This window comes from Caballeronia sp. INML1 (assembly GCF_023631085.1).
In the GTDB taxonomy this organism is placed as follows: domain Bacteria; phylum Pseudomonadota; class Gammaproteobacteria; order Burkholderiales; family Burkholderiaceae; genus Caballeronia; species Caballeronia turbans.
Genome location: NZ_JALQDT010000068.1, coordinates 115,343 through 173,013 on the forward strand (window position 1 = coordinate 115,343; position 57,671 = coordinate 173,013).

The window sequence follows — 57,671 nt, forward strand, 5'->3', positions numbered from 1 at the left end:
CGCTGCCTGAATGCCGTGAAGGCGCTTCATCGCGATGGCCCAGTACGATGGCAACACGCCTCCGGCAAAGAAAGCCGTGACCGCAAGGAGCACCATGCGTGCCGCAGGATTCGATGTGGCGATGAACGCGCACGCACCGGCAATGAGCCCCACCGTGAGCATGCCCAGGTAAGCGCAGTCATTGCCGTAACGCCGATGAATCCGCGGAAGAATGAGCACGCCCAACAGGAAACCGAGGCCGACGCTCGCGGCAAGCACGCCCACGAGAAACGGCGACTTGACGTGCATCTGCTGAATCATCGAGGGCGCAAAAAAGTAGAGCCCGACGAACGCCACCTGGTTCAGAAAGTAGATCAGGCCCATCAGGACAGTCGTGGGACGCTTCAACGCCGCCATCCAGTCGGAAGACGTGAGCTCCGGATGCCCTTGCGCGTCAGCGGCCGCGCGTGATTCCAGCGCCTGCGCTTCCTCGGCGGACAGCCAGCGGGCGTCGCGCGGACGCTCCGGCATCTTGAAGAAAAGCAGAATGCCGACCAGAACGCTGGGAATGCCCTCGATCATGAACATCCACTGCCAGCCATGAAGGCCGCCGAGCCCATTCATTTGCATCAGGGCTCCGCCGAGCGGACTGCCGAGCATCAACGCAAGCGCCGGCGCGATATAGATCCAGCCCACTACGACAGGCTTGTCGTTCGGTGCGAACCACAGCGTGACCATGTACATGAGCGCAGGGAAAAGCCCCGCTTCAGCGATGCCCAGCAACACACGCAGTACGTAGAACGACCACTCGCCTTGCACGAACATCATCGCGGTGGAGAGAATGCCCCACGTCACCGCGATTCTCGCGATCCATCGCCGCGGCCCGATTCTGTGCGCAGCAAGATTGCTGGGCACTTCGAGCAAGGCATAGCCGATGAAGAAGATGCCCGAACCCAATCCATACGCGGCGGCACTGATGCCGACATCGACTGCCAGTTGCGCTTTCGCCAACGCGACGTTCGTGCGATCCAGAAACGACATGAAGTAGATCGCGCACATGAGTGGAATGAGTCGCCGCATCGCTTTCCGGGTCGCGGTGTGATGCAGCTTATCGAGGTTGTCGATGATGTTCATTGTGTCTCCGGGATGGGTCTGCGCCCTGTCTACGAATATCGAAAGTCTTACGGTGTAACCTTGTCGCGCCCCTTCAATCCCAGCATGGCGCGCGCATCGTCCGGCGTCGCTATTTCAAACGACAGTTCTTCGAGGATTCGACGGATCTTGCGCACTTGCTGCGCGTTCGACTCGGCCTTCACGCCCTTCGCGATGTACACGCTGTCTTCCAGCCCGACGCGGACGTTGCCGCCGAGAATCGCGCTCATCGTGACCAGCGGCATCTGATGACGGCCTGCGCCCAGCACGGAGAAGTGATAGTTCTCGCGTCCGAACAGGCGGTCGGCCGTTGCGCGCATCACGGTCATGTTCTCCGGATCCGCGCCGATGCCGCCCAGGATGCCGAACACCGACTGAATGAAAAACGGCGGCTTGATCAGGCCTTGATCGACGAAATGCGCGAGATTGTAGAGATGCCCGAGGTCGTAGCATTCGAACTCGAAGCGCGTGCCTCGACCTCCGAGCTCGAGAAGGATGCGCTTGATGTCTTTGAAGGTGTTGCGGAAGATCATGTCTTCCATGCCCTCGACATAGCCCTTTTCCCACTCATAGCGCCAGGACGATACCTTGCTTGCAAGCGGATGGATCGAGAAGTTCATCGACCCCATGTTGAGTGAACACATCTCGGGCGCCGCTTGCAGCGGATAAGCGAGCCGCTCCTCCAGGGTCATGCGCGTGCTGCCGCCTGTCGTGATGTTGATGACCGCGTCCGTTGCCTCTGCGATGGCGGGGACGAATTCGCGAAAGACGTCGGGGCTGGGCGTGGGACGCCCGTCTTTGGGGTCGCGCGCGTGGAGATGAATGATCGCCGCTCCGGCTCGAGCGGCGTCGATCGCCTGGTCGCGGATTTGCGCGGGCGTGATCGGCAGATGCTCCGACATTGTCGGGACGTGAGTGGCGCCGGTGACTGCGCACGAAATGATGACCTTGCGGCCTGTATCGCTCATCGGGAAAGTCCTCGTCTCCGTTTGCATTCAGCGCCTTCTCGCACGTCAGTGGCGCCTTGTGACTCAAATCTTATTGAGGTAGCATCTTCGAGAAAAGGTCTTTTTCGGACACTCGCGAGTCCTCAGAGGACAAGAGAAACATGGCCACTATCCGCCCGCCGCTCAACGAACGCATGTTCGCGCCCTACAAGATTGCCGCGCTGGTCGAGGTGCTCGCGGAGCAGGGCATCGCACCCGAAGACAGCCTGAGCGGCTCGGGTGTCACGGTTGGCGAATTGCAGGACGCGTCCGTCCTCACGTCCGTCGGACAGTATGCGACCGTCTGCAGGAACGCCGTGTCGCTGGGCTGCGATCCAGCTACGCCTTTCAAGGTCGGACGCAAATTGCACCTGTCCGCCTACGGCATGTATGGCTACGCGCTCATGTCGTGTTTGTCGTTGCGCGACTACTTCAAACTGGGCGTGAAGTATCACCGGCTGGCGACGCCGACCGTCGCGATCGAATGGACGGAGTATCCGGACCGCATGGTCTGGACGTTCCCCGATGCGTTTACGTCGAGCCCGTCCCGTGAACTGCGCGAATTCATCATCGAGCAGCAATACACGCAGCACGTGACGCATCTTCAGGACGTCGCCGGCGGTATATGTCCGCCTGTGAAAGCGTGTTTCTCGTATCCCGCGCCCGCGCACGCGGACATCTACCCGGACTATCTTGGATGCGAATGTCTCTTCGGGCAGGCGCAATGCGAGTTGATCTACGACAGCGCGATACTCGAGCGCAAACCGCAACTCGCTCACCCTCTCACGACGGCAATGCTGCAAGAGACTTGCGATCGATTGATTGGACAGGCGAAGACATCGAGCGGCGTCTCGGGCGAGGTGTATCAAAGTCTGATGGCCACGCCCGGCTCCTTTCCCGACATGGAGAGCGTCGCGAAGTCGATGCATCTCACGTCGCGAACCTTGAGGCGGCGACTTGACGAAGAAGGTTCGTCGTTCCAGGCCATCGTCGATGATGTCAAACGCTCGCTCGCGCTCGAATACCTGAAGACGACGAAGATGAGCACCGAGGACGTTGCGATGCTGCTCGGCTTCAGCGATGCCGCGAATTTCCGTCGCGCGCTCAAACGCTGGACGGGAAAAGGCACCGAGGCGCTACGTCATTGAAAGCATGACGATGCCTGATGCGCGAACGCCTTCGCTCGTCCGGATGCGGCGACTTCGGATACGTCGCCGCCGTCGGCATGGGGAACGAAAGTCGCTACGCGCCTTGCGTGATGTAACTGATTTCGCGTTGCGCAGGCGTCAGCACACGGACAGGCGTACCTGCGATCCAGGCGCGAATGTTTTCAACCGACTCGCCGTAATAGATTCGATAAGACTCATCGGTGACGTAGCCAATGTGGGATGTCGCGATGACATTGTCCATCGATCGGAACGGATGCTGCGGCGGCAACGGCTCCTGATCGAAAACATCGAGCGCGGCGGCCGCGATCTGTTTCTCGCTCAGCGCATCGATCAGCGCCTTTTCGTTCACGATCGGTCCGCGCGCGGTGTTCACCAGCAGCGCGTGCGGCTGCATCATCGCCAATTCTTTCGCGCCGATCAGATTGCGCGTCCGGTCCGAAAGGCGGACGTGAATCGAAAGGATGTCGCTCGCGGCGAGCAGTTCCTCCTTGGAGACATATGAAGCGCCGAACTTCGCGGCCGACTCTTGCGTCATGTTCTGGCTCCATGCGATCGTGCGCATCCCGAAAGCCTGGGCGACTCGCGCGGTCGCGCCACCGGTATAACCCAGACCCAGAAGACCGATGGTTTTGCCATGCAGGTCGCCGCCGACCGATACCTGCCAGCCTCCCTTCCTGAACGATGCGACTTCACGCGGAATGTGCCGCGTCGCGGCAAGAATAAGCGCCCATGCAAGTTCGGCCGCGGCCGTCGGCGAGGATGCGGTCCCGCACACCGTTATGCCCAGTTCATGGGCCGCTTCGATATCGATGGCTGCGTTCCACGGCCCCGTGCTTGCCAGCAACTTAAGATTCGGCAGCTTCGACAGGACGCTACGCGTGAACCAGGTGCGCTCGCGCATCACGCAGAGGATGTCGTAGGGACGCAGACGCTCGACCAGTTCGCTCTCTTCACTGATCGTGTTCGTGATGACCGTGATGTCAGCGTGTTCGCGCAAGCTGTTCCAGTTTCCGAATCGAAGCGCGGTGTTCTGGAAATCATCGAGAATGGCAATGTTATGCATAGGTCCTGGCCGGTTCCTTTCGAGGTGCGGATCAAAGCCGCGCTTGCGTATGACGTCTGAAGCCGAGCAGCATGACGAGAATGCCCGACACGAGTATTGCCGTCATCACGTAGAGGCCGCTGACGAGCGTTCCTGTCGCGGTCTTGAGCCATCCGATGACGAACGGACTGCAAAAGCCACTGAGCAAGCCGATGCAGTTGACGAAAGCGATGCTCGTCGCTGCCGCCGGCGATCCGTTCAGGTAATCCGCCGCGAGCGACCAGATAAGGACGTTGGTCGCGAAGATGCCCACGCAGGCAATCGTCAGCAGCCCAACGGTCAAGGCGGGGGAGTTCGTCGGATGCGAGACGAGCAACAAGGCGACAGCGCCCACGAAACCCGCGATGGCCGCATGCCAACGCCGCTCGAGCATTCGATCCGAGCTTCGGCTGATCGCGACCATGCCGATCGCCCCCATGCCGTACGGTATGACGGAAAGCCATCCGAGCAGAGAGAGATTCGAAATGCCCGAGTCCTTCATGACGGTCGGAAGCCAGAAGGTCACCGAATAGGTTCCGCAGACAAACGCGAAATCGATGAACGCGAGCATATAGACCTTGGGGTCCGAAAGCGCCTCCGCGAGCTTCGCATGACCGTTGTTTCCGGCCTTGCGCTTGCGCTCCATCTCGACTTGGAAGGCCTGGCGAAGCACACTCTTCTCCGCTTCAGTGAGCCATTTCGCCTTGTCGATGTTATCGTCCAGCAGGAATAACGTGACGAGACCGAGCACGACCGCCGGCAGCGCCTCGACGATATAAAGCCACTGCCATCCGGCGAGATTGGCGACATGAGCAAGACTCGTCATCGCCCATCCGGACACAGGACCGCCGACGAGACCCGCGACCGGAAACCCCACCATGAAGCACGCGATTATCACGCCGCGCCTTCTTTCCGGAAACCACGAACTCAAGTAGAAGATCACGCCGGGAAAGAAGCCCGCCTCGAACACACCGAGCAGCAATCGCACGATATAGAACTGGGTGACGTTCGTCACGAACGCGGAGCACGCCCCGACGATTCCCCAGCAAATCATGATGCGCGCAATGGTTCGCTTCGCGCCCATGCGCCTGAGCAGCATGGCGCTCGGCACTTCCAGCAAGCAGTATGAGAGAAAGAAAATGCCGGCGCCCAGGCCATACACGCTGTCGCTGAAGCCGAGCGCGTCCTGCATCTGCAGCTTTGCAAAGCCGACGTTGATGCGATCCAGAAACGCGACGACGTAACACACGAAAAGCAAGGGCACGATGCGCAGCGTGACGCGCAAGTAGAGCGATCGATCATGCGCGTTTGCAGTCGATCCGGACTGAAGCGCATCGGCTGACGCCGGCTCGGAATTTAGAACGGACTCGTTCACTCGCTGTCTCCATGTTTTACGGCGTGGGCTAACGTGATCGACGCACTCCTCTTCCATCCCCAACATGCTTCGCCAGTCTAAAAAGAATCGATGCGCAAAGATAATGAAAAGTACAGATCAGGTGAGACGCGCGGGTTATATCGGTGATAACCAGTAATCAGCGGCGCTTGGAGCTTTTGTTATCGGTTGCGTAGCGGCTTTATCTCTGCGACGATTGACCGGGCATGTGTCATTCATCCTCTCGCGCACGAATTCATCAGGAGACCGACTTGAAAGGCAGCATACAGAACAACAACTTCGTCCTCGTTCACGGCGCCTGGCACGGCGGCTGGGTCTGGCGACCCGTCGTCGATGAACTGATCGGGCGCGGCCATCGCGTCATCGCCCCGACCATGACCGGCCTCGGCGAACGCCATCATTTGCTTGCGTCGGTCACGTCGCTCGATGTGAATATCGCCGATATCGTCAATGTCATCGAAGCGGAGGAACTGAACGACGTCGTGCTGGTGGGCCACAGCTATGGCGGCCTTGTTGCATCGGGCGTCGCCGATCGCATTCCCCACACGCTGCGCACGCTCGTATTCCTCGACAGCCTGCTCGTGCAAAGCGGCCAATGCGCGTTCGATATCCTGCCTGCAAGTGTCGTAGACGAGCGCATGGCGTCGGTACGGGCAAGCGGCCAGTCGCTCGCGATGCCCGTCAACGGGTTGAAGGGCACCGGCATACCGGACGATCATCCGCGTGCCGGCTGGGTGCATCGGCGGCTCACGCCGCATCCGCTTGCGACCTACACCACGCCGCTCATGCTCGAACATCCGCTCGGCAATGGGCTGCCTTGCACCTACGTGCATTGCGCGAATCCGTCGTACGACACGCTCGCGCCCGTGCGCGAGCATATCCGGTCGCAACATCCGGGCTGGGGCTGGGAGAGCATCGACACCGGCCACGACGCGATGGTCCTCGCGCCCGCCCTGCTTGCCGATCTGCTCGAACGGCTCGCGGCAGCGTCCTAGCCCGGTAAGCGGCTCATGCAGCGATCGCCTCCCGATGCACGAAGGTCTTCGGCAAACCCGCGCGGGCGATCGCGCCCGTGAACGGCTCGCCGGGCAGCCATCCCGCGATGGTCTCGCGAATCGCCAGCAGCCGGTCAATATCGATGCCCGTGCGCAGGCCTTGCGCTTCGAGCATGAACACCGTGTCCTCGGTATTGATGTTGCCCGTCGCGTTCGGTGCGAACGGACAGCCGCCGAGCCCGCCGAGCGATGCATCGAACGCACGCACGCCTGCATCGAGCGCGGCCATGACGTTCGCGAGACCCAGACCGCGGGTGTCGTGGAAATGGCAGGCAACGGGCAGTTGCCCCGCAAGCGCCAGAACCCGCTTCATGAGCGCACGCACCCGCGCGGGATTCGCATAGCCAACCGTGTCGGCGATGGTGATCTCTTGCGCGCCGGCTTCCATCAGCGATTCGACGAGCCCGAGCACGATGCGTTCATCGACCTCGCCCGCGATGGTGCAGCCGAACGCGGTCGCCACGCCCGCGCCGAGCACGACATCGCCGCCCAGCTCGTGGCGCGCCGCCGCGATTCGCACGAAGTCCTCGACCGACTCCGCCGTGCTGCGCCGCACGTTCTTCAGGTTGTGCTCGTTGCTCGCGGACAGCACGTAATGCACCTTGCGCAATCCCACGTCGAATGCGCGTTGCGCGCCCTTCAGGTTGGGCACCAGCGCTGCGGCGTGAAGCCCCTCGATGGCGAGCGCGCCCGTCGCGACCTCGACCGCGTCCGCGAATTGCGGCACGACTTTGGGCGGCACGAACGACGTCACTTCGATATCGGTCACGCCGGCATCGACCATTCGCGCGCACCATTCGAGCTTCTGCTCGCTCGTGAGTATCGTGCGCACCATTTGCAGCCCGTCGCGCAAGCCGACTTCGCGAATCTGCACATCTTTTTCGATCATGTCTGCTCCATTCAGATCGTCGCGTCCGCGACTGCATCGTTGCTTTCGTCCGTATGGCCGACGCCAGCCGCTGCGGCCGATGTCGCCGGCGCGAGCACCACTGCCGCAATTGCGCCGAGCACCATCAGCAGCGCGATCGCGCCGAGACCGCCGACCATGCTGTTGGTCATCGTCTTGATCGAGCCGATGATCATCGGGCTGACGAAACCGCCGAGCAGACCCACGCAATTGATCACCGCGACACCGCCCGCCGCGCCGCTGCCGCGGATGTAATCCGTCGAGATCGCCCAGATCAGCGGGTTGGGCGCGAGGATGCCCGCCGTCGCGACCGAGAGCGCCACCAGCGACAGCGCCAGATTGCCCGTCGTGAATGCCGCGACGACGAGGCCGGCCGCGCCGAACACCATCGCAACGGCGCAATGCCAGCGCCGTTCCATCGTGCGATCCGAATGACGGTTGAGCATGATGAGCGCGACCCAGCTCACGAAATACGGGATCGCGGAATAGCAGCCGATCTGCAACGCGCCCGACACCCCCGCGCTCTTGATGAGCGTCGGCAGCCAGAAGCCGATCGCGAACACGCCCGCGATCTGCGTGAACCACACGAAGCCCATCACGTAGACGCGGAAATCCCTCAGCGCGCGGGCGAAAGTGTGCTCCGCATGCTTCGTCGACACGCTCGAGCTCTTGCGAATGTCGGCGAGCACGACGGCCTTCTCGTTCTCGGTGAGCCATTTGGCCTGCTGCGGGCCGTCATCGAGAAAGAAGAACGCGACCACCCCGAGCACGCTCGCGGGCAGGCCTTGCACGATGAACATCCACTGCCAGCCGTGCAGCCCGAAGTAGCCGTTGAAGTACGTCATGAGCGCGCCCGACAAGGGCCCGCCGAACAGGCCCGCGATGCCGGTCGCGCAGGTGAAGATGGCGATCACCTTGGCGCGACGCTCGACCGGATACCAGCGCGTGAGATAGAAAATCACGCCGGGATACAGCCCCGCCTCCGCAAGCCCGAGAAAGAAGCGCACGGTGTAGAGATGCGAAGGCAGCGTGACGAACGCCGTGCCCGCCGCGATCAAGCCCCACAGGATCATGATGCGCGAAAAGGTGCGCTTCACGCCGATGCGCGCGAGCAGCAGATTGCTCGGCACTTCCATCAGCACGTAGCCGAGAAAGAAGATGCCCGCGCCGATGCTGTAGGTGAGATCGCTGAAGCCTACGTCATGCTTCATGTCGAGCTGCGCGATACCGATGTTGATGCGATCGAGGAACGCGAACACATAGCACAGGAACAGAAAAGGTATGAGCCTGCGCGTGATCTTGCCGTACGTCGCTTCGGCCGTTGGCCCGTCGAAGCTGCCGATGTCGGGTGTCATGTCTGTCTCCTCCGGTGAGTCCGGGTTTTTGGGTCGGCCGTGCAGTCGAGGTTAGCGGCCCTGGAATCGGGGCGAGCGTTTCTCGTTGTAGGCGCTGATGCCTTCGAGACGATCCTCGGTCGGAATCAGCCGGTTGTACGCTTCGATTTCCAGATACAGCCCGGTGCGCAGGTCGCCCTGCATGCCGAGGTCGATTGCCTTTTTCGCCTGCGCGACCGACAGCGGCGCGCTCGTGCAGATGTCGCGCGCCGCGTCGATGGCATCGGCGAGCACGCGCCCCGGCTCGCACAGCCGGTTGACGACGCCCCACGCGAGCGCTTCGTGCGCCGTGAATTTCGCGCCGCGCAGAATCAGTTCCTTCGCGCGCCGCATGCCGATGGTGCGCGGCAGTTGTTGCGTGCCGCCGCCGCCCGGCATGATGCCGCGTTTGACCTCCGTGAAGCCGAATACCGCGCTTGCGCTTGCATACGCGAAGTCGCAGGCGAGCAGCAGTTCCAGTCCGCCCGCGACCGCCGAGCCGTTCGCCGCGCAGATGATCGGCACCGGGCAATAGGTGATCGCGCGGTTCATGCGCTCGAACAGGTAGTGCTGCACGCCGAACTGCTCGTCGGTCATGCCTTCGCGTTGCTTGAGGTCCGCGCCGCCGCAGAACGCACGCTCGCCCGCGCCCGTGAGGATCACGCAGCGATACAGCGCCGGGTTCGCTTCCAGCGCGCCGAATACCCGGATGATTTCCTCGCCCATCGTGGTGCTGATCGCGTTCGAGACTTCCGGGCGATCGAGCTTGACGACGAGGATCTGTTCGTCGATTTCTTCGAGCGTCAGCGTGTCGAGCGCGCCGACCAGTTGCGATGCAAGTTTCAAGATGTCTCCAGTGGCGTTTTCGCCAGCAGATGATTATGTTCGCCGAGCTTGGGCGTCACGCCCGTGTGCGCGGGCCGCGCGCCGCCGAACGAGATCGGCACGCCGACGACCGTCGCCGCGCCATCGTCGGTGGTGCGCAGCAGGTCGAGCGCCCTGGTCTGCTCGTGCTCCACGACCTGATCGATGGTCTGGATCGGGCCGCACGGAATGCCGGCCCGGTCGAGCGCATCGAGCCAGTGCGCGATGCCCTGCTTGCGGAACTGCGCATGCAGCAAGTCGATCAGCTCGACCCGGTTGCTCACGCGCGCGCCGTTGGTGACGAAGCGCGGGTCTTCGGCGAGCGCGGGGATGGCAAGCACGCCGCACAGGCGATGAAACAGGCGGTCGTTGCCCGCGGCGACCATGATGGTGCCGTCCGCGCATTCGAAGGCCTGATGCGGCACGATCGCGGCCGTCCCCGATCCCCAGCGCCCCGGCAGCACGCCCGAGGCGAGATAGTCGGCGATCTGGATGCCCGCCCAGCTGATCGCCGTCTCGTACAGCGACACCGACACGACTTCGCCCGCGCCCGTCGCCTGACGTCTGAAGAGCGCGGCGAGCACGCCTATCGCGGCCCATAGCCCCGTGCCCATGTCGTTCACCGACACCGGAATGCGCGACAGCGGCTCGCCCGGCTGGCCGAGGAAGCTCATCAGACCGGACAGCGCCTGCACGAGCGGATCGTAGCCGGGCTTGTCGCGCAGCGGTCCCGCCGTGCCGAACGCGCCGAGATTGCAGTACACCAGCGACGGCTTCATGCGCAGCATCTGTTCGCCACCGAGACCGTATTTCTCCGTGCCGCCCGCCTTCAGGTTCTGCAGCACGACATCGGCGCGGCGCGCGATCAGCTCGCGTAACGCCTGGGCTTCATCGGGATTCGACAGCGACATCGCGATGCTCTGCTTGCCGTGATTCACCGCATGAAACAGCGCGGCCGCGCCATCGACGAAGGGCGGGCCCCAGTCGCGCGCGTAATCGCCGTGTTCCGCGCTTTCGATCTTGATGACCTCGGCGCCCAGCGAACCGAGGATCATGCCGGCGTATGGCGCGGCGAGACTGTGGCCGATCTCGATCACGCACACGCCCGCGAGCGGCAGGGGCTGGCTCATCGTTTCATGCGTGCTCATTGCGCCGCCACTTCGAACGGCGCGTCGGCCGCTTGCTCCGGCGCCGCATCGCGTTGCCCGTATAGTCGCGCCGCCGCATCCGCGCTGATGTAGCCATCGGCGACATCGGCATCGATGCGCGCCTGCTCGCGTTCGCGCGGATCGCCATAACCGCCGCTGCCCGCGGGCTGCACCGTCACGCGATCGCCGCGATACACGACCGTCTGCCCGCCCTTCGCCGCAACCTTGTGTTCGCTGCCGTCGGCGCGCTCGACGACGCACTGGAAGCGCGTGCCCGGCTGGCCGCCGAAGTGGCCTTCGGGCGCCGAACGTCCGCGTTCGCCGGAGACGGTGAAGGTGGCTTCGTCATATTCGACGCGATACACGCGCCGCGATGTCAGCCCGCCGCGCCGGCGGCCCGCGCCGCCGCTGTCGGTGACGAGCGACCACTCCTCGACCATCAGCGGCGACGTCGCTTCGATCATCTCGACCGACTGGCTGCCCGCGTTGCCCACGTAGACGCGCACGCCGCTCACGCCGTCCTTGCCCGCGCGCGCGCCCATGCCGCCCGCGTGGACATCGTGCATGGTGACGAATTCCTGGCCGGTGCGGGCAACGCGCGCCGCATCGGTATCGCGTCCGCTGAAAATGCCCGCGCACGACGCGCAGTTGCTTTGTCCGGTGATGCGCTCCGGCACCGCGGGCGCGAGCGCCTTGAGCAGCAGGTCGATCACGCGCGGCGAGGTCTCCGTGTTGCCCGACACCACCGACGCCGGATAGCGGCAGTTCAGCACGCTGCCTTCGGGCGCGATGATCGTCACCGGCCGATAGCAGCCCTGGTTGATCGGGATGCCCGGATCGGTCAGCGCCTTCACGGTGAACCAGGTGCTGTTGCACGTCACCGATAGCGGACAGTTGATGCCGCCGCGTGCCTGCGGTCCGGTGCCGGTGTAGTCGAAAGTGATCTGGTCGCCCGTCTTGGTGATTTTCACCTTGAGCAGCGGACGCTCCTGCTTCCAGCCCGGCGCTTCGATCGGATCGAGATACTCTTCCGCTTCGTAGACGCCATCGGGAATGCGCGCGATCTCGGCGCGAATCAGCTTCTCCGAGTGATCGAGGCTCTGGCTCATCACGTCGCGCAACGCATCGGCGCCGTACTTCGCCACCAGTTCGCCGATGCGCCGGTCGCCCACGAAGGTGCCCGCGTATTGCGCCTGGATGTCGAGCAGCAGTTCGTGCGCGTTACGGCTGTTTCTCGTGAGCAGGTTGAGCATGTCCTGCACCGGCTCGTCGTTGCGATAGAGAAACACCGGCGGAATGCGGATGCCTTCGGCGAACACGTCCCACGTCGTGACCGTATAGCTGCCCGGCGACTGTCCGCCGATGTCCGTCCAGTGGCCGCGCGTCATCACGAAGGCGACGATCCTGCCGTCCGCGAACACGGGCCGCGTGAATTGCACGTCGGGCTGATGATTGCCGCCGCCCACGTAGGCGTCGTTGCTGACGATGACGTCGCCGGGGCGCAGATTGTCGCGCCCGACCGCTTCCACCGACACGCGCGTCGAGATGACGGCCGAGCCGAGCATCGTCGGAATGTCGTTGCCTTGCGCGACGAGTTGCATGTCCGCGTCGAAAATGGCGGCCGACGAATCGCCGCTCGCGTGCATGAGCGGGCTGCCGGCGGTGCGCATCATCGCGATCTTCATTTCACGCGCGACCGCGAAGAGACTGCTGCGAATGATTTCGTAAGTAACGATGTCCATGAATTCAGGCTGCCAGTTCGATGACGAGGTTGAGATCGGGATCGACGCGCGCGACATGCGACGCCTTCAGCACGGCGCAACTGCTGTGCTCTTCGATGACCGCCGGCCCCTGGATGGTCGCGCCGACCGGGATCTGCGTGCGCGCGAATACCGGCAGGGTGCGCGCGCGGTCGTCGAAATAAACCTCCCGGGTGCGCACCGGCTTCGGCAGTTCGCCGCCATCCGCGCTCGCGACGCAGCCGCGCCAGCCGGTCGTCGCCACGAGTTGCAGGCGCACATTGGCGATCACCACCGGCTTGTCCTTGCTGACGAAGTTCCATTGCCGCAGATGCGCGTCCTCGAAGGCCTGCGCGAGCGCTGCGCGGATGCCCTGCGCCTCGCCCTGCACTTCGACGGTGATGACGTCGGGCTGGCCCGCGTAGCGGCAATCGGCGAGGCGCACGACCTTCACGTTCCGCGCTTGCACACCGTGACGCCGCAACTCGTCCATGCCTTGCGCGGTCAGGTCTTCGAGCGCGGCGTGCAGGGCCGCGTCGTCGAGCATCGCGAGATCGCTTTCGAGCGGACGCTGATAGTCGTATTGCTGATCCGCGACCGTCATGCCGAACGCGCTGAAGAGACCCGGCAGCGGCGGGATGACCACGCGGCGGATGCCCATTTCGTGCGCCAGATCGACCGCGTGCACGGGCCCCGCGCCGCCGTAGCAGATGTAGGAGAACTCGCGCGGATCGTAGCCGCGCTCGACCGTCATGATGCGGATGGCCTGAGCCATCAGCGCATTGGCGACCGAGCGCACGACCTGCGCGGCTTCGGGCACGGAGACGCCGAGCGGCCTCGCGATGACTTCGTCGACGACGCGCCATGCCGCCTGCGCATCGAGCTTGAATTCGCCGCCGAGAAAACTGTCGGGATCGATATAGCCGAGCACCAGATTGCAGTCCGTGACGGTCGGACGCGTGCCGCCGCGTCCGTAGCACGCGGGACCGGGGTCCGCGCCCGCGCTCTCCGGTCCGATGCGCACGCCGCCGCCCGCGTCGATCCACACGATCGAGCCGCCGCCCGCGCCGACCGAGTCGATGTCGATGCTGGGCGAACGCACGGTGTAGGTATGCAGCAGGCTCTTGTTGCGCAGTTCGGGGCGGAAGTCGCGGATCAGCGAGACGTCGAAGGTCGTGCCGCCCATGTCGCCGAGGATCGCGTTCTTCAGCTCGCTCTTCTCGCAGTTGCGGATCGCCGCGGAGACGCCGCCCGCCGGACCCGATTCGAGCAGCACGATGGGCTTGTCCGCGACCATCGCCGGACCCGCGAGACCGCCGTTCGACTGCATGAAGAGGAACTCGCCCGCGAAGCCGTGTTGCGCCAGCGCACTGATGAGCCGCCCGATGTAGCGTCCGCAGACCGGGCCGAGCATCGCGTTGATGACCGTCGAGCTCGCGCGCTCGTATTCCATCGATTCGGGGTTCACCTCGTGCGATGCGCAGACGAAATGATCCGGCAACAGGCGGCGCAGCGCATCGACGGCTTCGCGTTCGTGCCGCGGATTGACGTGCGCATGCAGAAAGCACACGGCGACGGCTTCGACATCCGACGCGCGGATCTGATCGGCGAGCGCTTCGAGTTGCGCATGATCGAGCGGCGTTTCGACGCTGCCGTCATGGCGCAGGCGCTCGTTCACTTCGAGCCGCCAGCGGCGCTCGACGAGCGGACGCGGATTGTCGAACAGCAGATCGTAGAGATCGGCGCGATCGTGGCGCGACACGCGCCTCAGTTCGAGGATGTCGCGAAAGCCGCGCGTGGTGACGAGCGCCGTCTTCGCGCCGGTGCCCTCGACGACCATGTTGGTCGCCATCGTCGTGCCGTGCCCGAGAAACGAAACGTCGGCGCTGTCGGTGCCCGACAGTTCGAGAATCTTGCGGAAGCCTTCGATGGTGCCGATGACGCGATCCTTCGGCGTCGTCGGCACCTTGGTCGACCAGATGCGCCCTGTCTCATCGTCCACCATCACGACATCGGTGAAGGTGCCGCCGACATCGAGTCCGATTCTTTTCAATTTGCCTCTCTCCTGTGATGCGTGATTTCCGGTTCGCTTGCTCACGCCGCGTGTATTCCGGCATGATCGAGCCGCGCCGTCGAGCGCCGGGCTGCGACGAACATCGACGAAACCAGTTTAAAGAGGCATCGATGCGGCCAGATAATGAAACCTTCCGATCAGGTGAGACGTTGGAGTTATATCGGTGATAACCAGTATCGATGCGATATTGAGGCGGCTGCGCGGCAATCACGTCGCGCTTCTGATCGCGCTGGACGACCACGGCTCGCTGCGAAAGGCGGCCCAGCAGGTGTCGCTCTCGCAGCCCGCGACGACCAAGTCGCTGCGCGAAATCGAGGCGATGTTCGGCGCGGAGCTGTTCGCGCGATCGCCGCGAGGCATCGTGCCGAACGAACTCGGACGCTGCGTCATCCGTCATGCGCGCGCCGTGCGTTCCGAGATCGGCGCGCTGCGCGACGAGCTTGCAGCCATCATGCGCGGCGGCGGGGGCATGCTCGCCATCGGCGCCGTGATGGGCTCGATGCCCGAGTGGCTCGCGCCCATACTTCGCTCTTTGCGGGAAGTGCAGCCGGACGTGTCCGTCGAGGTCTGGGAGGACAATAGCGCCCGCCTGTTATCGATGCTCGATCAGCGTCTGCTCGATCTCGTCATCGGACGGCCGAGCATCAGCGTCCACCCGGAAGCCTACGATTTCATTCCGCTCGAGGTCGAGGAAGTGTGTCTGGTGGTGGACGGCGCCGATCCGCTCGCGAGCGTGCAGCGTCTGTCGCTCGCGGAGCTCGCCGACAACCCGTGGATCGTGCCGCAAGCCGCGCTGCCGATGCGCTCCCTGCTCGAACAGCTCTTCGACGACGCCGAGGTTCCCTTCCCGCGTTACGCCATCGAGACGTCTTCGACATTTGCCACGTTGTCGTTGCTGCGAGCGAGCGAGGGCACCGTCGCATTGATGCCGTTGAAGGTCGCGCAATACTTCCAGGTGCACGGCATGATGGCGGTGCTGCCGATTCGCATAGAACGACGCGGCGCGCCATACGGCATCGCCACGCGTCGCGGGGCCACGGCGACCGCGCCGGTACAGAGGTTCATCGAGCTATGCAAGCAGAAGCGGGACGAGCAGCCTTGGCGCAATGACATTTGAATCGAATCAGCCGCCGACGATCGCACCGATCAGCGCGGTGCTCAATGTGGCGAGCGAGGGCGCTGCATTCGTGACGGGGCAGATTCTCACCGCCGATGGCGGCAAGACCGTGACCTTCTAACACGGCGTTCTTGAGAGAAGCCGTCAACAGGCGGCCGAAGGCCAGACTACGATCATCGACGCACGACGAAGCGCCAGAGCGCCATGCACTGCGCATCGGTCATCCGATAGTGAGGCATCGACTTGCCAAGCAGGACGCCCGCCGGGTCGATGCCGTCTTTGACCGCCCGGCAGAAGGACGTCGCGTCATAGTGACTGATCGGCCCGCCCCGGCGACTTGTCGCGCCGAGCAGGGCGTCGTGTGTCAGCGGCGGCGCGAAGGCCGAAGCCTTCGACGTGCCTGTGTGGCAATTGACGCATCGGGTCGTCCAGGAAGGTAGCGGACGATCGTCGTCGCGCAAATGCGCGGACATCGGATGCTGCCCGCTGAAAATTGCACACCCTAGGTCGGCCCGATCGCACGCGGCCTCGCCGCGGGCAAGCGGTGTCAGCGCGAGGAGCGCAAGGCCGATCGCGATGGCCTGTGTTGCAGAGTGGTATCGCCGCACCATTCAATGCACGCGCAATACGCGCGAGACGCTCGGCACCCCGTTCGAGTTCAGCGCGAACAGCATGTAATAGCCGGGGACGACGACGCCCGGATCGGAAGGAATGTTCAAATGAAATTCGCCCGCGGTACCCACGCTGAATGTCAGCGGCACGCGTCGCTGCTCGTTGTTGAGCGAATGCGTGGAAGACGAGGAGCGCATCAGTACGAATGAGCGCACTGCCCTGCTGGCCGTCACCACGATCGTCGTGCCGAGCTGCGCGTCCGACGGAACGGACGAGAGGCTCGGCCGGGACGCGGCAGACCCGTCCGAATTCAGCAGATACGGCGGCGTCAATATCTCCACGTCGGTGTGATTGGTCGCGCATGATCCGCACAGTCCGCCGCCGCCGCTCAGCACGCGTCCGTCGTTCAGGAGCAGCGCCATGCTGTGATAAGTGCGCGGCACGGCCTGCGGGGCGAGCGGGGAAAACGAATTGGTCGCGGGGTCCCACAGCTCCGGGGTGAGCACCGCGTTGTCGTCCGAGAAAGGCGCAGCAAACGTCTGCCCGCCGACCACGACGACCTGTCCGTTCGGCAGCACGACGCTGTTGTTGAACGCGCGCCGGTAGCTCATCGGCGCAATGGTCCGCACTACGGCGTTTCCACTGCTGATGTCGATGAGCGTTGCATTGGCGGTGGCCGGCGATTGATCGTAGCTCGGCGCGCCACCGACGGTGAGAATCTTGCCGACGTCGTACATGACCGCGTTGCCGTTCATGGCATCGTTGTCGCTCCCGCGGTTGCCGGCCGCGGTCACGCTGCCGTTGCCGGCCGTATCGAACCAGTGCATGGCCCGGCTCGGTCCCGCGTGAAACACGCGTCCATCACCGACCGCGAACATCCATGCGTGATTGTCGGCGCGAAACAGACCGCCGGCGTCGTTCGTGAGGATGTAGTCGTCCGTGATGGCGCCGTTGATCCGCCAGCCCGAACCCGCGGTCCAGGTTTCACCGCTCTTGCCTCCGAGCCCGCCGCTCCACGAGCCGCCCACGAGGAACACGTCGCCGTTGCTCAATGTCACGCTGCCCTGATAGCCGCGCGCGATGTTCATCTGATCGCTCGCGGTCCACGAATTAGTCGAAGGCGAATAAATGCTGGTCAGTTTCGCGGTCGATCCGCCGGTCACGAAAATCCGGCCATCAGGAAGGTTGACGATGCCCGGGCAGAACATGTCATGTCCGGTATTGGTCACGATCACTTGCTGGCTCCTGCCCGTCGACGGATTGAAGATTGCCGTATACGTCCTGCGCGGCGGGTTCGCCCCCGGGGTGAAGTCGAGCGCGCTGTCAGCCGACCAGACCAGCACGTTTCCATTGGGCAGATTTGCGGCCTGCAGCGGAACGAGCGGCAGCGTGATGGGCGCCGTCCACTTCGAAGGCAATGCGGTTTTCTGCGGCGGCAAGCCGCTCACCATCCACGTCTGTGTCGCACCTCCATTGCACGCCTGCTGCCTCAACTGGGCACCCTGGGAAGTCGTGCTCGCCGCGCTCACGCATAAGCCGCTATGCCCCGCGACGATTGCGTAGCCCGCGCCTTGCGGCATCAACGTGAAGGCCTGATTCAAGCCACCATTGCAGGTCCACTGGATGATGGGGCCGCCCGGACTCAGGCTTTGGCCCGACACGTCCATGCACAGGCCGCTGTTCTGGTTGACGAGGGTGTACCGGGCGCCGGTCGCAGACGGGAGCCATTGCTCGTTTGCGCCGCCCCAGCAAGTCCAGGCGATCACCGGTGCGCCCGGTGTCGTCGACTGGCCGCTGACGTCCGCGCACAGGTTGGTGCCGCTCACGGTGACGGGAGCCGCGGTTTGCGCGCGCACACTGAGCGATACGCCGGACAACGCGAGCGATAACGCGATCAGCAGCAAAAAGCGCATGCATCGGACGAGCAGGCTGGGCGCGTGTCCCGTCGAATGAATTTCTGGCATGGTTGCTCCCCGTACATGAGGCTGGTTATGTACGTGCAAGCGCGCCGAGCACATCGCAGATGTCGTTGACGCGAGGAAGGTCGGCGCTTCGCCAGCGCAGCATCGCGTTGGCATCGAAGCAATAGACCTGCGTGGAATGGTCCGCGATGTCGCCGAGGGGCGTCTTGCTGCCCGACAGCGCCACGCGCACCCGGTCTACATCTGAAAGTGCTGGCGTCGCTGCATTCCACGCGGGACCGGCCTGAAAACGCTCGAGCCAGGCGCGCAATGCGGAGGGTGAATCGGAAAGCGGATCGATTCCAATCGACAACAACTGCACGGGATGACGGGCGCGGATTCCCGGGATCCGTTCCTGCACCGTGCTGAAAAGCGCGCCTTGCAGCGGGCATACGGTGCCGCAACCGGTGTAGATCGTCTGCAGTGCGGTTACACCCTGGTGCAGCATGTCATTCAGCAGGCGCTTCTTGCCGGTCTGGTCGACGAGCCAGGCATCGTCGAGACGAAGCGGCGGCGTGACGAGTCCGAGGCCGCCATGTTGCGCGAATGCGATGGGACTTACCGCACCAAGAGCGAGCGCGGCCATGTCGCAAAGCATGGAACGGCGGGTCAGCGAAGGCGCACGCATCCCGGATTTCGCGCAGTCCGGCAGCTTGTCGCGGCTGACCTGCATCGTACACATCGGCACTATGATGACCCTCGTTTCGAGCGCTCAGGGTGTGAACCGCACTGCGAACTTCCAGTAGGACGTGCCCGCGAAGACATGTCGCCGCCGCCCGGCCCTTTCGTATTGCGATGATCTTCGATCGAAGATTAGCAGCCCAAATCTGCGACAAAACTTCGTCTCATGAAATGAATAGATAAATATGTGCACTTGGACACATTCGTTTTTTAGAGCCGGAACAACTCGTCGAGCAGACCGATTTTTTTCTATATAAGGATGGCTTACTGGCATTGCTCTTTGCAGGACCGGCGAAGGGCAATAATGGACTTTCGAGTTTCTGAAATGGCAACTGGCGATGCACGTCAGGGACGTAATGAATCTTTCAAAACTTCCCGGAAGAATTTTTCGAACCCGCTCGCCAATATGGCGGACCTGACCGAATCGTAATCTTTTTGATCAACAAACGCCGCAAGCATGGAGAACGGCCGCCTCGAACTTGCATCGTCGTGTCGAAAATAATTTTTCGCGGCCGCATTGATTCGCTCTGCGATCTGCGATAGCTTTCAAACGGTCGTCACCGTCGAATGCTGCTCTGCCCGGCCCGGCAACAACCTGTTTCGTGAATTCGACAAGCGCCTGCGATGAAGCAAGTCTGTCCGGAAGCTCCCGCGTGGCACGCTATGCACCGGAGTCCTTCAATAGTCGCCGACGCATTTCATCGTTCGCCATAAAGCCCGTCAAGATTACAAACGCGTTGTCGTGCCGCTGCACGATAGCTTTCTGATCAGTGAAGACCAGGCGTCTCACGTTGCGCCCGAACGTTCGGTGGCGAAAAGGTCGTCGTGTGCTTCCGGTGTAAAAAGCGCTCGACGGGTCGCAGCGTCCGCCGCAAGACCGGGGCACTGCAATTGCTCTGACTGAAATTGCTCTGTTGCAGCACCGCCGTGGCGCGACAGCGCGGTGCCCGTGCCGGCTTTCGGAGAAGGAGAAAGCAAATGAATGCGCGTTTTTCCGCTTATGCCGCCGCACTCGGCGCCGTGCTGATCACGGCAATCATCGGCGCGTGCAGCGGCGGTGACTCCGGCGGCGATTCGACATCGGCCGCCGCGGCCAGGACGCCATCGAGCGTGTCGAATGCAGCGGGCGCGGCCGCCGCGAACCCGATGGACGTCGTCACCTGGCACAACGACATTGCCCGCACCGGCCAGCAACTGGCGGAAACGATCCTCACGCCCGCGAACGTTCGTTCGAGTACCTTTGGCAAGCTCGCCGTCTATTCCGTCGATGGCGTCGTCGACGCCGAGCCGCTCTTTCTCGCCGGCGTGCCGATCGCGGGCGGCACGCACAACGTGGTCTACGTCGCGACGGAGAATGCCAGCGTCTACGCCTTCGATGCGGACAGCGGCGCCGTGCTCTGGAAGGTCTCGACCCTCGGCAACGGCGAGTCGCCGAGCGACGACCACAAGTGCACGCAGATCACGCCGACCATCGGCGTCACGGCGACGCCGGTCATCGACCGCTCGCGCGGACCGAACGGTGCGATATATGTAGTCGGCATGTCGAAGGATGGCTCGGGCGGCTATCACCAGCGCATTCACGCGCTCGACATCACGACGGGCGCCGAGCTCTTCAACGGTCCGACGGAGATCCGCGCGACCTATCCGGGCACTGGCGCGGGCAGTCAGAACGGCACGCTCACGTTCGATCCGGGCCAGTACGCCGAGCGCGCGGCGCTGCTTCTGCTGAACGGCGTCGTCTATACCGCGTGGACCTCGCATTGCGATTACATGCCGTACACCGGCTGGGTGATGGGCTACGACGCGAACACGCTGCAGCAGGCGAGCGTGCTGAATGTCACGCCGAACGGCCAGATGGGTTCCATCTGGATGAGCGGCGCGGGCCTCGCGTCGGACGGCGAGGCGATCTATCTGCTCGACGCCAACGGCACCTTCGACCCGACGCAAAACGAGCACGAGATGCCGATCCACGACAACTACGGCAATGGTTTCCTGAGGCTCAACCTGGGGCCGCTCAGGGTGCAGGATTACTTTCAGCCGTCGAACACGGTGCAGGAGTCGAATCAGGACGAAGACCTCGGCTCGGGCGGCGCAATGGTGTTGCCGAATTTTGCCGATGCAAACGGCAAGGTCTGGCATCTCGCGGTCGGCGCCGGCAAGAACTCGACGATCTACGTCGTGAATCGCTTTTCGATGGGCAAGTTCGATTCGAACGCGGATCACATCTATCAGGAGCTCGTCGGCCAGATACGCGGACCGATGTTCGGGGCGCCCGCGTACTTCAACAACACGGTGTATTTCGGCGCGGTCGGCGACACCATCAAGGCGTTCAGGGTTTCGAACGCCGCGCTGTCGGGCACGCCTGCCAGTCAGACGCCGAACACATTCGGCTTCCCCGGTGCGACGCCGGGCATTTCCGCGAACGGCACGGCGAACGGCATTCTGTGGGCGGCGCAGAACGGCTCGATCGGCGTGCTGCGCGCTTACGACGCGAACAATCTGGCCAACGAGCTTTACAGCAGCGTCGATGCCGGCGGGCGAGACCAGTTCGGCCCGGGCAACAAGTTCGTCACGCCGATGATCGCGAACGGCAAGGTGTATGTGGGGACGAAGAGCGGCGTCGCCGTGTTCGGGTTGCTGTCGAAATAGCGAGAGCTCGCTCGCAGCGACCAGAACGAAACGTTCCCGCCGTCAGTATTGACGAAGCGAGCATCCGCAGGCGCGCCTCGACGATGTGCATGCGGATCGTCACACGTTCCGGCATCGGCCCCGATGCCGGAACCATCAAACAGTCAAACACTCGACGTTCGGCTATTCAAATTGTCGAACTCGAGTTCGTCTTCCCTCCTGAATCTCCAAGCAAAACCTTACCTGGGCATCTCGCGCCAGCTCGCGAGGTAGTCCCGCAAACTCGATCCGCATAGTCGAACGAGAACCCCGGCGGCGCGTGCGCGTCGGCGACCGAGGCCCCAGTCATGAAACTGGTCGCAAGCGCGTCGCAGGCTTGCGTTCGCAAATTTGCTCGAAGAGGTGATGGCGATGAAATCAACGTTATTTCTGGCACTTTCGGCTGCGAGTGTGTTCGCGATCGGCGCGGCACAGGCTCAGGACAGGCCGCCGGCGCAGGACGCGTCGATGCAACTGGACGCGAGAGGCGAGCCGTCGGCGGCGCCCAACGACACGGCTTATGGCGGTGCACGGCCCGCCAGCATGTCGGGCAATCCGTCATCGCGTGATGCGAGGGCGGCAGGCGCCGACAGGGCATGCACGCCGGGGCTTGACTGCGACATCTATCGCGGTCAGTAGATCACGACTTCGTCGTTCGATGACGAAGCAAGGACAGGCGCGACGACGCGTGCGTCATACGTGCAGGTGCATCGGACCGTCGTGTCTGCGATGCACGAATCCAACGGAGATGAATGATGAAGATGCTCTTTATTGCGGCAACGCTGTTTTCCACGGCGCTCGTTGCAACGACGGCGCAGGCGCAGACAGGCGAGCCGCTGACGCGCGCGCAGGTGCGTTCCGAACTCGTCGAACTGACGCACGCCGGCTATTCGCCGGCGTCGGAAGACGCGAGCTACCCGAGCAGCATTCAGAGCGCCGAAGCGCGCGTGGCGGTGCATGACGGCGCAAATGCGTCGGGTAGCGGATACGGCCCTTCGATCGCCGGCACGCGACAGTCCGGCGGTTCGGCGGGCACGGGCAGCCAGGGAAAGGATATTTTCTTTGGCCAGTGACCGCCTCGCCGCCCTCGTCGCGCTCGTCGCGCTTGCCACCGATGGCGGCGGGCGCAGGCATCCAGACGCGACGCGCGATCAGGTCGCCCATCCGAAAGGACTGCGCGGCTGGCTGTTGAATCGCCTCGATGGGACATCGAACACGTCGCGCGAAAAAGGACAGGCCTACGGCTTCGACAGAAAATCGAGCAGCGCCTTGCTCGGAATGAAGAAGTACCCGCCGCCGGTCAGCTTCGTCAGATCCGGCAAATCGGGCAGGCGCACCGGTCCGTCCGACGTCGGAATGCTGAAGCTGCGGCCCGGTCCGCGCCCGACGATCGGATCGACTTCGTATTCCATCGCCTGCAGGCTCGAATTGAGCAGCCACGTCTTCTGAACGAACTCGAATTGCCGCTCGATATCGCCGTTCACGCACATGAAGAACACGCCGAGCCGCTTGTTCTCGTCCAGTTGCCAGCACTTGTTCTTGTCGAGATCGCCGAAAACCCGGCTCACGCGCAACATGCGATGCCGGTTCACCGAGGCGATCTCCTCCTTCGATCCGGGAAAGCGCGTGTCGCGCGGATTGGCCCGGCGAATGTGGGCGCCAAACGGACAGCCGTGCCCGGCCGGGTCTTCCTCGCCGCACATGAAATCGTTGTCGGGCGTTCTGCCGTGAGGGCCGCCCAGGCGGGCCGGCGGCGTGCCGTGCCGCACGAGCGACGAGCCGTCTTTCCAGCGGCCGAAAAACTTCCCGAAGAGCACGGTCTTGAGGTCGTCACGCGTTTTGACGTGGGAGAACGTCGGAATGGCCGCGGAAATCGGGAAGTCCGGCGTGCCCGGTGAAGGCACGGGCGAACCGGGATGGATGCGGATGCCCGTGCTCTCGTACCAGGTGTTGAAAGCGCGCAGGTCCTGTTCGTATTGCCGCACGACCAGAAATGTCCCGTTCAGGCCGAGATCGCGTCGCCCCGACGACGCATAGCGTGCGAAGTCGGGACGCACGCGCGCCGGATCGACGCCCGCATCCGGAAGCAGATGATGCGGATCACAAGACGCTGGAATGGTGGGTCCGGGCGGAATCACGCCGAGGTTATCCGGATAGCCGAGGATCAGCTCGCCGGGTTCCACGAGATCGTTCTCGTCGTGCGCGCGGTTGCGCTGCGGCGCGCCGCGCATGACGGGCTGCGAGATGCCATCCATGAAGCCGAATGGCTCGCTGCCGCCGATCCCGCACGCCTTTTGACCGGAGCGGTCGCGCAATTGCGTCAGCGGTTGATGGTAGGCGCAGGTGTGGCCATTCGCCGAGATTGCCAGGCGCACGGTGGTCTCCAGCGTCATCAGATCTGACGGGTCCAAGCCATACGCGAGCACGAGCACATCCGGATTCGTGCGCGGGCCGCCCCACGCCCATTTCGTCGGCTCGTTGCCGTGGATGTCGCCAAGTTCCCGCGCGCGGTCCGGCGTGCTCATTCCCTGCTTGAACGCGAGCGGAAACGTTTCGATGGCCTCGCGCGGCAAGCCGAGCAGCTTCAACGCGCGCGCCGAGAAGCCGATCGCGAGCGCGGTGTTCATCTGCTTGTGAGCCGTGCCGTAGACGGCGAGATCGCGCAGTGCCGCGACGAATGCCTTGCAGTTCGCCTCGTTCTTCGAGAGCGACACCACGAAGGCGCTCGCACAGCGCATTCTCGACAGGCCGCCGAACGCGAGCGTCGATATCTGCGCGACCTGCAGCGAGGGCGCCGGCCGCGGCGTGGAGCCGAACAGCGCGAACCAGTCGATACTGTCCTGATTCGTTCCCGCAGTCGCGAAGCCCTCGTGAATCTGCGAATTGGTGCGGATGCGCGATGCGCTCAGGTTGCGGTAGGCCGCGTACCAGAACGGCGTGGGAATCTGCTGCCGGCGCGCCCAGCGCACCGTGCGGTCGCCGTCGGTCGCGCCGGCGCTGATGATGCCCCGCGTTCTCGGAAAGCCGATGCAGTTGCTCCAGATGCCCGTGACGCCCTCGGGCGCATCGGCGATGAAGTCGGCGACATACGACTCCCATGTGCCGTCGTAGTTCGACCAGAAGACGAGCTGATCGGTGCACGGAAGCCGCATCCAGCGCGCGGAATGGATGACCCCGTTCTTGCCGAGGAAGCCGAGCCTGTTCACGTAGCCGGCGGCGCCCACGCCGATGAACGCGAGGCGCAACGTCAGGCAGCGCAGGATGCCGGGTTTGAGACGCGACACCGTCAACATATGATTCTGCTGCCCGAAATTCTCCTTCGCGAGCAGCAGTCCGCCCTGCCTCGCCGACACGATGCGCTCATCGACGAAATCGGTCGCGCCGAGCATGTTGAGCCGCCACAGCGAGAGACCGAGCACGAGCGCGAGCGTCAGAAGCACGAGGAACAGCGTGGTCGCGGTGCACATGACGGCCACGAAAGTCGGCAACTGGCGCGAGAAATAGACGTTCGCGCCCATTCCAATGATCACGAGCGGCACCCAAAGCGGCCAGACCATGTTGTGGAAGCTCCGCAAGATCGCCTTGACCGCCTTAGGATTTCTTGGCAGTGATCCGACCTCTTCCTCGGCTTCCGTCGGCAAAGCCACTTCAGGCACGAACGCCCACTTCCAGGGGCGCCCCCTGGAGAGCCAGACCGTGCGGCGCACGAGCGCGAGCTGCTCCAGCGGTGAGAGCGAATACCAGCCCGGCTTGTTCTGCTCCTGCCCGATGACCTCGCGCAGCTTCTTCGCGAGATCGCGCTCGCGCGCGATGCGATCGGCGGTCAGGCCCGGCGAACCGCTGAACACCTGGCCGAGCGCGCTGAACCGCCATTTCGCGCTGATCCTGACTTCGTACGAAAGCAGAAGATCGAGCATGTCGGCGCGCGAGAGAGAAGGCTCGGCCGCGTCGAGGACGGTTCTCAACGGCGCGCAAAAATGCTCGGCGAGCTCCGCGAGCACGACCCGCGATCCGTAGTCCGACGTGATTTCAATCACCAGATGCGCCGCCTTGTTCGTCGGCCGCGAGGGTTTGAGACTCGGGGCCACGTCGGATTCGGAAGGACACAGCGTGTCGATCACGCCGAGGCTCATGAAGTGCAGGCCTCGCACCTTCCTCAACAGTTTGCGGATGTCGCGCTTCGGATAGTTGCCCCGCGTTTCCTCCGTCAGCGACCGGATGGCCGCGTTGACGTTGTCGACGTTGAGCGGATCGAACGGAACGACAATGTTGATGAAAGCGGGCGAGCTCATGACGATTTCCCCGGAATCCGGACGACGAGGTGCCGAGGAAAGATCGACTTCGGCCACCGCTGGAGGCGGCCGGCGCATCCTTGCGCGCGTTCGAGACCGGGCTGCATCACGAGCGGCTTGAATGTCTGGACGAGCTGCGCCTGCGCGATGAACGCCCCGACGCACCAGTGAAGGCCCAGCCCGAATTGCAGCCGGTCCGCGGCAGGGCGCCCCGGCGTGAACACGTAGGGTTGCTTGACCCGGCTGCGATCGAACATGGCCGACATCGTGCAGGCGAGCACGAACGTGCCCTCGCGGATGCGCTTCCTGCGCCAGGAATTCGCGGCGACGACGTAGTCCTTCTCGCACACGCGAAACGGACCGTAATTGATCGGCTTGTAGCGCAACGCCTCGAAGAGACATTGTCCGAGCAAGGTTTCGTCGCCCGACAGAGCCGCCGCGCGCGTCATTCTGAGCATCCCGCCCGTGCGCAACATCATCTCGAGGATATGACCGCCCGCGATGGTGGTCGTCGGCACGAAACCGACGATCAACCCGAGCAGAAACGCGCGCACCTCGGTGTCGCGGCTCTCCTCGCGCATGAGCCGGCCCATCACCGTCGTCGGTTTCGGGGGAACGCGCCGCGCGGCGCGGATCGCATCGTCGACCACCTCGCGCACGATGTCCGCCATCGCGTCCACATGCGGTTTCTGAACGATCGGCGGCGGCCCGAACAGGTGTCCGCTCAGACAGACGAGCGCTTCGGTGAAAGACCGGCGGTCCCCGACCGGCACGCCGAGGTATTCGACGCAAATGTCGAGCGGAACGTCCGTGATGAGCTTCTCGATCGCGTCGAGCTCGCCGCCCGTCGCCGCGCCGACGGTCCTGCTCGCGTGCCGCCGCGCGATCTCGCCGACGGTCTCCACATCGTCGAGTCTGAATACATGCATCAGCCGGACGAGCTGCTCGTCGTGAGCGCTCTTGTCGTCCGTGCCGAGGATGAACGGCGTGCCGGGCCACGATCCGTCCGCGAGCCGCGTCATCTCCCCGGCGAACGGCACCTTGAAGATGTCCGGGCGCGAGAGCACTTCTTCCACGTCCTCGCGCAACAGGACGGCCGCATAGCGGAACAAACCCGGGATCGGCCAGAGGTAGCGCAGCACGCCCAACAGATACTGCAGCGGCGGAACGTAACGCACCGGCGCGGGGCGCCGCGACGAGAGCCTCGGGCTCCTTTCGCCGGACTCGAAATCGACGTGGGGCATGTTGCCTTCCTTCTTGTTGCAAACGACGTCCAAACGCGAGCGCCATCATGCGCCGCCCGCTCCCGTCATCGATCACAGATTGGCGATGTGGCACGCACCTCCGACACGGGTCTCCAGAATCGCGCGGGCGCGGCGCAGGTCGGGAAGGTCATGAGCGTCGTCGAACGAGGCGGCGAGCAGCCTCAACTGATCTGCCGCGTCGGTCGTGGCGTCCGGTGCGCACGCGCCCTCCATCAGCTCGCAACGGGCGCGCAGCTCCCACAGCTTCGCGCCTTGCCCCACCGCCACCGCGCAGGCGCGCCGGAACGCCTCGAGCGCGGCGGCTTCGTCGCCACGCGCGCGCAGCAGCACGCCATGCACGCGATGAAGCTCCGCTTCGTCCCAGCGCTGGCCGGTCGCCCCCGTGATCGCGAAGGCCTCGTCGAGCAGACGCAACGCCATGTCGGTTTCGCCGACCCAGCCATGCGCCTGCGCCGACATTCGCAGGAAGCCCGACAGATACAGCACGGTCTCGGTCGCGCGATAGGCGTCCATGCCCCGCGTCAACGCCGCGAGCGCATCGTCGCGCGCGCCGATCGCGGCGAGACAGTAGCCCCGGAAGATCGCCTCGACCGCGTGGTAATACGCGATGCCGCTGTCCGCGATCGCGGTAGCGAGCTCGTCCAGCCGCTGCAGGCCGGCCTGCGGCGAGATCACGGTCAGCGCGACGAACGATGCGCCCACCAGCGCGTGCGCGAGCGTATAGACATGCCCGATGCGCCGCCCCTGCGCGACCGCCTCGCCGCTGGTGCGGATCGCCTCGGCGAGCCTGCCCGCGCACATCTGCGACCACGACATGTACGTCAGCATCACGACGCGCGGATCGTCGACCGTCATCGACGCATAAAGCGCCTGCTGCGCCGGGTCGTAGAGCGCGATGCCGGTTTCGAGCTGGCGAATGGCGTCGCCGAAATGGCCCATCGGATGACAGGTCACGCCGCTGAACCGATAGCCCATGAGGCGCCACAGCGGATCCTGCCGCGCCTCGCCGCGCGCGAGAATTTCCGCGGCCTGAGCCCGCGCCGACGCGAAGTCGGCGCGCATGAGCGCATGAGTCCACAGGCCGTGCAGCACGGCGAGCAGCGGCGGCGGATCGCCGAGCATCTCGCACAGGGCGCGCGCGCGGGCAAACGTCTCTCCGGTGCCGGCGACGGCATAGCCCTGCGTGGCGATCTGCGCCATGCCGATGCAGATGGTCAGCGCGAGTTCGTTCTGCAATCGCCACGGCGAGCGCTCCATCGTCGAGACGAGCAGGATGCCGCGATTCAGATGCTCCAGCGCTTCCACCATCGCCGAGCGGCGCAGCGCACTGCGGCCCGCTGCGAGCCACTGGACGACCGCCTTCTCGACGATACGCGCCTCCGTGTAATGCCACGCGAGGATTTCGGGCTGGTTGGCGACCGCATCCGCGAAATGCGCTTCCAGCGCGCCGGCGATGCGCTCATGCAGCGCGCGGCGCGTATCGCGGCCGATGATCTCGTAGGCCGCGTCGCGGATCAGCGCGTGCTTGAACGTGTATGCGGGCTCGGACGCCGCGCGTCGCAGCACGATGCCGAAGTCCACCAGCCGGTCGAGCGCCGGGCCGAGATCCTTGCCGGGCTTGACGACGAGTTCGAGCAGATGCACCGGGAAGTCGCGTCCGATCACGGCTGCCGCTTCGAGCACTTCGCGCGCGGCGCCCAGCCGGTTGAGCCGCGATTGCAGCGACGCGCGCAGCAGCATCGGCAGGGGCTTGCCTTCGAGACTGCCGACGGCGGCATCCGGCCGGGCCGCGCCTTCGACGGTCGCGCGGGTCAGTTCTTCCAGGAACAGCGGAATGCCGTCGGTGCGCAGCACGATGTTCCTGACCGTTTCGGCGGGCAGCGCCTGGTCGGCCGCGACGTGACGCACCAGCGCGGCGCTGAGCAACGCAGGCAAGGGACCGAGAAAGAGGCGCGTGACACCCGGAACGCTGTCGAAGTCGGTGAAGCTGCCGGGGCGCATCAGCACGAGCAACATGACCGGCATGCGCGGCACCATGTCCGCGACCATCAGCACGAGTTCGCGCGAGGTATCGTCGATCCACTGCACGTCCTCGAACACGATGAGCGCCGGCAGATTCGTCGCCGAGCGCCGGAGCCATGCCACGAGCGCCTGCATGGTCCGGCGGCGCTTCGCGCTCGGGCTGAGCGACCTGGTGCCGGCGACCTCGCGCCCCGGCAGATTCAGCAGGTCCGCGATCAATGCGCGATCCTCCACGGGCAGGTCCGTGAGCACCGCGTCGAACTTCGCGAGCTTGTCATCGACGGAATCGGACGCGGCGAAACCGGCGGCGTGTTCGATCTGCTGGATGCATGGACGCAGCGGCGAGCCCTGCCGGTAAGGCGAGCAAAAATAACGATAGATGCCCGACGGCTCGGCGCGGGCTTCGTCGAGCAACGCCGCGGCGAGACGCGACTTGCCGATGCCCGCATCGCCCGTGACGACTGCGATTTGCCCGTGCCCCGCGCGCGCCTGCCGCCAGAGCCGCAACAGTGTGCGGTGCTCGTCGTCGCGGCCGAGCATCGGCGAGAGCTTCGGGTTGCCGCGCGCCTCGAAGCGGCTCGCGACGGCAATCGCGCCGGCCACGCGCCAGGCGCGCATCGGTGCGGCGAGACCCTTTATCGCGAGCGGGCCGAGATCGCGGAAATCGAAGAGATCGCCCGCCAGGCGCCGGGTGGCGTCGTCGACGATCACGGAATTCGCCTGGGCCTGGCCCTGCAACCGCGACGCGATGTTGGGCGCGTCGCCCATCGCCGCCGGCCCCTCCGACTCCTCCGCTTCCGCGACGACCACGAGCCCGGTCGATACGCCGAGGCGCACGCCGAGCTGAGGCAGGCCCGCGAAACTGATCGCGCAGACCGCTTCGACCGTTTTGAGCGCGGCGTGCACGGCGCGTTCGGCATCGTCCTCGTGCGCTTCCGGATAGCCGAAATAGACGAGCGTGCCGTCGCCCCGGTAGCGCTCCACGCGCCCGCCGAACTGCGCCATGCTCCGGTTGACGGCGCCGCGATACGCCAGCAGCACTTGTCGGTAGTCCTCGGGATCGAGTTCATCCGACAGCGCCGTGGACCCGATCAGGTCACAGAAGACGAAGGTGATCTGGCGACGCTCGACGCAGGCGTCCGACACCGTGCCGGCGCCATAGCTCGCGCCGCACTGCGGACAGAAGCGGGCCTGGCGCGGGCGCGCCGCGCCACAGCACGCGCAATGCGCGCGCGCCGTGCGGCGCGACGCGGCGGTGCAATTGCAGCCGACCGCGGTCACGGCGCCGCCGCACCAGGCGCATCTCACGGAGACTCCCCTTCGGGCGCGACGCGCTTGCCGCCGCGCGCCTTCAGACGCACGTCATCGTACGACGCAGGCATGATTCGATCAGCGCGCAAGGAGGCCTCCATTCTGGTGAACGAGACTCGTGAACCCTTCTGAAAACCGGGATCAGCGTGCGCCGATTCTTCTCATCGTCTGTTTCAGATTATTACAAAGCTGCGAACAAGACAATCTGCCAAGGTCCGCGTGAGGCCCGCTCAAAACCGGTATCCGACGCGCAGATACGTGATGATCGGATTGAGCGTGATCTTCGCCTCGGCCTTGCGCGTCAGCGTGCCGACAGGCGTCTGCGACTGCGTGGTGAACGTGCCCGTCGTGCTTTGCGGGATGAATGAAACCGAAAAGCCGGCGAACCAGTGCTCCGAAAACGCATACGTGGCGCCGACGTTGAATACCGGCGACCAGACCGTGCTTGCTTCCGCCGTCGTCGGGCCACCGAGCGCGCGGGCCTCGAAATCGCCGTTCGTGATCTTCGCGTTGCTGAAGGACGTGCGCGTCACGCCGATGCCGACATACGGCCTGAATTTCGATTGCGGCGCGAGAAAAAAGTACTTGAAAAGGAGCGCCGGGCTCCACTCGCGGACGGTGCCGAGCTTGCCGTATCTCGACAGCGCGCCGGTGCCGTTCACGTCGAACTCCGGCGGCACGCCGAACTCGAATTCCGCCGCGATGTGGTCGGTAATGAAGTAGCCGACGGTGAAGCCGGCGGTATCGGCGCTCGACACGCCCGCGCCGGTATTGGGCACGGTGATGTTGACCGGATTGCCGCCGACCGACGTGATCTTGAGCGGGTCGCTGCTGTCCTGCGGCGCGAGGTGGAACCAGCCCGCCGTGGCGAAGAAGCTTCCCGCCGACTGCGCATGACTCGCGGTGGCAAGGCACAGGGCCGTGGCGGCCGCGCCGGCCGTTCGAATTCCATTCACTTTGCACTCCTCCTAAAGCCACATCGACCGAAAAGGACGTCGTACTGTTCGCCCGCGCGGGCGTGGTGCGAAAGCGGCCGCCGCCTGCTGTTCACGTGCGAGATCGGAACATGCGCCAGCGGCGTGGCGCGGCGTCGTGCCTGCCGCGCCACGCGTGCATCGCCTTGAGCGCCACTGCATGGCGAATGTAGCGATGCCAGATGAAAGCCAGATCGAACACCAGCACGCCGAGCCGCCATACATACACAAAGAAGAAGCCCGCGAGCACCAGCGGCCAGATCGGCTTTTGCGGGGGCGCCTCCATGAAACGCCAGACGATGCCGGCGGCGAGCAGGACCGTTGCGCTGCCGACCAGCATCCAGCCGCCGAGCACCGGCCTGCGCGGCGCGATCCAGCCCGACAGGCTGACCAGCGCCGCGATCGCCACGAGCAGGAGGTTGCCTTCGGGCGCATGCAGACTGCCCGCGAGAAGCGCGAACTCGCGGCCGATCCAGAACCCCGAGACCGGTTCGACGAGAAAGTTCGACACCTTCGGGTCCAGGTAATACAGGCACGGCCACGCGCCGCACAGGAACGCGACCAGCGCGAGCGCCCACCATCGCGGGTGCGTCCATTTGACGAGACGCGGCAGCCGGCCCGACACGGTGACGCCCGCCAGAAGCAGGCTCAGGCACAGCACGGAGCGCACGATGCCCCGATAGGCGGCGGCGTCCACGAACTCGAATGACGCGAGCGTCGCCTTGAAGAGCAGGAAGACGGCGAGCACGTGCGTCAGGTAGGCGACCACATACGGAATGGCCGTGCTGACGATGCCGACGATGCGCCTCGTCGGCGGCGGCGGTGCCTTGCGCGCCGACGCGGGACGCGCCTCGGGCAGCACGACGTCATCGATGAAATGCGCGAACACGGCGTCGTCGCTCCAATAGCCGACGTGCGCGGCGCCCGGCACCCAATAGCGGCTGAATCCGAAGTCGTCGTACTTCGTGAACTGGAATGCGCCGCACCGGTGCTCTTTCAGATACTCGCGTGCCGTGTCCAGTTCGAAGCCGACCGGATCGCCGTAATCGTAGTAGTTTCGCCACTTGATCGGCTTCGGCAGCACGAGTGGATGATTGCGTTGCGAGCCGAGCATGGAGACCTGCGCGTCCGGGCGCTGCTGCCTGAAATTGTCGGAGGCGAGATCCATCGGGTCCCAGAGCTTCGGCCACAGCAGGATGTGCTTGTCGATTGGCGAGCCGAACGTCATGAAGCCGCGCACGCAGGTGATCCATTCCGTGGGGACCGTCGTCGCTTGCGGGCCGGGGCTTTTCACGCCGCTGGACGAGAGCGCCTGAAGCAGCGCCAGAAACGCGATGATGCTGCCCTCGCTATGCGCGACGATATGAATCTCGGGATCGCGGCTGATGCCGGGATACGCGGCGTGGAACCATTCGATGATCGTCTGCATCGCCTTGTGAAAGCGAAAGAGGATCACCTGGCGGTAGTACTGGAATTCGGCGATGAGCTGAACGTCGCTGTAGTAGTCGCGCAGCAGCTCGGGCAGCTTGAAATCGAGCAGGCCGAGTTGCGACGGGAGATACAGCAGCTTTTCCAGCACGGCGAAGGTCTCGATCTCCTCTTCGATGATGCCCGCGACCTGCGAGAAATCCTTCGGGGTGAGTTGGGCCTTCCAGCCCGAACGCTTCGCTTCCTGTTCGACGCGCGTGTAGAGCGCGCGCACGCGGCTGAGGACGGTCCGGCCCCAGGCCTTGCTTTCCTCGAGCGTATCGTCCTGCTTCACGAGATCGCGCGGCACGTCGGCCCAATACACTTCGGCGAAGCCGATGCGCGCGAGCGGGTCCTTGCTGGGCACGTCGAGGCGGCTCACGCACACTTCCCCGACGCTGCCGAGATTGAAGTAGCCGAGCGACAGCACCGGCAACGGCGGCTTGTCGAGCGCGCCGAAGCGATGGACGGCCGCGCGGATGGATTCGCTTCGCAGGGCGGGCCCGATGCCGTGGATGGCCACGACGATCTTGTCCATCACTGGAGCAGGGGCGGCGCCAAGCGGGGCAAGGCCAGGTTGAATCTGCATCTGTTATTCACTTGTCTGCGCAGGCCCGATGGACTTTGATAATCCGGCGGAATCCGCCATCGAGCTTCGCTTTCAACCTGCACGGACGCTTTTTTTAAAAGCGCCACCCGGAGTAATACGGATATCTAAACTCCTCTCGCGATAATATGCAGCGCCGGTGTTCGGTGAAAAAAATCCGGTGGGGGTTTTATGCTTGCTTTAACGTAGGTTGTGGGGGGGTGAAAGTCAAGATGGGCCTCCGTACCGCGCGAAGGCGCGTCGAACCATGAAAACGGCCGATCGTGCGGAGCCGGGAAAAGACCCGAGAAACCCGTTCACTTGGGTTTGAATCTATCCAGAAACCGGTCGGCCAGAGTCTTTGAATTAAGTAACCTGGCCGAATGATTCTCGACTTCCCAACTCCGCTGATCGTCCGAAATGGAGATCAACAGGGTGATATCGCGCGGGCCCGTGTTCAGAGAAAACAAACCTTCCTTGTCCAAACTGGGGACGCTTAACTACATCCTGCGCGATAAGGGTCTCGATTCAGGAAGCATGCCGTTCGTATAAGCCGATCGCGCGCGTGCGCAAACGTGGCGCGGAGCGGCCCGTCGCGCTCGACGAGCACCGCCAGATCGTACTCGACGAATCACTGGCCGAATGCTTCGGATGACTGATGACGACGCTTGCGCGCGCGCAGATGTCGTCCGAAGCGTTGCGCGTGCGCTTTCCGGCGCAGGTGAAACTGGGGGCCGCCGACCGGGTGCAGGGGCTCGTCACGCTCGCGCTGCCGGGCAGCGTGCTTCGGCCGCTGCCGGTCGTGCCGCCGCAGATTCCGGTTCACGCGGGCTACGACTACTTCGGGCTCGAACCGGGCGGCGAACGCACTGATCGCGCCGCGCTCCTTCTGCGCCGATTCCGCTCGACCGGGCGCGCGCCGGTGCGGCGCACGCGCCTTCGCCCACGACCACGAAGCCCTCTACGACTTTCGATGTAGGCCGTCCGGCCGATTTTGCCGTGCCCCGCCTCTGACTACTTTTGAAGCGCAGGCCCGAGGCACCGGCGCTGTTCGCCGAAGTCCCCGGGCCGCACCGCCGCCGCACCTTGGCGGCGGCGTTTCGAAGCCGTCTGGAGGGGACCATGATCCTGCATCCCGAATCGGCGGCGGCCGGCGCGCCGTCTGCATCCAGCCATTTCAGAACCGCCTCGGGAGCACCGTCATGATCGCGTTGATGACGTGCGATGCGGGCGCCCATGCCCACGACACGCAGAGGCTCGCCGACCTCTGGCACCGTCGCGCCGCGCTCAGCGAAATGGAGATGGCGCAGATCTACGGCATCGTGCTGCATGCGCTGCGGGCGTACTATCCGGCCGAGTTGCGCGGCCTGCCCGAAGACAAGGAAGAGTTGATCGCGCAGTTTTTTTACTCGCGCGTGCTACGGCTCGACTTCGATCAGCGCGTGTCGCACGCATCGGCGGAAAGCGCGCCGTCCACCGCGTATGCGCTGTGCGCGTATTTCAGGCGCTTTCTGATCGACTGCCTGCGCAGCGCAAGCGTGCAGCGCAATCTGTCCATCGAAGTGGACGGCGTGCAGGCCGAAGTGGATGCGCGTCCCCACGCCCCCGACGATCCCGTGGAGACGGCGCTCGCCGAACACGGCCTCGGCGAGCGGCGCGTGCGGGAACTCGCCCGCGCGTTCATCGCGTCGCTCGATCCGTCCGATCGCATCATCCTCGCGGGCAGCCTCGGCGCGTCGCACGACCGCAAGGGCGGACTCAAGGGCGTGGCGCATGAGAACGAGGTGCCGTCGTATCACTATCGCGCGTGCAAGCTCGGCGTCACCATGAAAAAAGACGCGACGCCCGGATGCTTCGCCCTGACCAGGATCGGACGCTGGATCGAGAACACGCTGGGCATCGAAATCGCGCTCGAGAACCGCGACGTGATCCTCATTGTGCTGAGCCTGCTCGCGCTGGAGGCGCATGAATGAACGCGCGAGGAGCGATGCTCGCCGGCGCTTCGGCTGCCGTGCCATCAACCTTCGCGCAGCTTGTCGGCCTGCAGCCGCCCCACGATGAGCCGGAGCAGATGCAGCGCGAATTCCGGCTCCTGATAGTAGAGCCGGATCGCATCGGCGGCGCAGACCGTGCGCATCTCGCATTCGGTCTTGCACACGGCGGTCGACGTACGTCGATGCCCCGGCGAGAACAGCCCGATTTCGCCGAGCACGCTGCCCGCGCCCAGTTCGATCCCGATCTCGCTCAGTGTCACCGTGCCCTTTTCGACGTAGAAGAGTTCGCCGCTCGCATCGCCCTTGCGGAACAGGACCTCGCCCGCGCGATACCGCTGGCTCTCCATGTTGGCGAGCAGCCTGCCGAGCGATACCTGGCCGTCGATCGCGCGCGCGACCTGCGTCTCGCGCACGCGCTCCATGCGCGCGGCGGCCGCGCTCGCCTCGCCGCGGCTCGCGACGTTGAGCGCCTTGAAGATCGTCGTGAGATGCGTCTTGACCGTGGCCTCGGCGCAGTCGAGCTCGCGCGCGATCATCTTGTTCGAGCGGCCGCGCGCGAGCAGCGCGAGCACTTCGATCTGTCGCGGCGTGAGGCGCGCGTGGGCATCGGCGTTCGGAGATGCTTCGCCGCGATGCGCGGGCGTGGCACGAATGGAGGATGGCACGGGGGCGACCGGGTTCCCGGCGAGGAATGCGCGCGGAAAGTACACGCCGCCCGCGAGCGCGACCCGCAACGCGCCGAACAACATGTCGGCCGACGCGGATTTTTCGACGCAGCCAGCAACGCCGTCGGCGATCAGGCCGTCAATGTCGGCCTTTTGCGCGGCGCCAAGCAGCACGACCAGCGGTATCGCGCGCGCCTGTTCGCGCAGTGCTTCGTGCTCGGCGGCTGACTGGCGCAGCGCGTCGCCGTCCATTACGATGCAGTCGGGCTTCGGGTCATCGGAGATCGAGCCAGCGAGACCGTCGCGCACGCACACCTCGACATCCGCGGCGTAGAGGCGCAAGAGCGACGCGACGCCTTCGCGAAACAGTCCTGCCGGTCCGGTGAGCAAGAGCTTCATGACGTTCGCTTCGCACGGAAAGTTCGGACTCTGGCAGGCAGTGAGGCGTGCGCTGCGCACGCGCTCTGGAAGAACATCCTAAAGAATGGTGTCCAACGCGTTGGCGAACCTGGCGACCGTGCCCTCGACGTCATGCAGCTTATCGAGGCCGAATAACCCGATGCGGAAGGTCCTGAAATCTTCTGGCTCGTCGCATTGAAGCGGGACGCCGGGCGCGATCTGCAAGCCGGCGTCGGCGAATTTCTTCCCCGATCGTATGCCGTCGTCGTCCGTGTAGCAAACCACGACGCCCGGAGCCTGGAAGCCTTCGGCCGCCACGCTTTTGAAACCGGCGCCAGTCAGGCGTGCGCGTATGCGCTCGCCGAGTTCGAGCTGCTCCGCTCTCACCTTGTCGAAGCCGTATGCCTCGGTTTCCTTCATGACATCGCGCAGCGTCGCGAGACTGTCCGTGGGCATCGTGGCGTGGTACGCGAATCCGCCACTCTCGTAGGCTTCCATGATCTGCAGCCATTTGCGAAGATCGCAGGCGAAACTGGTGCTGGTTGTCGAGTCGATTCTTTCGCGGGCGAGCGGGCTCAGCATGACCAGACCGCAGCACGGTGGCGCGCTCCATCCCTTTTGCGGTGCGCTGATCAGGACATCGACGCCGCTCGCCTGCATATCCACCCAGATCGCACCGGAGGCGATGCAATCCAGTACGAACATGCCACCGACGGCATGAACAGCGTCAGAGACGGCGCGCAGGTAGGCATCGGGCAACATCATCCCGGATGCGGTTTCGACATGCGGCGCAAACACCAGATCCGGCTTGTTTTCTTCGATCGCAGCGATCACTTCTTCGATCGGCGGCGGTACATAGGCGGCCTGTCTTCCTTGTTCGACTGGACGTGCCTTCAACACCACCGATTCAGACGGGATGCTGCCCATGTCGAAAATCTGCGACCAGCGGAAACTGAACCAGCCATTGCGGATGACCAGACATTTTTTGTTCGTCGCGAACTGCCGTGCAACGGCTTCCATGCCGAAAGTCCCGCTGCCTGGGACGATAACGACCGACTTCGCGTTGTAGACACGTTTCAGGGCGGCGGAAATATCGTGCATGACTCCCTGAAAGAGTCGCGACATATGATTGATGGATCGGTCGGTGTAGACGACGGAATATTCGAGGAGGCCCTCGCGGTCGACATCGGGGAGTAGTCCTGGCACGTTCGCCTCCGGTAATGGACGAATGAACGAATCGAAAGCTCATTCTAACGAAAGCCGCCAGAAGCGGCATCGGCCGGGGCCATCTCACGTATGACATCATGAGTCCCCGAACCGCAAGGGGAGAGCCCTCCCCGCTCTCGCAAGATATGACCCGCGTTGCCCACCGATTCCCAGGAACGTCGACATGAATTTCAGATCCTTGCAGTGCTTCGTCATTCTTGCCGAGGAACTGAACTTCAGCCGCGCGGCCGAGCGCCTGCATATTGCGCAACCGGCACTGAGCCAGCAAATCCGGCTGCTGGAAGAGCGGCTCGGCACTCAACTCGTCGATCGCGCCAGGCGGCCGCTGCGGCTCACCGAAGCGGGTCATTACCTCTGCACGGAAGCGCGTCAGATTCTGGGCTCCTGGGAACAGGCGAGTCTCGGTGCGCAGGAAATCGGCATCGGGCGGCGCGGGTGGCTGTCGATCGGCTTCACGCGATCCGCGATGTACAGCATCCTGCCGCCCGCGCTGAAGGCGTTCCATCACTCGTATCCGGAAGTCGAACTCAAGCTGTTCGAGATGTTGACCGAGGAACAGACCGATGCGCTGCGTGATCTGCGCATTCACATCGGGATCGGGCGCCAGCCGCTCGACATCCCCGGCTGCACGTCTTATCCGCTGCTGCGGGAACATATCGTGGCCGTGCTCTCGCCGGATCATCCGCTGGCGAGGAAAAAGAAAGTGCGCATCGCCGAACTCGAAGATACCCCGCTGATCCTGTATCCCAAGCATCAGAATGCGCAGTTCAAGCGCACCGTGCAGTCGTTATATCGCGATGCAGGCGTGACGCCGTTCGTCGCGCATCAGGCGTACGAGATCCAGACCGCGATCGCGCTCGTCGCGGCGGGCCTCGGCGTGACCTTCGTCGGGGAGTCGGTTGCGCGGCACGGTCGCACGGACGTCGTGTTTCGTCCGCTCGCGGGCCCGGGCGCGACGCTATGGTCCACGCTCGCCGCAACCTTCCGCACCGACGACGACTCCGCTCATCTGCGCGCCTTTCTCCGCTGCCTTCCGGCACCTCTCAAAGACGCCGCACTATAAGCAACGCCTTATAGAAGAATAAGGAACGCGTCTTGGACGCGGGCAGCCACGCTTCTTATCATCGGCTCTAGTGCTCTGGACCGGGACGCCCCTGCGCGCCCGGCCTGCGCACACAGACGGCGAAGGCCGTTTGTAAAGCAGGGCCGCAGAGCCCTCGCATTCTCGAAAGAAACGCGGAGACGGCATGACCCCATTCAACGAAGCGGCAACCATGCGAAAGGTGTACGGGCGGCTCATGCCCCTGCTCTTCGCGATGATGTTCTTCAACTATCTCGACCGCATCAACATCGGCTTCGCGGCGCTCGACATGAATCGCGCGCTCGGCTTCTCGCCCGCCGTGTTCGGCTTCGCGGGCAGCATCTTTTTCGTCGGCTACATGGTGCTCGAAGTGCCGAGCAACCTGCTGCTGCATCGCGTGGGTGCGCGCCGCTGGATCGCCCGCATCCTGCTCACGTGGGGCGCGGTCGCGGCCGCCACGGCGTTCGTCTTCGACGACAAGAGCTTCTACGTGCTGCGCTTTCTGCTCGGCGTGATGGAAGCGGGCTTCCTGCCGGGCGTCGCGGTCTATCTGACGAAGTGGTTTCCGGTGCGCTACCGGGCGCGCGCCGTGGGCGGCTACATCATCGCGGGGTCGTTTTCCGCGGTGCTCGGCGGCCCGATCTCGACCGCGCTGATGACCTACGCGAACGGCATGCTGGGCTTGCAGGGATGGCAATGGATGTTCATCCTCGAAGGCATCCCGGCGATGCTCCTCGGCCTGCTCACGCTGCGCATCATGACGGAGCGCCCGGCCGACGCCGACTGGCTCGCCGATGACGAAAAGCAATGGCTCGAAACGACGCTCGCGGCCGAGCGCGAAGCCTTAGGCGGCAACACGCATTTTCCGCTGCTGCGCGTGGCGGGCGACATCCGCGTGTGGAGTCTCGCGTGTCTGTTCGGCTGCGCGCTGGTCGGCATCTACGGCCTCTTTCTGTGGCTGCCGCAGATCGTCAAGAGTCTCGGTCATCTGAGCAATATCGAAGTGGGCTTCCTTTCGGCGGCGCCGCCGCTCCTGGGCGTGCTGGGCACGTTCATCATCAGCCGCAGCTCGGACCGCACCGGCGACCGCAAGAAGCATCTCGCGTTTGTCTATGGCATGAGCGCCGTCGCGATCGCGGGCAGCGCGTATGCGCCGAATCCCGTCATCGCTTACGCGCTGCTGTGCGTGACGGGTCTCTTCATCTACGCGGGCAATCCGCTGTTCTGGAGCCTCGCTTCGTCGTTCAGGACCGGCGCGGCGGGCGCGGCGACGATCGCGCTCATCAATACCATCGCGCAGTTCGGCGGGCTCGTCGGGCCGTGGAGCATCGGCCTCGTGCGCAGCGCAACGGGAAACTTCAAGCTCGCCCTGCTGACGATTGCGGCGTTTCTCGTCATCGCGACGGTCATCGCGCTCGTGATGCGCGTCAAGCCCGCCGACGACGAAGCCGACGCGCTGCCGTCAGCGGACCCCGCCGCGCGCACCTGAATCCCGCCCTCAACGATACGGAAGTCACGCATGATCATCGATTGTCACGGCCATTACACGACCTCGCCGCCCCAGCACGAAGCGTGGCGCATGCAGCAGATCGCCGCGCTGAAGGACGGCGCCGCGCCGCCGCCGCGCCCCGCCATTTCCGACGATGAGATCCGCGAGAGCATCGAGGGCGGGCAGTTGCGCATTCAGCGCGAGCGCGGCACCGATCTCACGATCTTCTCGCCGCGCGCCGCCGGCATGGGCCATCACCTCGCCACCGCCGACGCCAACGCAGTCTGGTCGGCCGAATGCAACGACCTCGTGCATCGCGTGTGCGCGCTTTTTCCGCGCAACTTCGTCGGCGTCTGCCAGTTGCCGCAGGCGCCGGGCGTGGCGCCGGAGAACTGCATCGCCGAGTTGCGGCGCTGCGTCGAAGAACTCGGTTTCATCGGCTGCAATCTGAATCCGGATCCGTCGGGCGGCCACTGGTCCGGGCTGCCGCTCACCGACCGCTCGTGGTATCCGCTCTACGAAGCGATGGTCGAGCTCGACGTGCCCGCGATGATCCACGTTTCGTCGTCGTGCAATCCCAACTTCCATGCGACCGGCGCGCATTACATCAATGGCGACACCTCCGCGTTCATGCAGTTGCTGCAGGCGGATCTGTTCGCCGATTTCCCGACGCTCAAGTTCATCATCCCGCACGGCGGCGGCGCGGTGCCTTATCACTGGGGACGTTATCGCGGACTCGCGCAGGACATGAAGCGGCCGCTGCTCACCGAGTATCTGCTGAAGAATGTTTTCTTCGATACCTGCGTGTATCACCAGCCGGGCGCCGAACTGCTCGCGAAGGTGATCCCGGCGAAGAACATCCTGTTCGCATCGGAGACGATCGGCGCGGTGCAGGGCGTCGATCCCGAAACCGGCCATTACTTCGACGACACGCGCCGCTATATCGACGCGATCGAATGGCTCAGCGACGCGGATCGCCAACTTATCTACGAGGACAACGCGCGCGCCGTCTACGGGCGCCTGTCCGCGCAACTCGCACGACAACACTCGACTGAAGGAGCGACGACATGAATCCGGCCGGATGGCGCGAATACGAATCCGCGCCCCAGGCGAGCGCCGCGACGCTCGCCGCCTTGCGCGAACTCGCGGTATCGCTTCTGAGCGACAACATGGCCCGCGTGAGCGGCACGACTGGTTTGCGGCCGTTTCATCGGCCGAAGCCGATGGCGGGAACCGCGGTCACCGTGCGCACGCGCGGCGGCGACAATCTCGCGATTCATCGCGCGTTCGACTATTGCCGTCCGGGCGACGTGCTCGTCATCGACGGCGCAGGAGAGCTCACGCAGGCGCTGATGGGCGACATCATGGCGAGCTTCGCCGAAAGCATCGGCGTGCAGGGCCTCGTGATCGACGGCGCGATCCGCGATGTCGGTGAGTTGAGTCAGCGCGATTTCCCGGTGTACGCGCGCGGCGTGACGCATCGCGGGCCGTACAAGCATGGACCGGGAGAGATCAACGTGCCGGTGACGGTCGGCGCAATGGTGGTGCATCCGGGCGATATCGTCGTCGGCGATGAAGACGGCGTGCTCGCCATCGCGCCGGCGGATGTCGAAGCGGTGATCGAGGGTGCGCGCAAGCAGGCGGCAAAGGAAGCGGCGGCGCTGAAGTCCATCGCGGAAGGCCGTTTCGATCGTTCCTGGGTCGCGCCTCAGCGCGATCGCATGATGAACGGTTGACGGCTTGCTGAACCGTTGCGGATGCGCGCATGATGGCGCGTCCGCCTTCGACTACATCGCCCATGCCCGACTATCTCGACACCGCCGCACTGATCGCGCTCGCACGGCACGCGGATGCCGAGGCTCCCGGCGCTTGCACGTGCACGAAAACGCCGCTCGACGGCTGGCAATCGCAGCCGCTTTCCCTCGACGAAGCGCAGTTCCGCGAGATCGGCACGCTGGTTTCGGAGCACGATCCGGAGCCCACGTTTGCCGAATATCTGCCCGGCAAGATCAATTACTGGTCGGCCGATGCGCCCATTGCGCCACGCTATTTTCCGTATAACCGCTGCGGCGTGTGGGCATGTTCATCGTGTGGGCGACTCTATCTGCGCTACACGGAAGGTGGCGGCTATTTCGTCGATCGCAGGATTCGTGCGGTGCGTTGGAATTTGATCGAAGACGTCTCGCTGTGAGCGTCGATTGCTTTTCGTCGAAAGTCGCGGGTCTCGTTACGCGAGCAGAAGCGACCCGGACCGTAGCCGTCGTCAAATCGAATATCGATTCTGCGGGCCACGCACATATTTCTTTTTCGCGATTTCAAGCAGCGCTTCGCGAAACTCGTCGAATGCGACGAGATACGCCCGCTCGTCGGAACCCAGCGCGGGTTGAAAACTCTTGAGCGTTGCGCTGCCGACCTCGAACGTGATTTCGCGCGATTCGTCATGGCCCCAGAAGAACACGCAATGCCGCGCGGCATCGTAGCTTCGGCTCGGATTCGGAAAATGGAGGGCCATGATGAGTCTTTACGGCGTGGGCGGAAATCGCCACTTGCTGGCGGTGGAATCGATGAGCGAATAGCTGATGCGCCTTTGATCCGCCCGGTTAGCGTCCTCAGTCCTGAGAAGAAGCAGCCGTGCCCGACGATCCCGGTTGTAAGCAGTCTCATCTGCCGCAGGCGGGATAGCTTTCTTGATATCTGATCGCATGACTACCTCTGAAAGACCGGTCCACGTAGTGAGGGCGGTCTAATCACTATATACCCTTCCCGCCGCACGAACTCTCTTTATTACGCCATGTCATCGGGCGATCGAAGTTCTGGTCCGTAGCGGCCCGAATAGTCCTCGACCAACAACGCTCCTACGCAACAGCCGCCTGCCTCGCGTAACGCCCGTCCGGCACTCCAAGCCCCAGATGACTGCGCAACGTCTTGCCCTCATATGCGCGACGGAAAATGCCTCGCTGCTGAAGAATCGGCACGACACCCTCCGTAAAGGCTTCGAGACCATCGGGCAGAACGTCCGGCATCAGATTGAAGCCATCGGCGGCGCCGTTTTTGAACCAGTGCTCGATGTCATCGGCGACCTGCTCAGGCGTGCCTACGATCACGCGATGCCCGCCGCCGCCCGCCAGCGCACGAATCAGCTCGCGCACCGTGTAGCCATGCGTGCGCGCCTGCGCGAGCGTCGCGTTGAAGAAGGTGTGATTGCCGTTGCCGCCGTTCGGCGGCGGCAGATCGTCGGGCAAGCGCGCGTCGAGAGAAAGCGAATCGACTGGAATGCCGAGCGTCCCCGCAATCCGGTTCAGGCTGTATTGCAGCGGAATCAGATCGACGAGTTCATCGCGGCGGCGCAGCGCCTCGCTTTGCGTCGATCCGATGATCGTCGTCAGTCCCGCGAGCACTTTCACCGCGTTCGGGCCGCGTCCGTAACGCGCGGCGCGTGCGTTCAGGTCTTCGCGATAGGCACGCGATTCATCGAATGATTGAGATGCTGAAAACACCGCTTCCGCATGACGCGCGGCAAGTTCGCGCCCATCGCCCGATGCGCCCGCTTGCACCAGCACCGGGTGACCCTGTGCGGAACGCGGCACATTCAGCGCGCCCCGGACATTGAAGAATCGCCCGCGATGGTCCGCCGGATGCACCTTGTCGAGATCGACGAAACGGCCACTCGCCTTCTGCGCGACGAACGCATCATCCTCCCAGCTATTCCATAACGTCTTGACGAGCGTCGCGAACTCGTCCGCGCGTGCATAGCGTGTCGCGTGATCGGGCACCGCATCGAGACCGAAGTTGCGCGCAGACGGCAAGTCCGCCGTCGTGACGATGTTCCAGCCCGCGCGTCCCCCACTGATCAGATCGAGCGTCGCAAACCGGCGCGCGATGTTATAGGGCTCGTTGTAACTCGTCGATGCAGTCGCGATCAGCCCGATATGCGTGGTCGCCGCCGCGACGCTCGTGAGCAGCAACGTCGGTTCGAGGGCCGTGATGGGACGCATGTCGAGTTGATCGGAGATCGCGGCGTTATCGGCAAGAAAAATTGCATCCAGACACGCGCGTTCGGCGATTTGCGCCAGGCGCACATAGTGATTCACGTCGAGAAAGACGTTCGGATCCGACGACGGCAAACGCCAGGCCGACGGCACGAATCCCGAATGAAGTGCGTTGATGTTCAGATGCAACTGGCGCAGGGCCTCGCCGCTCATGGAAAGCTCCAGGTGAAAAACACAACGTTCGATTCTGGAGCAGGAGGCCCTAGCGACGCCACGAACGATTTCGAGGAAGCATATGAACCGCAGCGCTAAACGGGGCACCTTCCGGGGGCGGCGCGCGACCGAATTCAGCGATGCGGCACAGCCATTGCTGCGTAAGGAGCGTACTCGTCGCTTCCTGGCTACCGGTTAGCGCGTTCGATGCGGCCCTCATACCGCGACGAAGCGCCTGGCGCCCGAGCCACCATTACCGCACCCTTATCACGGAGAAGACGACGATCGACTAAGTACACTGGGCAATCACGGCGCCTATTGCAGCTTACGCGAGTCAAAGTCTGCACAATGAACAACGCCGAATCGAACCCGTCTCAAGCTCAGCAGAAAACGCAACAGGCCACGAGCCCCGGCACCACGCCGGCCACGGAGACCGCCCGCATCGATCCGCAAACGGCCGCCGCCGAACTCGATCCGGCGTCCGTACGGAAGACACCCGCGCCGCCTTCCGACGACCCGTCCCCGCTTCCCTCCATCGACGATAACCGGTCCACGGCATCGAGCGGCGATCCGGTCGTGCGCGCAAGCTCACGCATCGTCTCGACTGACAACGCGAACATGGAAGCCACGGACGATACGGTCGATACCGATCGCAAGAATCTCGATGCGAAACGCGATCTGTCGCCGATGCATGACAACGTCGTTGGCTCGAACGCGACGCTCGATGACAGCGTCGCGACGCCGGCGTTCGGGCTGGGTGGAATCGACAGCCGCTCGGACGGAAACCGGCTGTCGATCGCCTTGCGACCCGGATGGACGATGCGTCATGAAGGAACCATGCACTTGCCCACCAGCAACGGTGGCCGCACGGAGCACATCATTTTCATCGATCGGACTTCGAACTGATCGATTCTTTCCTTACCGATACTCATCCGCCATTTCACTCTCAGCGAGAAAGCCATGCCCCGTCTCAGTGCCAAACCCGAAGCCTTGCCGCCCGCGTTAGGCGTGCTTGCCCTTGCGGCTGCCGCAGCAGCGGCTGCTGCTCTATGGAATCGCCATAAGGCCAAACAAGCCGAGCGAGCGAACCCGCCGATCGGCCGATTCGTCGAGATCGACGGCGTTCGCCTGCACTACACCGACACGGGTCACGGCCCGTGCGTGGTGGTACTGCACGGCAACACTGTGCCGCTACAGGACTTCGAAGCGAGCGGTGTGATCGACCGGCTGGCGGGAAATCATCGCGTGATTGCTTTCGATCGACCGGGTTTCGGTTATAGCGATCGTCCGCGCAATCGGATGTGGACGGCGCAGGCTCAGGCAGCGCTGTTGCAGCGCGCGCTGCTTGATCTCGGCATCGAGAAGCCGACCGTGATCGGACATTCATGGGGTACGCTGGTCGCGCTCGCGCTTGCCGTCGATTTCCCCGAGCAGGTGCGCGGCCTCGTGCTTATTTCCGGCTATTACTTTCCGTCCGCGCGTCTCGATGTGGCCATGACGGCGCCAGCCGCCGTGCCGGTGCTCGGCGACGTCCTTCGATACACCGTTTCGCCCTTCATGGGCCGTTTAATGCTGAAGCAGACGGTAAAAGCGATGTTCGCACCGGCAACCATGCCCGATGATTTCTTCGACGCCATGCCTCGCGAGATGCTGTTGCGCCCGAGCCAGATTCGCGCGACATCGGAGGACGCGGCGTTCATGATTCCGGCGGCGGCGCGATTGCGTGCCCACTATCCTTCGATCGACATTCCCGTGCGTATCTTCGCGGGTGTCGGCGACAAGATCGTCGATCCGGAATCGCAGTCCGCGCGCTTGCACGGCGTTTTGCCGAACAGCACGCTCGAAGTCGAACTGGATGCCGGCCATATGGTGCATTACAAGATTGCGGGCTTGGTCTGTGCCTCGGTCGCTGACATTGAAACGCAGACGGGGCGCGCCGTAACCGATGGCGCTTCCGACGGCGCGCACACGGACGCCATCGCGGTATCGTGAGAGCGATGCCTGAGCACAACCGGCCGGCACGCGCGTCGACGGCGTGCCGGCCTGATTAAAGGAACGATCATGACAGACGAACATACGCCCGATGTCGGCGAAGGCCGGAAGAAGTCTGGCGACGCCATCGAGGATGCCGACGTCCGCCAAAAGCTGGATGACGGCGATAGCGAGAAGATCGATGCGGTGCTCGAGGATCTCGGCGTGACGAAGCACGGCGACGACGCCGGAAAGCCGGATACCGAAGGATCGAACTCGTCGAGCAAGAATCTCGACGATGAAAAATCCTGATGCAGCCGTTCGCAATGGCAGCGGCTGTCTGATGCTTGCCGATACGTCAGCAGACGGATTTGCTCGCTTTACGCGAGGCTCGGCGGTGACGCGCTGTTCGCAGCGCGAAGCTCGCTTCGCTGTCGCCGCACACTTCGGTACCTCAGAAACGATGCGTCATTCCGAGCGCCACCATACTTTGCGACGACCCGAGCTCGGTCACTGACACCGCGGGCCAACTCATCGTCGAACTGCCGTGGTTCTTGATGTAGCCGGCGCGCGCATAAAACTGCGTTCGCTTCGAAATGCTGTGATCGATACCGAGTTCCACGCCCTCCGCGTGATCATCCGCGCCGCGCGCGTCGCGCCTGATCCCGGCGATTTCAATCGTGTCCGCCGGCGTTGCCTGGATCGTCGCGCCGATCTCCGCGAAGCTGTACGAATGCGCAGCACCGAGGCGCGCGGCCAGTGAGCCGGCGGGCGCGTCCTTCGAGCGGTTGTACGTGTAGTTCGCCTGCAGGTTCACAATGCCGATCCGATATGCAACGGCACCCGTGAAGCGCTCGGTGCCGAGCAGGTTCAAAGCGGCAGGCAACGCTGGCAGGTTCTCGGAACCGCCATGCTGATTCTGGTAGGCAAGTCCGACGAACAGGGCGTATCCGCTGTAAGTCATGGATATATCGAACAGATTGCCCACGTTCTGCACGACGGGCAGCGTGTTCGTCGACCTGAACGCATACATCGTGTAGAGCTTCAATCCTCCGATGACGGGCGACTGATACTCGATCGAATTGCTGGTGCGACCGGACGCGGCCTGCGTGGCGAGGGTGTTGCGATCGACCGCCACGGCAGCTGCCGCCACGGGCGAAAGCAGTTCATTCCCGCGAAATGGATCGGTGTAGTAGATAGCCCAGAATGTCGGCTGATACTGGCGACCGAATGTCAGCGTTCCATAGTCGTTGTGCGTCAGCCCGACCCATGCCTGACGATAGAACAGCGTCGAACTGTCGATGAAGAATGTTCCGTTGTTGACGTTGTACCCGCTTTCCAGCACGAATCTGGCCTTGAAGCCGCCTCCCAGATCTTCGTCGCCTTTCAAGCCCACATTCGATCCGCTATTGCCTCCGCTACGTTCGGAAAACGAATGCGTCGAACCGTTGCCGAGATATTGCACGAAGCTGTCGACGACACCGTATAGCGTCACCGTCGATTGCGCCCACGCACCCTGAGCGGCCAGCAGCAGCGCCGCCCCGCCGATACCCTGCCTGATGATGCCCATGCGAACTCCTCCAGGTACGTCTCTTCTGCGCCATGCAGGGCGCCGGTTCGTCCGTCGCGCGTATCGAGCGCGGAAACGGCGACCGATGATTTATCGTTGTTTCAATCGCAGAAAAGCGCGCTCTGACATCAGGCCATCGATGCCTGCGCGATAGCGAGCGTGTGGGTCTCCCACGTCCTGTCGACCATCGGCAAGACGATGGCTTCGCGAACCATGCGCTCGATGTCCGATGCGCGCGTCACGCTGTGTGCGCCATGTAACCGGCCTGCCTCACGGCATACCTGCGCCGCGGCTTGCGCCGCGAACATCACGGCCATCGACGCCTGCATGTCGCTGTGCATGCCCGCATCCATCAAGCCGAATACACGTTGGTACAAGAGCCGCGCCGCATCCGTCGCGATCGCCATCTCCGCAATCTTTTCGGCAATCGACTGATGCGCGGCCATCGCCTCGGCGGGCCCGATGCGCTTCGCTGCGTAAGCAACCGATTCGTCGAGCACGGCGCGCATGAGGCCGACCAGCAGCACCCCGACGTGGGCGCTCGCCTGTTCGCGGCGCTTTTGCGAGTAACGTCCACCGTCACCTGCTTCGTCGATCAGATGCGTGACGGGAACGCGCGTGTCGGCGAACAGGATCTGCGCGGTCGCCTGCGAACCGAACGCGTTTCGGTCGAGGCTGCGCGCTTCGTAGCCGTGCTCTTCACGATCGATCAACAGGTGCGACGAACCCCGCCCGGTCCGCGCGGCGCAGACGAGCACGTCGGAATAGAGGCCGTTGGCGACCCAGGCTTTCGTCCCGTTCACGATGAAGCAGTCGCCGTCGCGCACGGCGCTCGTAGCGTCTTCATCGACGTTCGGGCCCGCTTCCGGATGCGATATGCCGAGGGCACCGAAGAGCCGGCCCGCGAGGGTCTCGGGCAAATACCGCTCTCGCACCGCCGGCGCCGCGTCGAGCAATGCCGCCGCGAGTGCCGTGTTCAGCATCACGCACAGCGCGATGTCGCGCGAACAGACGGCGAGCTCTTCGAACAACATGCCCTGCGTCGTATATGACCAGCCCATGCCGCCATGCTCGACGGGCACCGTGCAACCCGGCAGGCCAAATTCCGCGATGCGCTGGGTCAGTTCGCGCATCGTCGTCTTCGGGATGAAGCGGTCCCGGTACGACCGGGCGACAGGCCTGACCTCCGTCAGCAGAAACTTGCGGAAACTCTCGACCGCCAGCGTTTGCTCTTCGGTGGGGATGCGATAGGTCATGGGTCACACTTGCGCGTCGCCGCGGTTCGATAGGGTGTTCAACACCGTTGCTTTCGTGCCGCCCCGGGGCCGTTACGCTCGGGGATTACCCTGAACGGCGCCCGTGCTGCGAAACGTCGGCTGGTGCCTGGCAAGCGCGCCGTCACATGGCTCGCACGCTTTCTTGACGTTGCGTTCGTGTTAAGTTAGTTTCCGCGAGTTCTTTTTTCACCCCTCGTTCTGAGGGGGCGAAAAGGCTCCGCGCGCCAACGCCATCGACCAGGTGACGACTTGACAACGCCTTTCATCAAACACGTGGCTGCCACGCGTTTCGCACCGCCTCGCATCGGTTCGAAGCACGTGCCTCGCACGAAGCTGCTTACTCAGTTGCAACGGATGCAGCACGCGACGCTCGCTCTTGTCACGGGCAGCGCCGGCTATGGCAAGACCACGCTGCTCGCTCAGTGGCGCCAGGCATGCGTCGAGGGCGGCGGCGAAGTGGCGTGGATCACGCTCACCGCCGACGAGAAGCAATACGCCGACTTCTGCGCCGCGCTCGTGGCCGCGTTGCAGCGCATCGGCCTGTGCGCGGACGCCGACTTGCGCATCGACGATGCCAACCCCCGCGCGATGGAGGCAGTCATTGCCACCATCGTCGAAAGCACACTCGACCTGCAGAAAGATCTATTCGTCTTCATCGACGACTACCACTACGTGGAGTCGCCGCTCGCGCACCGCTTCATCCAGAAGCTGATCGATCACGCGCCCGGCAATCTCCATGTCGCGATCGCCTCACGCGTGGCCCCGACGTTGAGTCTGAGCCGGCTGCGCATGATGAACCAGCTCGTGGAACTCGACAGCGCCGAGCTGCCCTTCAGCCTGGCTGAAACGCGCGCGTTCATCGAAGGGAATCTGGGCACGGGCAAGCTCGACGCGGACGCGCTGAAGCTGATCCACGAGTTGACGAGCGGCTGCCTACGCCGGCCACAACTACTTTGCGCGTCATATTTGCTCCTTTTCCTTGGTCTACGCCGTCATGGCGAACTGGTTACGCTTCATCATATGAGCGACTTTCAGGCGCATGCCCCTTCCTTTTTTGGGGGTCCGCCGACGGCTCGCTTTCTTCATTTCGGCCGTTTCGCGAGCCTTGCGCGCCCCCTCGAAGATGAGGGGGACGTCCCTGCGCGCCGCTCCTACCCTTCGAGGCTCGCCCCTGCCGCCTGAGCCCGCCTGAGCGCATCGCTCCGGAGATCGAGACCGGACAGGCGGCTCCTGAACAAGTAAAGATCACTCCATCGCCTGAGAGAGACAACGTGAACGGAAACCGCGCGGACAATCCCAATACCGTCACGAGACATGACGGCCCCACTTCGACAAGCTCTCTTGCCGCGCTCGCGCAGCAGTACTGGGACGGACAGTGGACGGTGTGGCAAACGCTGACGGGCGCCGTGCAAAACGCGGCCACGCCCGCGACAGCGAGCGGCGGCACCGCGTTGCACGATAGCCGCTTCGCCGCGCCGGAGTGGCGAGCGCATCCGTGGTACGCCGCGCTCATGCAGTCGTACCGGCTGAACGCCGACCTGCTCGCGGCCATGACAGAAGCAATCGCCGCCGATACGAAAACGCGCCATCAACTGCGTTTCGCGACGCGTCAATTCATCGATGCCGCGAGCCCCGCCAACTTCGCGCTGACCAATCCCGAGGCCTTGCGCCTCGCACTCGAAACGGGCGGCGAAAGCCTGCGGACCGGGCTTGCAAACTGGCTCACCGATGCGCAACGCGGCCAGATCGCCATCACCGACGAAAGCGCCTTCGGAGTGGGCCGCAACGTGGCGACCTCGGCGGGCACCGTCGTCTTCGAATGCGAGTTGATGCAACTGATCCAGTACGCGCCGCTCACCGCGAAGGTCGCGCGGCGGCCGCTGCTGATCGTGCCGCCGTGCGTGAACAAGTTCTATATCCTCGATCTTCAGCCACGCAATTCCTTCGTGCGGTTCGCAGTCGAAGCGGGCTATAGACGTCCATGAACGGGCTGTACGGCTTGTCGGACTGCGAGCCGGGCGGCGGCACGATGTCCTTGCCCATGTCGGCGAGGCAGCTCTTGTTTTCATCGAGCGTTTCGATATCCCATGCCGATTCGAAGCACGAGAACATCTTGGCCTTGTCGTCCGAATACATCTTTTCCGCGCCCACGGCCAGCACGACGTCGGCCGCGCCCGCGCGCAACTGCATCACCGCGAGATTGAACGCCGCGCTCGACGACGCGCACGCGCCCTCGACGTTGTAGATCGGAATCCCGCCGAGGCCGATCGGCAAGAGCGCCACCTGGCCGCGAATCATGTGCTGGCCGTCGAAGTGACCTTGCGCCGTGTTGCCGAAGAACGCAGCCTGGACCCACTTGCGCTCGCAGCCGGCGTCCTTGAGCGCGTCCTCGACCGCCCACGCGGTGAGTTGCTTGACGCTCTTGTCCATGTGGCGGCCAAACGGCGTCATGCTCACGCCGACGATATAGATGTTTTCCATGGTTTCCCCAAAAATCGAATGAACCCGCGCGAGCGCGCCGGCGTCAATAACCCTTGAATTCCGGCTTGCGCTTTTCGACGAACGCGCGCAGCCCTTCCTGGATGTCGTAGGAGCGCTGGTGATTGCGCAGTTCCAGCACTTCGTGGCGCAGCGCGTCCGCAACCGGCTTGTCCGCCGATTCGTCGGCGACGCGCTTCATCTTCGAGAGCACGAGCGGGCTCTTCGCCGCGAGCTTCTCGCCGATCGCCTGCACGCGGTCGAGCAACTCCGCATCGGCGACCACTTCGGCCACGAGACCGTATTGCTTCATCTCCTGCGCCGACACGGAATCGCCCGTAAACAGCAGGTATTTCGCGATGTTCACGGGGATCTTGCGCGGCAGCACCGCTGCGCCGCCGCCGCCCGGGAACACGCCGAAGTTCGAATGCGCGTCGCCGAAGCGCGCGCTTTCCGCCGCGATCACGAAGTCGCAGGTCATCACGGCCTCGAGGCCGCCCGCGAGCGCAAGACCGTTGACGGCGGCGATGACCGGGCGAGGAAACGCACGCATCGTGTCGAACAGATCGACGATCTTGTCGAGGAAGTCCTTCTCGCCCGGCTGCGCGGGCGCACCGGCCGTCTTCAGGTCGGCGCCGGCGCTGAACGCGCGCCCCGTTCCCGTCACGGCGACGACGCGAACCTGCGGGTCGTCTTTCCACTCCACGAGCTTCGCCGTGATGCCTTCCACCATCTCGCGCGACAGCGCGTTCATGGCTTCCGGACGCGCAAGCGTGATCCAGCCCACCGGGCCCTTCAGTTCAAACGTGACGCTCATCTATTGCTCCCCAATCCATGCCAGTCCTGGCGAAAATCGTCTGCTGCGAATCGTGCGCACGGCGCGGCGGAAGGCTGGAAACAGGCGTACGGCCAGCACGCCGCTGCCCGGCGCAGCGATGCGCGCCGTACCTGCTTTGCAACGATAGAGATTCGAAAGTGCTGAATCCCCTCTATTTGCGGGGGGGCCGCACACGCGCACGACGGCGGACAATCCGAGGAGCCAAACCCGGGGTTTTCCCGCCCATCCCCCTGATTCGGAAGCCGCCATGACGTTCCAGACACCCAAGTCCGACGAGCCCAATCAGCCGGCGAAATTCTCGCCGCCGCGCGTCGGCCCCCGCCATATCGCGCGCAAGCGGCTCATCGAGCGGCTGCGCGAAGCGCAGCATTGCGCGCTCACCGTCGTCACCGGCAGCGCGGGCTTCGGCAAGACGATCCTGCTCGTGCAATGGCGGCAGGAACTGATGAAGAACGGCGCGGAAGTCGCATGGCTCGCGCTCGCGGCGGACGATCGGCACCGGGCCGTGTTCTGTCATGACCTGCGCGGCGCGCTCGCGCGCTTGGGCATCGCGCCGCAAGACATGCCGGCCTTCGAGGGCGCCGACGCCGACGCGGACGAAGCGTGGCCGGTCGAGCCCGTCGCGGCGGCGATCATCGCGCTCGCGCAGCGGGTTGCGAAGGATATCTATCTGTTCATCGACGACTACCATCACGTCGACGACCCGTGGGCGCACGAGCTGATGCGTAAGCTCGTCACGCACAGCCCCGCCAATCTGCACATCGTGATCGCCTCGCGCACCACGCCGCCGCTCTCGCTCAGCCGTCTGCGCGTGTACGGCCAGCTCGCCGAGGCGGGTTTCGAAGACCTGCCGTTCAGCGTCGACGAAACCCAGGCTTTCTTCGAGCAGAATCTTCCGACGATCAAGCTGACGGCCCACGAGCTCCAGTTGATCCAGGAAGTGACGCGCGGCTGGCCGGCGAGCCTGCAACTCATCGCGATCATGCTGCGCAATCGCCCGGCCACGCGCGGCCAGTTGCCGGTGTTCCTGCGGCGCTCGGGCGACCTGCAGAACTACCTTGCCGAGGACGTGATCGCGCAGGTGCCCGCCGAGATGATCGCGTTCCTCGAAATGCTCGCGCCGCTGCGGCGCTTCAACGCGGCGCTCGCCGCGCACGTCACCGCGCGGACGCAAGCCGCCGATCTCCTGAAGCGCGCCGAAGAGGAGTTCCTGCTGATCCAGCGCGTCGAAACTGAGGATCGCACGCCGTGGTACCGCTTTCATCCGCTGCTCGGCGAGTTTCTCGGCAGCAGGCTGGCCGCGCGCGGCGGCGGGATCGTGCAGACGCTGCACCGGCGCGCGAGCGCGTGGTTCGCCAGCCAGCAGATGCTCGTCGCCGCCGTGCGTCATGCGAAGCTCACCGGCGACCTCGGGCTCGCGGTGCGGACCGTCGAAAGCGCCATGCCGCCCGACTGGCGTTTCAGCGCCGTCGGCGCGATGGTCCAGCTGCTCGATCATTTACCGGAGGACATGCTCGTCGAGCATCCGCGTCTTTCGTTTCTTGGCTGCCTGACCTACGCCCTGACCGCGCGGCCGGCGCAGGCACAGCGCTGGCTCGACCAGTTGCGGCGCACCGACGCGGCCCGCCTGCCCGGCATGGAGGTCCAGCTCGCGCTGGCGGAGGCGACCATCGCGATGCAGCGCGACGATGGCCGGCACGTCACCCGCCTGCTCGAGCGCCCGCAAGAGTCGTGGCCCTCGAACCGCACCTTGAAATACGTCTACGTCGGTGCGCTCGTGACCGCCTTCGCGCACGTGGGCCGTATTCGCGAAGCCCTGCGTCTGCATGACGAGCACGCCGTGCAGAGCGACGATCAGGGCAGCGAAATCGCGCTGATGTTCGAGGCCACGCTGCCCGCGACGTATCTGAAGCAAGGCCAGGTGCGCGAAACGGCCCGCCTCGGCGAGGCGCTGCTCGAGCAGGCCGAGACGACTTATGGGCGGCACTCGGTCTGCGCGGGCCTTTGCGCAGCGATGCTGGGCGATGCGTACTACGAGCTCGACCGCATCGCCGAGGCGCGCGACGTCCTCGCCAACCGGACCAGCTTGCTGCGCGCCTCGTGGCCCGACGTCATGGTGCAGGCATCACTCGTCCACGCCCGGCTCGACCGGCTCGATCAGGGCCCGGCAGCGGCCCTCGCCTTCCTTCAGCGGCAGGCCGCGCATCTGCAGGCGCTCGGCCTGCCGCGGCCCGCCGCGTTCATGCTGGGCGAGGCCGTGAAGATCCTCCTCGGCGACGGCGATCACATCCGCGCGCAGGGCGTCATGACGCAACTCGACGCGCTCGCCACCGCCAGCGAAGGCACAGCCGACCCCGCCTCGGCCGACGAGACACGGGCGATCGCGGCGCTCTCGCGTGCCCGCCTCGCCCTCGTGAACTGCAACGCATCCGAGGCGCTCAACGCCCTCCAGCAGGCGCGGGCCTTCGCGCTCGCCGCCGGCCGCGAACGCCTGCTCGTGCGCGTGAACCTGCTGGCGGCGGCCGCCTATGAGGACATCGAACAGACGCCGGCAGCCCGGCAGTGTCTCGTCGATGCCTTGAACACGGGCGCGGCGCTCGGACTCGTGCGCACCTTCATCGACGACGGCGAGCCGGTCACGCGGCGTTTCGCAACGCTGCGCAACACGGCGGCGCTCTCGCCGCAGGCCGCGGCGCTGCTCGACACGCTGCTGAAGCCCGGCGACGCCGCACACACGCCGCCGCCGGCGCGCGCCGGCAAACAGGACGCGCAGGCGCTCGCGCGAGAAGGCGTCAATCTCACGCCGCGCGAACGGGAAATCCTGCTGCTGATCTCGCAGGCCATGTCCAACAAGCGCATCGCCCTGACCCTGAACATCGCCGTCGGGACCACGAAATGGAACGTGCGCAACATCCTCACCAAGCTCGGCGTTTCCTCGCGCTATGACGCCATGACGTGGGCGCGCGAGCACGGCTTCATCAAATGAGCGTATCGGGCGCAACGTAAGCCGCCGCCCTCCGCGCCCCTGTCCAAATAGGGGGCGCGGCGCGCCTCCGCGATGCGCCGCTCGGCACCCCACCCATTCCTTCCGAGGGGGTGTCTGCGCGCGGCGCGCTCTCTATCATTGGCCGCATCCAACGATGATGAGGCAGACCATGGCGCCAGACTGGCAAGGCCCGCTCAGCGGTGTGCGCGTGCTGGAGATCGCAGGCATCGGACCGGGGCCGTTTTGCGGCATGCTGCTCGCGGATCTGGGCGCGGACGTGGTCGTGGTCGATCGCGTCGATCCCGACACCGACCGGATCGATCTCGGCAATCACGACATCCCGAATCGCGGCAAGCGCTCGGTGGCTGTCGATCTGAAAACGCCCGAGGGCGTCGGGACCGTGCTGCAACTGGCGAAACGATGCGACGCGCTGATCGAAGGCATGCGGCCCGGCGTGATGGAGCGCCTCGGCCTCGGGCCGGACGTGTGCCTGCAACATAACCCGCGGCTCGTTTACGGCCGGATGACCGGCTGGGGGCAAACCGGCCCGCTCGCCCATGCCGCGGGGCACGACCTCAACTACATCGCCTTGTCCGGCGCGCTGTGGTATTCGGGCCAGCCGGGCGAACCGCCCATTACGCCGCCGAGCCTCGTGGGCGACATCGGCGGCGGCGCGCTCTATCTCGCCGTGGGGCTGCTCGCGGGCATCATGCACGCGCGCGCGAGCGGCAAGGGGCAAGTGGTGGATGTCGCCATCGTCGACGGCAGCGCGCACATGATGACCTTGCTGCATGCGCTGCAGGCGTCCGGACAGTTCACGGCCGAGCGCGGCCGGAGCCTGCTCGACGGCCCGCATTGGTACAACACGTATCGCTGCGCGGACGGCGGGATGATCTCGGTCGGCTCGCTCGAACCGAAGTTCTATCGCCTGCTGCGCGACAAGCTCGGTTTCGCGGACGACCCCGCTTTCGACCACGCCTACGACGCGAGCGCATGGCCCGATCTGCGCCAGCGCTTCGCCGATCTCTTTGCCACACGCACCCGCGATGAATGGTGCGCATTGCTCGAAGGCAGCGATGCCTGTTTCGCGCCCGTACTGAGTCCCGAAGAAGCCGCGCTGCATCCGCATATGCAGGCGCGCGGCGTGTACACGCGCGCGAACGGCGTCCTGCAGGCTAACCCTGCGCCGCGCTTCTCGCTCGGGCCGCTGCCCGGACCCCGCCCGATCCCGCGGCGCGGCGAACACACGCAGGACATCCTGCGCGACTGGGACGGGCGCTCTGCGCCGCTCGCCCGGTCCGCCCCCGCCCCCACATGAGGACGACGATCCATGAGTAAAGACCTTTCCAGCCTGTTCCTCAGCGAGCAGCAGATCATGATTCGCGACTCGGCGCGCCGCGTCGCTCACGACATCATCGCGCCGACGGCTGCCCGGCGCGATCGCGAGTCCGCGTGGCCGCGCGCCGAAATCGAGGCGCTCGCCGAACTCGGATTTCTCGGCATGCTGGTGCCCGAGGCCTATGGCGGCACGGGCGCGGGCGTGCTGGACTTTTGCCTCGCGCAGCACGAGTTCGCCGCTCACGACGCGGGCCTCGCCACGATCCTGCACGTCCACAACT

General features: G+C 64.4%; 47 protein-coding genes and 1 pseudogene (2 of these 48 running past the window's edge). 22 read left to right on the top strand and 26 right to left on the bottom strand.

The features are described from left to right. Both NCR38_RS27960 and NCR38_RS27965 read right to left on the bottom strand, forming a co-directional pair. On the bottom strand, positions 1-1,113 hold the 5' portion of the coding sequence (locus NCR38_RS27960; RefSeq protein WP_250477949.1) for an MFS transporter. It extends 231 nt beyond the left edge of the window; only the first 1,113 of its 1,344 coding nucleotides appear in the window; the start codon lies at positions 1,111-1,113; its stop codon lies beyond the left edge, outside the window. A gap of 47 nt (positions 1,114-1,160) precedes the next feature. Next, positions 1,161-2,099, bottom strand: a complete 939-nt coding sequence (locus NCR38_RS27965; RefSeq protein WP_250477950.1) for a 3-keto-5-aminohexanoate cleavage protein — start codon at positions 2,097-2,099, stop codon at positions 1,161-1,163. A 140-nt stretch (positions 2,100-2,239) separates the two neighbouring features. Between NCR38_RS27965 and NCR38_RS27970 the strand changes: the two genes are divergently transcribed. Continuing rightward, positions 2,240-3,265 (top strand): AraC family transcriptional regulator, encoded by a 1,026-nt coding sequence (locus NCR38_RS27970; RefSeq protein WP_250477951.1) that lies wholly within the window; start codon positions 2,240-2,242, stop codon positions 3,263-3,265. A gap of 94 nt (positions 3,266-3,359) precedes the next feature. Here the strand turns inward: NCR38_RS27970 and NCR38_RS27975 are convergent, their stop codons facing one another. Both NCR38_RS27975 and NCR38_RS27980 read right to left on the bottom strand, forming a co-directional pair. Further along, positions 3,360-4,349: a D-2-hydroxyacid dehydrogenase family protein gene (locus NCR38_RS27975; RefSeq protein WP_061118664.1), complete on the bottom strand. Its 990-nt coding sequence runs from the start codon at positions 4,347-4,349 to the stop codon at positions 3,360-3,362. Between the two features lie 31 nt (positions 4,350-4,380). Then, positions 4,381-5,742 (bottom strand): MFS transporter, encoded by a 1,362-nt coding sequence (locus tag NCR38_RS27980; RefSeq protein WP_061118665.1) that lies wholly within the window; start codon positions 5,740-5,742, stop codon positions 4,381-4,383. 269 nt (positions 5,743-6,011) lie between these two features. On the opposite strand from NCR38_RS27980, the gene NCR38_RS27985 reads away from it, so the two are divergent. Next, entirely contained in the window at positions 6,012-6,755 is a 744-nt protein-coding gene (locus NCR38_RS27985; protein ID WP_250477952.1) for an alpha/beta hydrolase family protein, read from the top strand. 13 nt (positions 6,756-6,768) lie between these two features. Here the strand turns inward: NCR38_RS27985 and NCR38_RS27990 are convergent, their stop codons facing one another. The 6 genes from NCR38_RS27990 to NCR38_RS28015 are packed head-to-tail and all read right to left on the bottom strand — an operon-like array spanning position 6,769 to position 14,899. Continuing rightward, positions 6,769-7,704: a hydroxymethylglutaryl-CoA lyase gene (locus NCR38_RS27990; RefSeq protein ID WP_250477953.1), complete on the bottom strand. Its 936-nt coding sequence runs from the start codon at positions 7,702-7,704 to the stop codon at positions 6,769-6,771. A gap of 11 nt (positions 7,705-7,715) precedes the next feature. After that, positions 7,716-9,077, bottom strand: coding sequence for an MFS transporter (locus NCR38_RS27995; RefSeq protein ID WP_250477954.1), 1,362 nt, complete (start codon positions 9,075-9,077; stop codon positions 7,716-7,718). 51 nt (positions 9,078-9,128) lie between these two features. Next, positions 9,129-9,941 carry an enoyl-CoA hydratase/isomerase family protein gene (locus tag NCR38_RS28000; RefSeq protein ID WP_061118668.1) on the bottom strand — a complete coding sequence of 271 codons (813 nt, stop codon included), beginning with the start codon at positions 9,939-9,941 and terminating at the stop codon, positions 9,129-9,131. After that, positions 9,938-11,107, bottom strand: coding sequence for a CaiB/BaiF CoA-transferase family protein (locus NCR38_RS28005; protein ID WP_086961138.1), 1,170 nt, complete (start codon positions 11,105-11,107; stop codon positions 9,938-9,940). The genes NCR38_RS28000 and NCR38_RS28005 overlap by 4 nt, the downstream gene beginning before the upstream one ends. Next, the gene (locus NCR38_RS28010; RefSeq protein ID WP_061118669.1) at positions 11,104-12,849 is read right to left on the bottom strand and encodes a hydantoinase B/oxoprolinase family protein; all 1,746 of its coding nucleotides are present in this window, start codon (positions 12,847-12,849) and stop codon (positions 11,104-11,106) included. Before NCR38_RS28010 ends, NCR38_RS28005 begins: the two co-directional genes overlap by 4 nt. Before the next feature lie 4 nt (positions 12,850-12,853). Continuing rightward, entirely contained in the window at positions 12,854-14,899 is a 2,046-nt protein-coding gene (locus NCR38_RS28015; protein ID WP_250477955.1) for a hydantoinase/oxoprolinase family protein, read from the bottom strand. Positions 14,900-15,083: 184 nt separating this feature from the next. Here NCR38_RS28015 and NCR38_RS28020 point away from each other — a divergent pair, with 184 nt between their 5' ends. Next, positions 15,084-16,037: a LysR family transcriptional regulator gene (locus tag NCR38_RS28020; protein WP_061118671.1), complete on the top strand. Its 954-nt coding sequence runs from the start codon at positions 15,084-15,086 to the stop codon at positions 16,035-16,037. After that, the gene (locus NCR38_RS34220) at positions 16,027-16,158 is read left to right on the top strand and encodes a hypothetical protein (RefSeq protein ID WP_284502510.1); all 132 of its coding nucleotides are present in this window, start codon (positions 16,027-16,029) and stop codon (positions 16,156-16,158) included. The genes NCR38_RS28020 and NCR38_RS34220 overlap by 11 nt, the downstream gene beginning before the upstream one ends. Before the next feature lie 52 nt (positions 16,159-16,210). Here the strand turns inward: NCR38_RS34220 and NCR38_RS28025 are convergent, their stop codons facing one another. Genes NCR38_RS28025 through NCR38_RS28035 form a run of 3 tightly spaced genes read right to left on the bottom strand, consistent with a single transcriptional unit; the run spans position 16,211 to position 19,283 of the window. Beyond that, positions 16,211-16,648 carry a hypothetical protein gene (locus tag NCR38_RS28025; RefSeq protein ID WP_061118672.1) on the bottom strand — a complete coding sequence of 146 codons (438 nt, stop codon included), beginning with the start codon at positions 16,646-16,648 and terminating at the stop codon, positions 16,211-16,213. After that, complete coding sequence (locus NCR38_RS28030) at positions 16,649-18,613, bottom strand: RICIN domain-containing protein (RefSeq protein WP_061118673.1); 1,965 nt, start codon at positions 18,611-18,613, stop codon at positions 16,649-16,651. It lies immediately after the preceding gene. Between the two features lie 25 nt (positions 18,614-18,638). Continuing rightward, complete coding sequence (locus NCR38_RS28035) at positions 18,639-19,283, bottom strand: SCO family protein (RefSeq protein WP_409241442.1); 645 nt, start codon at positions 19,281-19,283, stop codon at positions 18,639-18,641. A gap of 986 nt (positions 19,284-20,269) precedes the next feature. Between NCR38_RS28035 and NCR38_RS28040 the strand changes: the two genes are divergently transcribed. From NCR38_RS28040 to NCR38_RS28050, 3 genes are all read left to right on the top strand, one after another. Then, positions 20,270-21,940 carry a pyrrolo-quinoline quinone gene (locus NCR38_RS28040; protein ID WP_250477956.1) on the top strand — a complete coding sequence of 557 codons (1,671 nt, stop codon included), beginning with the start codon at positions 20,270-20,272 and terminating at the stop codon, positions 21,938-21,940. A gap of 390 nt (positions 21,941-22,330) precedes the next feature. Further along, entirely contained in the window at positions 22,331-22,597 is a 267-nt protein-coding gene (locus tag NCR38_RS28045; protein ID WP_250477957.1) for a hypothetical protein, read from the top strand. Between the two features lie 113 nt (positions 22,598-22,710). Further along, the gene (locus tag NCR38_RS28050) at positions 22,711-23,031 is read left to right on the top strand and encodes a DUF4148 domain-containing protein (protein ID WP_311765934.1); all 321 of its coding nucleotides are present in this window, start codon (positions 22,711-22,713) and stop codon (positions 23,029-23,031) included. Between the two features lie 165 nt (positions 23,032-23,196). On the opposite strand, the gene NCR38_RS28055 is transcribed toward NCR38_RS28050, so the two are convergent. The 5 genes from NCR38_RS28055 to NCR38_RS28075 all read right to left on the bottom strand — a co-directional run bounded on the left by NCR38_RS28055 (position 23,197) and on the right by NCR38_RS28075 (position 33,878). Then, the gene (locus tag NCR38_RS28055; RefSeq protein WP_250477958.1) at positions 23,197-26,250 is read right to left on the bottom strand and encodes a hypothetical protein; all 3,054 of its coding nucleotides are present in this window, start codon (positions 26,248-26,250) and stop codon (positions 23,197-23,199) included. Then, complete coding sequence (locus tag NCR38_RS28060; protein ID WP_143756348.1) at positions 26,247-27,494, bottom strand: cytochrome P450; 1,248 nt, start codon at positions 27,492-27,494, stop codon at positions 26,247-26,249. The genes NCR38_RS28055 and NCR38_RS28060 overlap by 4 nt, the downstream gene beginning before the upstream one ends. Before the next feature lie 72 nt (positions 27,495-27,566). Beyond that, positions 27,567-30,845 carry an AAA family ATPase gene (locus tag NCR38_RS28065; protein ID WP_250477959.1) on the bottom strand — a complete coding sequence of 1,093 codons (3,279 nt, stop codon included), beginning with the start codon at positions 30,843-30,845 and terminating at the stop codon, positions 27,567-27,569. A gap of 233 nt (positions 30,846-31,078) precedes the next feature. Next, entirely contained in the window at positions 31,079-31,795 is a 717-nt protein-coding gene (locus NCR38_RS28070; RefSeq protein WP_409219323.1) for an OmpW/AlkL family protein, read from the bottom strand. A gap of 100 nt (positions 31,796-31,895) precedes the next feature. Next, positions 31,896-33,878: an MFS transporter gene (locus tag NCR38_RS28075; RefSeq protein WP_250477961.1), complete on the bottom strand. Its 1,983-nt coding sequence runs from the start codon at positions 33,876-33,878 to the stop codon at positions 31,896-31,898. Between the two features lie 655 nt (positions 33,879-34,533). Between NCR38_RS28075 and tssK the strand changes: the two genes are divergently transcribed. Beyond that, entirely contained in the window at positions 34,534-34,854 is a 321-nt protein-coding gene (tssK, locus tag NCR38_RS28080; RefSeq protein WP_250477962.1) for a type VI secretion system baseplate subunit TssK, read from the top strand. 223 nt (positions 34,855-35,077) lie between these two features. Continuing rightward, on the top strand, positions 35,078-35,848 hold the full coding sequence (locus tag NCR38_RS28085; protein WP_250477963.1) for a hypothetical protein: 771 nt from the start codon (positions 35,078-35,080) through the stop codon (positions 35,846-35,848). Positions 35,849-35,892: 44 nt separating this feature from the next. Here the strand turns inward: NCR38_RS28085 and NCR38_RS28090 are convergent, their stop codons facing one another. Then, positions 35,893-36,933, bottom strand: coding sequence for a LuxR C-terminal-related transcriptional regulator (locus NCR38_RS28090; protein WP_250477964.1), 1,041 nt, complete (start codon positions 36,931-36,933; stop codon positions 35,893-35,895). Between the two features lie 78 nt (positions 36,934-37,011). Then, on the bottom strand, positions 37,012-38,139 hold the full coding sequence (locus tag NCR38_RS28095; protein WP_061118682.1) for an aminotransferase class V-fold PLP-dependent enzyme: 1,128 nt from the start codon (positions 38,137-38,139) through the stop codon (positions 37,012-37,014). Positions 38,140-38,323: 184 nt separating this feature from the next. Between NCR38_RS28095 and NCR38_RS28100 the strand changes: the two genes are divergently transcribed. The 5 genes from NCR38_RS28100 to NCR38_RS28120 all read left to right on the top strand — a co-directional run bounded on the left by NCR38_RS28100 (position 38,324) and on the right by NCR38_RS28120 (position 42,921). Then, entirely contained in the window at positions 38,324-39,223 is a 900-nt protein-coding gene (locus NCR38_RS28100; RefSeq protein WP_250477965.1) for a LysR family transcriptional regulator, read from the top strand. 184 nt (positions 39,224-39,407) lie between these two features. Next, a complete protein-coding gene (locus NCR38_RS28105) occupies positions 39,408-40,730 on the top strand; it encodes an MFS transporter (RefSeq protein ID WP_061118684.1) in 1,323 nt (440 codons plus the stop codon). A gap of 30 nt (positions 40,731-40,760) precedes the next feature. Next, complete coding sequence (locus NCR38_RS28110) at positions 40,761-41,801, top strand: amidohydrolase family protein (protein ID WP_061118685.1); 1,041 nt, start codon at positions 40,761-40,763, stop codon at positions 41,799-41,801. Beyond that, positions 41,798-42,466 carry an RraA family protein gene (locus NCR38_RS28115; protein WP_061118686.1) on the top strand — a complete coding sequence of 223 codons (669 nt, stop codon included), beginning with the start codon at positions 41,798-41,800 and terminating at the stop codon, positions 42,464-42,466. The genes NCR38_RS28110 and NCR38_RS28115 overlap by 4 nt, the downstream gene beginning before the upstream one ends. 62 nt (positions 42,467-42,528) lie before the next feature. After that, on the top strand, positions 42,529-42,921 hold the full coding sequence (locus NCR38_RS28120) for a hypothetical protein (RefSeq protein WP_250478011.1): 393 nt from the start codon (positions 42,529-42,531) through the stop codon (positions 42,919-42,921). 72 nt (positions 42,922-42,993) lie between these two features. Here the strand turns inward: NCR38_RS28120 and NCR38_RS28125 are convergent, their stop codons facing one another. Further along, the gene (locus NCR38_RS28125; RefSeq protein WP_250477966.1) at positions 42,994-43,242 is read right to left on the bottom strand and encodes a DUF1488 domain-containing protein; all 249 of its coding nucleotides are present in this window, start codon (positions 43,240-43,242) and stop codon (positions 42,994-42,996) included. Between the two features lie 343 nt (positions 43,243-43,585). Beyond that, positions 43,586-44,932, bottom strand: coding sequence for an LLM class flavin-dependent oxidoreductase (locus NCR38_RS28130; RefSeq protein ID WP_250477967.1), 1,347 nt, complete (start codon positions 44,930-44,932; stop codon positions 43,586-43,588). Between the two features lie 348 nt (positions 44,933-45,280). Between NCR38_RS28130 and NCR38_RS28135 the strand changes: the two genes are divergently transcribed. The 3 genes from NCR38_RS28135 (at position 45,281) to NCR38_RS28145 (ending at position 47,215) form a co-directional block, all read left to right on the top strand. Beyond that, a complete protein-coding gene (locus NCR38_RS28135; RefSeq protein WP_250477968.1) occupies positions 45,281-45,838 on the top strand; it encodes a DUF3005 domain-containing protein in 558 nt (185 codons plus the stop codon). 54 nt (positions 45,839-45,892) lie between these two features. Continuing rightward, positions 45,893-46,924, top strand: a complete 1,032-nt coding sequence (locus NCR38_RS28140) for an alpha/beta fold hydrolase (protein WP_250477969.1) — start codon at positions 45,893-45,895, stop codon at positions 46,922-46,924. A 69-nt stretch (positions 46,925-46,993) separates the two neighbouring features. Continuing rightward, positions 46,994-47,215, top strand: coding sequence for a hypothetical protein (locus tag NCR38_RS28145; RefSeq protein ID WP_250477970.1), 222 nt, complete (start codon positions 46,994-46,996; stop codon positions 47,213-47,215). 142 nt (positions 47,216-47,357) lie between these two features. Here NCR38_RS28145 and NCR38_RS28150 read toward each other — a convergent pair whose 3' ends face one another. Both NCR38_RS28150 and NCR38_RS28155 read right to left on the bottom strand, forming a co-directional pair. Further along, a complete protein-coding gene (locus NCR38_RS28150) occupies positions 47,358-48,473 on the bottom strand; it encodes a porin (RefSeq protein WP_250477971.1) in 1,116 nt (371 codons plus the stop codon). A 128-nt stretch (positions 48,474-48,601) separates the two neighbouring features. Then, positions 48,602-49,729 (bottom strand): acyl-CoA dehydrogenase family protein, encoded by a 1,128-nt coding sequence (locus NCR38_RS28155; protein ID WP_250477972.1) that lies wholly within the window; start codon positions 49,727-49,729, stop codon positions 48,602-48,604. A 339-nt stretch (positions 49,730-50,068) separates the two neighbouring features. Here NCR38_RS28155 and NCR38_RS28160 point away from each other — a divergent pair, with 339 nt between their 5' ends. Together NCR38_RS28160 and NCR38_RS28165 are read left to right on the top strand one after the other, a co-directional pair. Then, positions 50,069-50,932 carry an AAA family ATPase gene (locus NCR38_RS28160; protein ID WP_250477973.1) on the top strand — a complete coding sequence of 288 codons (864 nt, stop codon included), beginning with the start codon at positions 50,069-50,071 and terminating at the stop codon, positions 50,930-50,932. An 89-nt stretch (positions 50,933-51,021) separates the two neighbouring features. Next, on the top strand, positions 51,022-51,735 hold the full coding sequence (locus NCR38_RS28165) for a hypothetical protein (RefSeq protein WP_409241443.1): 714 nt from the start codon (positions 51,022-51,024) through the stop codon (positions 51,733-51,735). 130 nt (positions 51,736-51,865) lie between these two features. On the opposite strand, the pseudogene NCR38_RS34545 reads toward NCR38_RS28165, so the two are convergent. Further along, positions 51,866-52,231 (bottom strand): annotated as a pseudogene (locus tag NCR38_RS34545) (beta-ketoacyl synthase N-terminal-like domain-containing protein); the annotation flags it as partial. A 43-nt stretch (positions 52,232-52,274) separates the two neighbouring features. Beyond that, positions 52,275-53,045, bottom strand: a complete 771-nt coding sequence (locus NCR38_RS28175) for an enoyl-CoA hydratase/isomerase family protein (RefSeq protein ID WP_250477974.1) — start codon at positions 53,043-53,045, stop codon at positions 52,275-52,277. A gap of 268 nt (positions 53,046-53,313) precedes the next feature. Here NCR38_RS28175 and NCR38_RS28180 point away from each other — a divergent pair, with 268 nt between their 5' ends. The 3 genes from NCR38_RS28180 to NCR38_RS28190 all read left to right on the top strand — a co-directional run. Continuing rightward, positions 53,314-56,052, top strand: coding sequence for a LuxR C-terminal-related transcriptional regulator (locus NCR38_RS28180; RefSeq protein WP_250477975.1), 2,739 nt, complete (start codon positions 53,314-53,316; stop codon positions 56,050-56,052). A gap of 169 nt (positions 56,053-56,221) precedes the next feature. Continuing rightward, positions 56,222-57,370, top strand: a complete 1,149-nt coding sequence (locus NCR38_RS28185) for a CaiB/BaiF CoA-transferase family protein (RefSeq protein WP_250477976.1) — start codon at positions 56,222-56,224, stop codon at positions 57,368-57,370. Positions 57,371-57,382: 12 nt separating this feature from the next. Then, positions 57,383-57,671: the 5' end (the start) of an acyl-CoA dehydrogenase family protein gene (locus NCR38_RS28190; RefSeq protein ID WP_284502513.1), read on the top strand. 860 nt of this gene lie beyond the right edge of the window; only the first 289 of its 1,149 coding nucleotides appear in the window; it begins with the start codon at positions 57,383-57,385; its stop codon lies off the right edge, out of view.

Excerpts from the sequence above, each read along its gene's own strand:
- NCR38_RS28140 (WP_250477969.1), top strand. The coding sequence starts at position 45,893 with ATGCCCCGTCTCAGTGCCAAACCCGAAGCCTTGCCGCCCGCGTTAGGC.
- NCR38_RS28120 (WP_250478011.1), top strand. The coding sequence starts at position 42,529 with ATGCCCGACTATCTCGACACCGCCGCACTGATCGCGCTCGCACGGCAC.
- NCR38_RS27995 (WP_250477954.1), bottom strand. The coding sequence starts at position 9,077 with ATGACACCCGACATCGGCAGCTTCGACGGGCCAACGGCCGAAGCGACG.
- NCR38_RS27965 (WP_250477950.1), bottom strand. The coding sequence starts at position 2,099 with ATGAGCGATACAGGCCGCAAGGTCATCATTTCGTGCGCAGTCACCGGC.
- NCR38_RS27990 (WP_250477953.1), bottom strand. The coding sequence starts at position 7,704 with ATGATCGAAAAAGATGTGCAGATTCGCGAAGTCGGCTTGCGCGACGGG.
- NCR38_RS28005 (WP_086961138.1), bottom strand. The coding sequence starts at position 11,107 with ATGAGCACGCATGAAACGATGAGCCAGCCCCTGCCGCTCGCGGGCGTG.
- NCR38_RS28075 (WP_250477961.1), bottom strand. The coding sequence starts at position 33,878 with ATGCAGATTCAACCTGGCCTTGCCCCGCTTGGCGCCGCCCCTGCTCCA.
- NCR38_RS28145 (WP_250477970.1), top strand. The coding sequence starts at position 46,994 with ATGACAGACGAACATACGCCCGATGTCGGCGAAGGCCGGAAGAAGTCT.
- NCR38_RS28010 (WP_061118669.1), bottom strand. The coding sequence starts at position 12,849 with ATGGACATCGTTACTTACGAAATCATTCGCAGCAGTCTCTTCGCGGTC.
- NCR38_RS27975 (WP_061118664.1), bottom strand. The coding sequence starts at position 4,349 with ATGCATAACATTGCCATTCTCGATGATTTCCAGAACACCGCGCTTCGA.
- NCR38_RS28050 (WP_311765934.1), top strand. The coding sequence starts at position 22,711 with ATGATGAAGATGCTCTTTATTGCGGCAACGCTGTTTTCCACGGCGCTC.
- NCR38_RS28025 (WP_061118672.1), bottom strand. The coding sequence starts at position 16,648 with ATGGTGCGGCGATACCACTCTGCAACACAGGCCATCGCGATCGGCCTT.
- NCR38_RS28180 (WP_250477975.1), top strand. The coding sequence starts at position 53,314 with ATGACGTTCCAGACACCCAAGTCCGACGAGCCCAATCAGCCGGCGAAA.
- NCR38_RS28110 (WP_061118685.1), top strand. The coding sequence starts at position 40,761 with ATGATCATCGATTGTCACGGCCATTACACGACCTCGCCGCCCCAGCAC.
- NCR38_RS28125 (WP_250477966.1), bottom strand. The coding sequence starts at position 43,242 with ATGGCCCTCCATTTTCCGAATCCGAGCCGAAGCTACGATGCCGCGCGG.
- NCR38_RS28090 (WP_250477964.1), bottom strand. The coding sequence starts at position 36,933 with ATGAAGCTCTTGCTCACCGGACCGGCAGGACTGTTTCGCGAAGGCGTC.
- NCR38_RS28045 (WP_250477957.1), top strand. The coding sequence starts at position 22,331 with ATGAAATCAACGTTATTTCTGGCACTTTCGGCTGCGAGTGTGTTCGCG.
- tssK (WP_250477962.1), top strand. The coding sequence starts at position 34,534 with ATGACGACGCTTGCGCGCGCGCAGATGTCGTCCGAAGCGTTGCGCGTG.
- NCR38_RS28185 (WP_250477976.1), top strand. The coding sequence starts at position 56,222 with ATGGCGCCAGACTGGCAAGGCCCGCTCAGCGGTGTGCGCGTGCTGGAG.
- NCR38_RS28155 (WP_250477972.1), bottom strand. The coding sequence starts at position 49,729 with ATGACCTATCGCATCCCCACCGAAGAGCAAACGCTGGCGGTCGAGAGT.
- NCR38_RS28175 (WP_250477974.1), bottom strand. The coding sequence starts at position 53,045 with ATGAGCGTCACGTTTGAACTGAAGGGCCCGGTGGGCTGGATCACGCTT.
- NCR38_RS28135 (WP_250477968.1), top strand. The coding sequence starts at position 45,281 with ATGAACAACGCCGAATCGAACCCGTCTCAAGCTCAGCAGAAAACGCAA.
- NCR38_RS28060 (WP_143756348.1), bottom strand. The coding sequence starts at position 27,494 with ATGCCCCACGTCGATTTCGAGTCCGGCGAAAGGAGCCCGAGGCTCTCG.
- NCR38_RS28055 (WP_250477958.1), bottom strand. The coding sequence starts at position 26,250 with ATGAGCTCGCCCGCTTTCATCAACATTGTCGTTCCGTTCGATCCGCTC.
- NCR38_RS28115 (WP_061118686.1), top strand. The coding sequence starts at position 41,798 with ATGAATCCGGCCGGATGGCGCGAATACGAATCCGCGCCCCAGGCGAGC.
- NCR38_RS28105 (WP_061118684.1), top strand. The coding sequence starts at position 39,408 with ATGACCCCATTCAACGAAGCGGCAACCATGCGAAAGGTGTACGGGCGG.
- NCR38_RS28035 (WP_409241442.1), bottom strand. The coding sequence starts at position 19,283 with ATGCAGGTCAGCCGCGACAAGCTGCCGGACTGCGCGAAATCCGGGATG.
- NCR38_RS28040 (WP_250477956.1), top strand. The coding sequence starts at position 20,270 with ATGAATGCGCGTTTTTCCGCTTATGCCGCCGCACTCGGCGCCGTGCTG.
- NCR38_RS27970 (WP_250477951.1), top strand. The coding sequence starts at position 2,240 with ATGGCCACTATCCGCCCGCCGCTCAACGAACGCATGTTCGCGCCCTAC.
- NCR38_RS28030 (WP_061118673.1), bottom strand. The coding sequence starts at position 18,613 with ATGCCAGAAATTCATTCGACGGGACACGCGCCCAGCCTGCTCGTCCGA.
- NCR38_RS28130 (WP_250477967.1), bottom strand. The coding sequence starts at position 44,932 with ATGAGCGGCGAGGCCCTGCGCCAGTTGCATCTGAACATCAACGCACTT.
- NCR38_RS28150 (WP_250477971.1), bottom strand. The coding sequence starts at position 48,473 with ATGGGCATCATCAGGCAGGGTATCGGCGGGGCGGCGCTGCTGCTGGCC.
- NCR38_RS28100 (WP_250477965.1), top strand. The coding sequence starts at position 38,324 with ATGAATTTCAGATCCTTGCAGTGCTTCGTCATTCTTGCCGAGGAACTG.
- NCR38_RS34220 (WP_284502510.1), top strand. The coding sequence starts at position 16,027 with ATGACATTTGAATCGAATCAGCCGCCGACGATCGCACCGATCAGCGCG.
- NCR38_RS28085 (WP_250477963.1), top strand. The coding sequence starts at position 35,078 with ATGATCGCGTTGATGACGTGCGATGCGGGCGCCCATGCCCACGACACG.